Raw genomic sequence first — 57671 nt, 5'->3', positions numbered from 1 at the left:
GACCTGCGCGAGACGATCGACGAGTCCAAAAAGGCCGAATCGGAAGAAATGCGGATCCGCGCGCTCGGCCTCGGCGATCACGCAAGCGAGGACGCGAAGAAGTACGCGCGCGCGATGAACGTCTACGGCGTGTCGACCACCGACAACCTGACGATGATGCGCGACGCGCTCACGATTTTCGCAGACGAGCACCACGCGCAGATGGTGATGCCGACACTCGCGAAAATGAAGTTCGCCAATGAGGCGATGTTCGGTGCGGAGGATGCGCACGCGAACGAAGAGAAGTTCATGAACATGTTGAAGGTCATTGAGCTGCGCGGCGGCACGAAAGACGAAGCGACGTTCAAAGACGAAGCGAACATGGTGCAAAAAGTGCTCACGGCGACCGGCGGCCGTGTCGGCGGCGACGAGTGGCGAAACTTCATCCAGACCGGCGGTGTCGCTGCGAAGCAGCTACGCAAGGATGCCTTCTACTACCAGATGGAGCCGCTCATTCAGGAGATGGGCGGTCACGCAGTCGGCACGGGCCTCATGTCTGCGTACAGCAACGTGTACCAAGGCAAGACGACTGTACGAGCCGCCAAGCAGATGATGGCGCTCGGGCTGCTCGATCCGAAAAAGGTCGAGTACAACAAAATCGGCATGATCAAGCAGATCAAGCCGGGCGCGCTGAAGGGTGGCGACATGCTGAAGGCGTCGCCGCTCGAATGGCTCGAAAAGGTGCTGTTGCCGAAGATGGCTGCGAAGGGGATCACCGACCCGGACAAGGTCAAAGACATGATCTCGACGATCTTCACGAATCGGACCGCTGCCAATCTGTTCTCGACGATGTACATGCAGCGCGAGCAAATCCATAAGAACGAGAGATTGAACGCCGGCGCGGATGGTATCGAAGAGGGGAACCGGAAGGGCCAGCAGATGACGCAGGGCAGGGAGATTGAGGCTCTGGCGAAACTGCACGATCTGAAGCTGGCCATCGGCGAGAAGGTCTCGCCGATCTACAACGCGGGATTGCAGGCGACAGCGGCCGCGACGTCGAAGGTGATCGCGCTGATGCAAAAGCACAGCACGGCCGCGAAGATCATCCTGACGGCGCTCGCCGCGCTCGCTGCGATTCTCGTGGTTTGCGGTACGTTGACGATCGCGCTGGCCGGTGTGCTCGGGCCGCTCGCCGTGCTGCGCTTCAGCATGACGACGCTCGGCATGCAAGGCAGCATTCTCGCGCGCGTGCTCGGGCTCGGCGCGAGCGCGTTCCGCATGCTCGGCTCCGCGATCATGTTCGTCGGCCGCGCGATGCTGATGAATCCGATCGGGCTCGCAATCACGGCTATCGCCGTCGGGGCTTACCTGATCTATCAGTATTGGGAGCCGATCAAGGGCTTCTTCGGCGGTCTGTGGGATCAGGTGCGCGGCGCGTTCGCCGGCGGCATCGGTTCGGTCGCCGCGTTGATCGTCAATTGGTCGCCGCTCGGTCTGTTCTATCAGGCATTGGCGGGCGTCCTGTCGTGGTTCGGCATCGACATTCCGGCGAAATTTTCGGAGTTCGGAGCGAACATCGTTTCGGGCCTCGTGAACGGCATCACCAGCGGGCTCGGCGGCGTTCGCGACGCGATTGTGAACGTCGCCAGTTCCACCGTTGGCTGGTTCAAAGAAAAGCTTGGCATCCACAGCCCGAGCCGCGTATTTGGCGAGCTGGGCGGCTTCATTAGCCAAGGCGCAGCGCTCGGCATGGAAGCGGAGCAGGGCCGCATCGCAAAAGCCGCGGTAGGGCTCGCGACGGTCGCGGTAACGGCGTTCGGTGGTCAGGGAGCGGCCGCGACCCCGTTGTATGTTCGGCCGACGTTGCCGATCGACAATCGCCCGCCGCTTGCGGCTACAACGGCGCCGGCGCCCGCAAACCAATCTGCCGGTGGGTTTGCATCGATCGTGATCAATATCTACCCCGCTGCGGGCGCAGACCCGGCAGCCATCGCGCAGGCGGTGCGCGCAGAGCTCGATCGGCGCGAGCGTTCGAAGCAGGCGCGCATCGGCGCACGCCTGTCAGACTGAGCAGCAATGGAGTAACGCGCATGATGATGTCACTCGACAGTTTCGTTTTCAGCCTGCAGTCGGCCCCATACAAGGAATTGCAGCGGCAGCGCAACTGGAAACACCGCACGAGCTCACGCGTCGGCGCGCGCGATGCGAGTCAGTACACGGGCATTGGCGACGATACGATCACGCTCAACGGCATGGTCGCGCCCGACAACGGCATCGGTACGGCCGCGTCGCTTGACGATCTGGCGAAGATGGCGGACGAAGGCGATGCGTATGTGCTGGTCGACGGCGCGGGCCGGGTGTACGGCGCATACGTTATCGAGAGCCTGAATGAAACGGCCAGCTATCACACGCCCGAAGGGATCGCGCGAAAAATCGAGTTCAATCTGACGTTGAAGCGCGTCGCCGACGAAACACTCGCGTCGACGCAGGGCGATGGAAGCGAGAGCGAGAGCGCGGCAAAGGAGCTGATGAGCAACCTGCGGGAAGTCGGGAAGGTGGCGACCACCGTCGTCGATAACGTGAAGAACCTGTCGGTTAATTCGCTGAAGTCCGCGGCGATCGGTTTTGCTGCGAGCATGGCGCCGCAAGCCGCTACCGCCGCGCTCAAGGGCTTGTCGTCCGCGAGCGGCATGGACCTCGACGCAGCCGTAAAGGCCGCGAAGCAGGTTTCGGCCGGCAATGGCGATGCGATCAGCAGCGTCGTCGCGTTTGTTCTCGACAAGGCGTCAGGTGCGGCATGAGCGAACAGTCGTCGCCGGCGGCCCGCCGGCAGCCGCAGGCCGATTACCGTATCGTGCTGAAGGGCCGCGATATCTCGCGCATGTTCGCTCCGAACCTTGTCAGTCTGACGCTTACCGAATCGCGTTCGGAACAGCCGGACATGCTGGATATCGTGCTGGACGATTCGAAGGGTACGTTCGCGATACCGAAGCGTGGCGACGATGTCAGACTGTCGATCGGCTGGCGAGGTCAGCCGCTGACCGATAAGGGCACCTTCACGGTCGACGAAATCGAACACAGCGGAACACCCGACATTCTGACAATTCGGGCGAAGTCGGCGTCGATGACCAACGCCATGCACGAGCGCCGCGAAAAGAGCTGGCACGGTGTGACGATCGCCGATATCGTCAATGCGATCGCGAGCCGGCATTCGCTGAAAGCCAAGGTCGAGGCGGTCATCGGAAAGATTCTGATCGCGCACATCGACCAGACGCACGAAAGCGATATGTCGTTTCTCACGCGGCTTGCGAAGCGATACGACGCCGTGATGAACGTCAAGGATATGAATTTGCTGTTCATGCCGATCGGCTCGGGCAAGACGGTCAGCGGTAAAGCGCTCACGGTGCTGAATCTCACGCGCGCGAGCGGCGACCGCCATCGCTACCACGTCGCCGAGCGCGAGAGTTATCAGGCCGTGCGCGCGCACTACCATTCGAACACGAAGGGCAAGCGCAAGTCGGTCGTCGTAGGTGGCGAAAACAACAAGAACGTGAAGGTGCTGCCCGAGGACTACGCGACCGAAGCCGAAGCGCGAGCGGCCGCACAGGCAGAACTCGCGCGCGTGAAGCGCAGTCAGGCGACCATGTCGTACGAGCTCGCGATTGGCCGCGCCGAGCTGTTTCCGGAAATGCCTGTGACCGTGGCGGGTTTCAAACCGGAAATCGACGAAACGCCGTGGCTCGTGAAGCAGGTCACGCATACGATCGCTGACGGCGGCTTCACGTCAGCGCTCGAACTGGAAGTACGCGATGATCCGACGACGGACCGACACCGGTCGCACTTCAGAAAAAGTGGCCGGTAGTATGCCGGCCTGATCGCGTGTTCGTTGGAAGTACGGAGTATTCGCGGCCGGCGGCTCGCGCTTCGTTGTATGCGCTGACTGCCATATGCGCCAGCGTCGCGGAACTCGGAAACACGACCGGTTTCCCTGCGTCATCGTTCCAACCGAACTCCGTGTTCCAAAAGGGGGAAAAACAACTGGTCGCCGGCATTCCGATTCCGCGTGGATCGAAGTACAGGCGGGTGCGCGCGATCGCGTAATACTCGGCATCGTAGCGTCGCCTGCCGGCGTCGAACTCCATGATCGCCGCTCGCTCGTTGAAAAACTCCCACACATCCTCGTCGTCGCGTTTCACGGTAGATCATCGATACTGTACGGATATACAGTATTCGGATGCGGCAGGGTCGTGTCAACTGTCGCCGGCGGATGGCGATCCGGTGGTACGAAAAAGCCCGCTGGTGCGGGCTTTCGGGGACAGACTACTTGACCGCTTCGCGGGCCGTCCAATATTCCTCGGTCTCGCCGTCGCGTCGGATTTTGACCGTGCCGCCGAGGATTTTCACGTCGGATAGGTGGACGGTTTGGCCGGTACGGAAGAGGGTGCAACTGCCGGCGTTGATCGCCGCGACAGCGGCTTTCTTGAACGCAGCGGTGTCGCCCGAGATAGAGTACGACATGATCTTGCCGAATCGATCCTCGGTATCGCATCCGAGCCACGGTCCGTCCTTGATCTGGTGAACGCCCGGACGCGAATCCGCCGAAGCGGTTTGTGCGACGAGCGCAGAGAAGCAGGCGACGAAAATCACGCCGCGAGCGCGGCGTACCCCGGAACCCTTCATTTCTGGTCCTTTTTCGTGTTGTGGAAATGAAAGCGTGAGCGTAGCACAACGTTACGGCCCGCTTTCTTTGCGCAGATACGCGGGCGGTCCGATAGCCGCCCATAGCGGACCGTTGCGCCACATACGTGGGAGCTCCAGCGCTAAGGTGCGCCACTTCGCGAGCACGGCAGCAAACGATCCGTCGCGCTTCGCCCGTCGAATCTTGTCGGCGACGTTCCAGCCCCGAACGTAGTGCGCGAAGCTACGTTGGCTTGACAGGTAGTGGGACGCATGAACGCCGACCCATGCCAGCATTTCATCCGGCGACACGTCTGGCGATGCCGGGTCCGGCTCAATATTCGCGACGACGGTCACGGCCGCGGTCGGCTCGCCGGTGGACGCGGTGTTGCCGGCCACCGGCGCCGACACGCCGGACGCGGCGCAAGCTTCGCGCGCACGTAGGCGTAGGAGCTCGATTCGGTGCCACGGGATCGGCGAACGGCCGGCGAGATAGTTGCGAATGGTACGGGTACAGCAGCGTAGGATTTCGGCCGTGCGGGCGATGGACAGGCCGTCGGTTAGCGCGAGAAAATCGGAGAGCGTGCCGTGACGAGGCGCGGCGACATTCATGGCAATTGCAGGGAGCGAAACTATGAAAGGATTTGTAATTGTGTTTACAAATAGTTACTTTCAACCTGACAGCATTACCAGTCTTTCGTTAGCTTCTTTGATTTGACATAAGGTTAATTATCAGCGGGAACGGTGTGCGGCTAAATTGAAATGTCGCAGCTGGACCTCGGCAAGCTGCCGGTTGCCAGTCAGATCGGCCGGCGATGCATCGAACAGCGCTGGCGCCATCGAACATGGGGAATTTGGACCTGAAGTCTGGCCGCGCGCCGAATGGCTGGAACTGACGACGCGGCAACTTCGCCGGCTCGTCGCGTGGGCTACGTAAGCACCGGCCACGAGCCCTGTGCCGTGTGGGCGCTCGAAGCCCGCATCGCGACGCGCGACCTAATGCAAGCGCACTCGGTGCCCGCCTCGCGTGACGCTCCAGGAACGCCTCTTGCTCACCGAATCCCGATCGAGACCCCATCGACATTCGAACATCGACGTGAAAAAGACATCAGGCGTGATCCGGATCGGCATTTCAGGCTGGCGCTACGCGGGATGGCGCGGCACGTTCTACCCGCAAGGACTGAAGCAGGCAGCGGAGCTGCGCTACGCGTCGAGCCTGATGCAGACGATCGAAATCAACGGAACGCATTACAGCCTGCAATCGCTGGACAGCTGGCAGCACTGGTACGCACAGACACCGCCGGGATTCACGTTCAGCGTAAAAGGCGCCCGCTACCTGACGCATCTCCTGCGCTTTCGCGACGAAGCGGCGACGGTCGGCGCCGCCAACTTCTTCGCACAGGGCGTGCTCGCGCTGAAGGACAAACTCGGCCCGATCCTGTGGCAGTTCCCGCCCTCCCTGCGCTTCGACGCGGAGCACATCGAGCGCTTCCTGACACTGCTGCCGCACGATACCGAAGCGGCGCTCGCGTTCGCCGAACGGCATGACGCGCGCGTGAAGACGCCCTACCTCACGATCGACCGCAAGCGCCGCCTGCGTCACGCAATCGAGGTGCGCCACGAGAGCTTCATGGATCCGGCGTTCGTGAAGCTGCTGCGCCGCCACAAGGTCGCACTCGTCGTGTCGGATTCGACCGAGCCATGGCCGCAGTTCGAGGATCTGAGCGCGGATTTCGTCTATATGCGCCTACACGGCACCGAAACGAAATATTCGGGCGAATACTCGGATCCCGCGCTCGACCGCTGGGCGAACCGAATCGATGCATGGAGCCGCGGCACGCAGCCTGCCGACGCACGGCTCGCCGCGCCGGAACTGCAACCGCCGCGCGCGCAGACGCGCGACGTGTACTGCTATTTCGACAACGATGCGAAAACGCACGCACCGTTCGACGCGCAGCGGCTGATGGAGCGCCTCGGCCTGCATGCACACGCGCCGGCGACGGCCGACGACAGCGCCGCAGCGGCCGCCGCCGAACACGATGAACCCGAACCGCAAGGAGAAAAACGATGACTCTGCTTATCTACCTGGTCGGATGGATCATTTTCATCGGCGGCGTCGCATGGGGATTGATGACGCTGCATGTGTCACAGCACATCATCGAGATCGTCGCCGTCATCCTGTTCGGCATCGCCGTGATCACCGGCGCGACGCGCGCGCGCAACCGCGACCGGTCGTAGCGCGATGCGTGCGTGCGCACGACCGCTCCGCGCACGCACGCCTGATCGTTCGCGGCCGCCCGCGCCTCAGCGCCGGTTCGACCGCGACACGACGTCGATCCACACCGCGAGCACCAGCACAGCGCCCTTGACGATCATCTGCCAGTACGCGTCGACGTCGAGCATCGACATCCCGTTGTCGAGACTCGCCATCACGAGCGCGCCGATCAGCGCGCCGTACACGGTGCCCGACCCGCCGCGCATCGACGTGCCGCCGATGAAGCAGGCGGCGATCGCGTCGAGTTCGCCCATCGTGCCGGCGGACGGCGATCCTGCAGCGAGCCGCGCGGTGTTCACGATCCCCGCGAACGCGCACATCAGCCCCATCAGCGCGAAAATCGCGAGCTTCACGCGGTCGGTGTCGACGCCGGACAGCCGCGTCGCCTCGAGATTCGATCCGACCGCATAGATGCGCCGGCCGAACACGGTCTGCGTCGCGATCCACGAGAACACGCCGAGCAGCGCGAGCAGCAGCAGGACCGGCACCGGAATACCGCCGTAACGGTCGAGCGTCGCGACGAACGCGAACAGCACGGCACCCGCGCCGACGACCTTCGCGGCGTCCTGCCACACCGGCGCGACCGCGAGTCGGTAGCGGCGCCGCGTGCCGCGCTGACGCACGACGAGCAGCGCGACGAGCGCGAACAGCAGCAGCGCGAGGCCGTCGCCGACGGCGCGCGGCAGATAGCCCTGCCCGATGAACACGAAGCCGTCCGACACCGGCGCGATGGTCGAACCGCCGGTCACACCGAGCAGCACACCGCGAAACGCGAGCATCCCGCCGAGCCCGACGATGAACGACGGCACGCGTCGATACGTCGACCACCAGCCGTTGAACAACCCGATCAGCACGCCGAGCGCGAGCACGGCGGGCACGGTCGCGGCCACGGGCCAATGGCGGTTCACGTCGAGAATCGCCGCGACGCCGCCGAGCAGCCCGAGCAGCGAACCGACCGACAGGTCGATCTCGCCCGCGATGATGACGAACACCATGCCGCACGCGAGCATCCCGGTGATCGACATCTGCCGCAGCAGGTTCGACACGTTGCGCGGCGTGACGAACGCGCCGTCGGTCAGCACCGAGAAGAACAGCCAGATCGCGGCGACCGCGAACAGCAGCGCGAGCACCTTGTAGCGGACGAAGATCTGCCGCAGCGGCCGGCCCGCGCCGCGGCGCGCGTCGGCACCCGGCGCACCGCCCGGCGCGCCGGCGGAAGACGAAGAGGAAGACAGTTCGGTATTCATGTCGCACTCGTTGCGGTGGGTTCGGTCGGGCGCCGGCCGGCTTTCAGCGCGGCGCCGAGAATCTGTTCCTGCGTCAGGCCGTCGTTGACGAAATCGCCACGCAGCTCGCCCTCGCCGATCACGAGCACGCGATCGGCAAGCCCGAGCACTTCGGGCAGCTCCGACGACACGACGATCAGCGCGACGCCGCGCTTCGCGAGCGCGAAGATCAGCCGGTAGATCTCCGCTTTCGCTCCGACGTCGACGCCGCGCGTCGGCTCGTCGAGAATCAGCACCTGCGGGTCGGCGAGCAGCATGCGCGCCAGCACGGCCTTCTGCTGATTGCCGCCCGACAAACTCGCGATCGGCAGGAACGGATGCGCGGCACGCACGGAGAGCCGCTGCATCTCGGTGCGGATCGCGTCGAGTTCGGCGGCCGCGTCGATCCGCCCGCGCGCCGCGAAACGCCGCAGCACCGACAGCGTGATGTTGTGGCCGACGCCGAGCTGCGGAACGATGCCGTGCCGCTTGCGGTCCTCCGGCACCATCGCGATGCCCGCGCGGATCGCATCGCCCGGCGCACGGATCGCGAGCGGCCGGCCATTCATCCGCACGTCGGCCGTGCACGCGCCCGGATAGGCGCCGAAGATCGCCTGCATCAGCTCGGTGCGCCCGGCGCCGACGAGCCCCGCGACACCGAGAATCTCGCCGCGCCGCACGCTGAACGACACGTCGTCGACACGCTTGCGCCGCGGGTTCGTCACGTCGTAGCAGGTCACGTTGCGCACGTCGAGCACGACATCGCCGATCTCGTGCGGCTCGCGCGGATACAGGTTGCGGATCTCGCGGCCGACCATCATCGAGATGATCCGGTCGGTCGTCAGCCCGCGCATCGGCTCGGTCGCGACGTGGCGACCGTCGCGGATCACGGTGACCGTGTCGCAGACGGCCTCGACCTCGTCGAGCTTGTGCGAGATGTACACGCATGCGACGCCGCGCCGTTTGAGGTCGCGGACGATATCGAGCAGGATGCGCGTCTCCGCCGCGCTCAGCGACGACGACGGCTCGTCGAGAATCAGCAGCTTCGCGCGCTTGTTCAGCGCCTTGGCGATCTCGATCAGCTGCTGATGGCCGCCGCCATAGTTCATCACGGGCTGCGCGACGTTGATCGCGTCGATCCGCAATTCGCGCAGCAGCGCCTCGGCGCGCCGCACCATCTCGGCATAGTGCATGCGTCCGCCGGGCAGCGTGATCTCGTTGCCGAGGAAGATGTTCTCGGCCACCGACAGTTCGGGCACGAGCATCAGCTCCTGGTGAATGATCACGATGCCCGCGCGCTCGGTGTCGCGCACGCCGGATGCGACGAGCGGCGCACCTTCCCAGCGGATCTCGCCATCCCATGTGCCGTGCGGATAGACGCCCGACAGCACCTTCATCAGCGTCGATTTGCCCGCGCCGTTCTCGCCGCACAGCCCGACGCATTCGCCGGGCCGCACGGTCAGGTCGATTCCGTCGAGCGCCTTCACGCCGTCGAAATCCTTGACGATGCCGCGCATCGTCAGCAAGGGTTCGGTCATACGTTCGTGCCTCGCAGTGTGCGCGCGGCCGGACCCGCCACCCGCGGCCGGCCGCGCGCGTCGCGCCGCTTACTGGCTCGCCAGCTGCGCCTGGGTGTAGAAGCCGTCCTTCACGACGACGTCGACGTTGCGCTTGGTCAGGAGCGTCGGCTGCAGCAGCACGGTGTCGACCTTCTTCTTGCCGTTGTCGTATTGCGCGTTGTACGCGGGCTTTGTGCCCTTCGCGAGATCGACCGCGAGCTTCGCCGCTTCGCCGGCGATCAGCTTCAGCGGCTTGTAGACGGTCATCGTCTGCGTGCCGGCGATCACGCGCTTGACGGCCGCGAGATCGGCGTCCTGCCCCGACACGGGCACCTTGCCGGCGAGATGCTGCGCGGCGAGCGCCTGGATCGCACCGCCCGCGGTGCCGTCGTTCGATGCGACGATCGCATCGATCTTGTTGTTGTTCGCGGTCAGCGCATCCTCGACGATCCGCAGCGCGGTCGAGGCGCTCCACTCCGGCACCCACTGCTGGCCGACGATCTTGATGTCGCCGCGGTCGATCGCGGGCTTCAGCACCTTCATCTGGCCGGCGCGCAGCATCTTTGCGTTGTTGTCGGTCGGGGCGCCGCCGAGCAGGAAGTAGTTGCCCTTCGGCTTCGCGTCGATCACGCCCTGCGCCTGCAGCTCGCCGACCTTCTCGTTGTCGAACGAGATGTATGCGTCGACGTCCGCATCGAGAATCAATCGGTCGTACGACACGACCTTGATGCCGGCCTTCTTCGCTTCGGCGACGACGTTGCCGAGCGTCTTCGAGTTGAACGGCACGATCACGATCACGTCGACGCCGCGCGAAATCAGGTTCTCGATCTGCGAAATCTGCCGCTCCTCGCTCGCGTCGGCGGACTGCACGGACACCTTCGCGCCGAGCTTCGTCGCGGCGGCGACGAAGTAGTCGCGATCGCGCGACCAGCGCTCGACGCGCAGATCGTCGATGCAGAAGCCGATCTCGGGCTTGTCCTTGCTCGCATGTGCGAGCGGCGCGCCAAGCGCGAGGACCGCCAGCGCTGCGGCGCCGGCGAGCGAACTCAATACGGTACGACGCGTCACGGATCTCATGTCTCCACTCCTCTTTATTGGACTACCTCGATACGCCGGGCGGGCGCCCGAATGCGCCGCCCGCTTCGAGCCATTGCAGGCCCCGCGCCATCGCGCGGCAGCCCCGCCGGCGGCCCGAGTTCCGGCGGTGCGAACGGCGCGTCACGCGCCGGCCGCGAATACGGGTTCGAGCGCGCGATACAACGCGCGAAACGTCGGCCGCCGCACGTCGCGATACCACGCATGGCGCGCGCGGTCCGGTTCGCGTACCGCCAGCACCGGCGGCTGCGGACACACGATGTCGAGCGGCACATCGGGTTCGACCGCGAGCCGCGCAAGCCGCGCGGCACCGAGCGCCGGGCCGACGTCGCCGCCCGCGCGCAGCGTCAGCGCGCGGCCGGTCAGATCGGCGAGCATCTGCGTCCAGTACGCGCTGCGCGAGCCGCCGCCGATCACCGTGATGCCGTCCGGCACGAGCCCCGCCGCATGCAGCGCGTCGATGCCGTCGAGCAGCGCGAAGCCGACGCCTTCGAGCGTCGCGTTCGCGAGATCGGCGCGCCGCGTATCGGCCGTCAGCCCGTAGAACACGCCCTTCGCATTGACGTCGTTGTGCGGCGTGCGCTCGCCGCTCAGGTAAGGCAGGAACCACGGGCGCGCATCGCGCGCGTTCGCCTCGGCATCCGCGAGCAGCGCCGCGACGCCGTCGTAGCCGGCGAGCTGCGCGGCAAAGTCGATGCAGCCGGCCGCGTTCAGCATCACCGACATCAGGTGCCACGTGTCGGGCAACGCATGACAGAAGCTGTGCACCGCCGATTCGGGATTCGCGCGAAAGCCGTCCGACACGGCGAAGTAGACGCCCGACGTGCCGAGCGACAGCAGCGCATCGCCGGGCCGCACGATGCCGACGCCGACCGCGCCGGCCGCGTTGTCGCCGCCGCCGGCGACGACCGGAATCTCGCGCAGCCCGAGCGTGCGCGCGACCTCGGGCAGCAGCGTGCCGGTGATCCGGTTGCCTTCGAACACGGCCGGCATCTGCGCTCGCGACAGTCCGCAGGCGGCGAGCAGCGTGTCGTCGTACGCGCGCTTCGCGACGTCGAGCCAGAGCGTGCCGGCCGCATCCGACGGATCGGTCGCGAATGCGCCGGTCAACCGGTAGCGCAGATAGTCCTTCGGCAGGAGCACATGCGCGATCCGCGCGAACACGTCGGGCTCGTGACGGCGCACCCACAGCAGCTTCGGCGCGGTAAAGCCCGGCATCGCGATGTTGCCGGCGACCGCACGCAGCGACGGCGCCGCGCGCTCGAGCTCCGCGCACTCCGCATCGGCGCGGCCGTCGTTCCAGAGAATCGCGGGACGCAGCACGTCGCCGCGCGCGTCGAGCAGCGTCGCGCCGTGCATCTGGCCCGTGAGCCCGAGCGCGGCGATGTCGCGCGCGTCGATGCCGGCCGCGCGTGCATCGGCGACGAGCGCCGCGAGCGCACCGCACGCGGCGTCCCACCACTCGTGCGGCGCCTGCTCCGACCAGCGCGGCTGCGGCCGGCTCACCGTCAGCGGCCGCGTCGCGCTCGCGCGCACCGTGCCGTCGCGGTCGAGCAGCACGGCCTTCACGCCCGACGTGCCGAGATCGAGTCCGATGTACATGGCGTCAGCGCAGCGCGTAAATCGCCTGGTTCACGATGTTCTCGAGCCGCTCCTGCGCGCCGCTCGCATGCTGCGGGTTCACGCCGCGCGCGAGCGCGTCGGCTGCGAGCGATTCGAGCGTATAGCCGCCCGACAGGATCTTGCGGCCGAACGTGTCGTCCCACTGCGCGTAGCGCTGCCGGCGCATCGCTTCGAGCCGGTCGTTCTCGACGAGCACGGCCGCGCGTTCGAGCGCGAGCGCGAGCACGTCGATCGCGCCGACATGTCCGTAGAACAAATCTTCCGGATCGACGCTCTGGCGCCGCACCTTCGCGTCGAAGTTCATGCCGCCGGTCGTGAATCCGCCGTGGCGCAGGATCTCGTAGAACGCGAGCGTGAGCTCCTCGACGCTGTTCGGAAACTGATCGGTGTCCCAGCCGTTCTGCGGATCGCCGCGGTTCGCGTCGACGCTGCCGAACACGCCGAGCGCGAACGCGTTCGCGATCTCGTGATGGAACGAATGACCGGCGAGCGTCGCATGGTTCGCCTCGATGTTCACGCGGATCTCGTCCTGCAGCCCGTATTGCGTGAGGAAGCCGTGCACGGTCGCGACGTCGTAGTCGTACTGGTGCTTGGTCGGCTCCTGCGGCTTCGGCTCGATCAGCAGCGCGCCGCGAAAGCCGATCCGGTGCTTGTGCTCGACGACCATCGACAGGAAGCGCGCGAATTGCTCGCGCTCGCGCTTCAGATCGGTATTGAGCAGCGTTTCGTACCCTTCCCGGCCGCCCCACAGCACGTAGTTCTCGCCGCCGAGCCGGTGCGTCGCGTCGAGCGCGTGGCGCACCTGCGTCGCGGCCCACGCGAAGACGTCCGGGTTCGGGTTGGTCGCGGCGCCCGCCGCGAAGCGCGGATGCGAGAACAGGTTCGCGGTGCCCCACAGCAGCCGCACGCCGCTCGCCTGCTGACGCTCGCCGAGATAGTCGACCATCCGTGCGAAGTTGTCGACGTACTCGCGCAGGCTGTCTCCTTCCGGCGCGACGTCGGTGTCGTGGAACGTGTAGAACGGCGTGCCGAGCTTCGTGAAGAACTCGAATGCGGCATCGGCCTTCTGCCGCGCGCGCTCGAGCGCGTCGCCCGGCTGCTGCCACGGCCGCCGGAATGCGCCCTGCCCGAAAATGTCGTGACCGGGCCACACGAACGTGTGCCAGTAGCAGACGGCGATCCGCAGATGCTCCTCGAGCGTCTTGCCGAGCACGCGCTTCGTGCGGTCGTAGTGGTGATAGGCCAGCGGGTTGTCCGACTGCGGCCCTTCGTAGCGAATCGCGGGAATGTGTTCGAAATACGACATGGCGTCTCCGTCCGGTGTCTTGTTGCAGCGCAGCGTGCGTCGCGTCGACGCGCGGCGCCGGGTTGCGGTCTGGCAGGATCGTGCCCGTGCGCCTGCCGGCCGGCAATTGCGAAATTGCGCAGCACGCTTAACGTTTCTTGCCAGCCGCACGCGCGGTACGCGGATTCCGTCCTACAATCGCCGGACATCGAACCGTCGCGCGCCGCCCGCCGGACGCGCGCCCCAGGAGACAACGGCACGGCGCTAGCGGCGCCGGCCCCGAGACCGAGATGAACCGCGCCCGTTCCGCCCCGACACCGCACCGCATTGCGCTGCTGTTCAACGCCAACAAGGTCTACGACCGCGAAATCATCAGCGGGATCGGCCAGTACCTGCACTCGACGCGCGTCGTGTGGGACCTGTTCCTCGAAGACGACTTCCGCTGCCGGCTCGCCGGCATCGAGCGCTTCGACGGCGACGGCATCATCGCGGATTTCGACGACCCGGCCGTCGCCGACGCGCTCGCGGGCTCGCCGCTGCCGATCGTCGCGGTGGGATCGTCTTACGAGGATCCATCCCACTATCCGGACGGCGTCCCCTACATCGCGACCGACAACCCGAAGCTCGTGTCGCTCGCCTATACGCATCTGATCGGCGCGGGGCTGCCGCATTTCGCGATGTACAGCCTGCCGGCCGCGCAGGAAAACCGCTGGGCGCAGCAGCGCGAACTCGCGTTCGACCGGCTCGCGCGCGCCGATGGCCTCGATGCGCCGATCTACCGCGGGCTGCCGACGACGGCGTCCGGCTGGAACCATGCGATCGAGCAACTGATCGGCTGGCTGAACGCCTTGCCGAAGCCGGTCGGCGTAATCGCGGTGACCGACGCGCGTGCGCGGCATCTGCTGCAGGCGTGCCTGATCGCCGGCATCGCGGTGCCCGAGCAGGTCGCGATCATCGGGATCGACAACGATCCGCTCACGCGCACGCTGACGCGCATTCCGCTGTCGTCGGTGATCCAGGGCACCGAGGAGATGGGCCGCACGGCCGCGCACCTGCTGCACCGGATGCTGCGCGGCGCACGCTTTCCGGGGCAGCGCATCCTCGTGCCGCCGGTCGGCATCAACGTGCTCGAATCGACGCGCCATCAGCCGGTCGCGAGTCCGCACGTGATGCGCGCGCGGCACTTCATCCGCCAGTACGCGTGCCAGGGCATCAAGACCGAGCAGGTCGCCGACTATGTCGGCGTGTCGCGCTCGCTGCTCGAAGAACACTTCCGGCGCGAACTGCAGCGCACCGTCCATCAGGAAATCCTGCGTCACAAGCTCGAGGCCGCGCAGGCGCTGCTCGCGAGCCGCAATGCATCGAGCGCCGAGGTCGCGATCCGCTGCGGATTCACGTCGCTGCAGTACATGTACGCGGTGTTCCGACGCGAACTCGGCTGCACGCCGCGCGAATACCAGGAACGCGCGGTGTCCGCGCACTGACGCTCATCGTCGACGACCGATTACTCATGACCTTCGATACCGATTCTTCCCGCACCGCGTCCGACGTCGCCCGCATTCCGTCCGAGCCGTGGGGTTCGCTGCCCGGCGGCGATCCGGTGCGGCGCTATACGCTGCGCAACGCGCACGGGATGCGCGTCGTCGTCAGCGACCTCGGCGCGACCGTGGTGTCGTGGCTCGCGCCCGACCGCACCGGCCGCTTCGCCGACATCGTGCTCGCGCACGACACGCCGGCCGACTATCTCGCGTCCGGCGCGTATCTCGGCGCGACGGTCGGCCGCTGGGCGAACCGGATCGCCGGCGCGCGCTTCACGCTCGACGGCATCGACTATCCGCTCGATCGCAACGAGAACGGCAATCTGCTGCACGGCGGCGCAAGCGGCTTTCATCGCGAACGCTGGGACGTGATCGACGATCGCGGCGGCCTCACGCTGCGGCTCGATTCGCCCGAAGGCGATGCGGGGTTTCCCGGCAACGTCAGCGTACAAGTGCGCTATACGCTCGACGACGACGGCACGCTGACGATCGACTACACGGGCACGAGCGACGCACCGACGCCGCTGAACCTGACGAATCACAGCTACTTCAATCTGAGCGGCCGCGCGGGCAGCGACGTGCGCGGCCACGTGCTGAGGATCGATGCGGACGCGTTTCTCGAAGTCGACGACGCGCTGATTCCGACCGGCCGCGCCGACGTGACGGGTACCGCGTTCGATTTCCGGCAAAGCGCGCCACTCGGTGCACGCCTCGATTGGCCGCACGCGCAGCTCGCGCGCGGCCGCGGCTTCGACCACTGCTACGTGCTGCGCGACGACGTGCACGGCGTGCGGCCCGTCGCGAGCATCTACGATCCGGAAAGCGGCCGCGAGCTGACCGTGTCGACCGATCAATGCGGGCTGCAGCTCTATACCGGCAACTATCTCGACGGCCTGCGCGTCAGCGGCGGCACGACCTGCGTGCGGCACGCGGCGCTGTGCGTCGAGGCCGGCTGCTTTCCGAATCAGATCAACATGGCAGAGCTCGCCGACGCGACGATCGTACGGCCCGGCGATACGTATCGGCAGGCGACGCGCTATCGCGTCGCCGTGCGCGCGTAATCGCCGCGCGCGGTACGGCCGCGCGATCCGTGTGCCGCCGCAGGCCGCGATCGCTCGCGCAGCGCGCTGCATCCGGCCATCGGGCTGAGGGCAGCGCGCCCTCCGACACCCTTCCCTCTGCGCGCGCCGATGTCGAACACGGCATCCAGCGCCGCATGCGCGCCGCACACGATTGTGCGAGATCGTGCAGAAGACCTTTCCTGTGCAGCCGCTTAATCGCGCGTCGGGCGATCTTCAATAATGCGCGCTCGATCCGTCGGTCTGCCGCCGACGCGCCTGCCGGCTTCGCGCCGGGCCAACGACAAGAACACACAATGCATTCCAATCAGACCACCTCGCGCACGCGCACGCGTGGCCGCGCGACCTCATCGACGCGTCGCGCGCGCCGCACCAACGGGATCGCCGGCGCGCTCGTCGCCGCCTGCACGGCCAGCATCGCACCGACCGCCGCACAGGCACAGAGCAGTGTCGCGCTGTACGGGCTGATCGATACGTCGATCACCTATGCGAACAACCAGCGCACGCATGGCGCGGGCTCGCCCGGCAGCGGCAACGTCGCGATGACGAGCGGCGCACTGAATGCGGCGCGCTGGGGGCTGCGCGGCCGCGAGGACCTCGGCGGCGGGCTCGCGGCCGTCTTCACGCTCGAGAACGGCTTCTCGGGCACGACCGGCGCGCTGTCGCAGAAAGGCGTCGACCTGTTCGGCCGGCAGGCATGGATCGGCGTGCGCTCGAACACGGCCGGCACACTGACGTTCGGCCGCCAGTACGATCTGATTCTCGACTTCGTGACGCCGCTCGGCGCGTCGGGGCCCGGCTGGGGCGGCAATCTCGCCGTCCATCCGTACGACAACGACGACTCGAATCGCAACATACGGATCAACCACGCGGTCAAGTACACGAGCCCGACCTATCGCGGGCTCACGTTCGGCGCGATGTACGGATTCTCGAATACGGCCGGCGCGTTTTCGAACAATGCCGCGTGGAGCGCGGGGCTGTCGTATGCGAACGGCCCGCTGAAGCTCGGCGCCGGCTATCTGAAGATCAGCCGCGACCGCCATGCGCCGAATCCGGACGGCGCGCTCAGCACGGTCGACGGCTCGGCGACGATCACGGGCGGCAACCAGCAGATCTGGGCGCTCGCCGCGCGCTATGCGTTCGGCCCGCACTCGGTCGGCGCCGCGTGGTCGCATTCGGCCACGGACGGCGTGACCGGTGTGCTGCAAGGCAGCGGCATCGCGCCGCTGAAAGGCGAATCGCTCGTATTCGACAACTTCTCGGTCGATGCGCGCTACTTCGCGACCGCCGCCTTCAGCGTATCGGCTGCTTACACCTACACGATGGGCCGCTTCGATACGCGCGCCGGCCAGACGCGCCCGAAGTGGAACCAGCTCGTCGCGCAGGCCGACTATGCGTTCTCGAAGCGCACCGACGTCTATCTCGAAGGCGTGTATCAGCGCGTGAGCGGCGGCAACGGCAATCCCGCGTTCAACGCGACCGTCTGGACGCTGACGCCGTCGGCGAACGGCAATCAAGTCGTCGTCGCGCTCGGGCTGCGGCACAAGTTCTGAGGCGCGCCGGGCCTCGTCATGCAACGTTCGTTCCCGAGCGCGTGCGGCAACGTACGATGCCTGCGTGCGCATCCTTTCTCGTCCATCTTCGCGACCACATGACGGAGAAACTGGTCACGCTGTGACATTTTTCCTAATCTGATTGCAGCAGCATCGCGATCTGGCACGCCGATCGTCACAGTCTTTCAGATCGCGTGTCGCCGGCTTGCGAAAGCATGTCGCGTGAGTGTCGCGCGCCCGCTGTCAACGCAGTCAACCGCAGGAGAAAAAGGATGAGCAAAACGAATCGGTTTGCGGTCATTGCAGCGCTCGCGCTGCTCGGCGGCTGTCATCACGCCGCGAAGACGCCCGAGAACACCGGGATGGCGCCGGCGCCGTCGAGCGAGGCCGTCACGACGGTGACGGCCGACGATCTCGACAATCCGAACAGCCCGCTCGCCAAGCGCAGCGTGTATTTCGACTTCGACAGCTATACGGTGAAGCCCGAGGACCAGTCGCTGCTGCAGGCCCATGCGAACTACCTGCGCAGTCACCCGTCGCGTCACGTGCTGATCCAGGGCAACACCGACGAGCGCGGCACGTCCGAATACAACCTCGCGCTCGGCCAGCGCCGCTCGCAGGCCGTGATGAGCGCGCTCGAAACGCTCGGCGTGCCGGCGTCGCAGCTCGAGGCCGTGAGTCTCGGCAAGGAAAAGCCGGTCGCGCTCGGTCACGACGAAGCCGCGTGGGCGCAAAATCGCCGCGCGGATCTCGTCTATCGTTGATCGCACCGAGTCTGCCGCCGCGTTCGCGCCGGCGTGGCGGCCCTTCCTGGCCGCCGCGCCGGGCACGACGCGACTACACACGTCGAATCGCCACGCGTCGCCTACGCCAACGGCGGATCGATCTCGACTTCCGATGCAGATATCGTCCTGCGCCGACCACGTTGCAAAGTCGCGCAACGGTCGCGAGCGCGCGCGTGCGTCGACCGCTGCGGTCGCGAGGACGCACCGCGCGATGCATGACGCCGTGCGCCTGCCGCAGCGCGATATGCAAAAACAATGGAATAACGGCCGGCGCCAAGTCGTTCTGTGATCGCGCAGACGCCCGGTTCGCGCGAACCGGCGTCGGCCGGGGGACTGCGCACCGAAAGGAGATCGACATGAAATCGGCAACGTTGGCCGCGGCGCTGATCGCGGCGCTCGCGCTCGTGCTGTCGGCGGGTTGTACGTCGTCGGGCGGCGGCCCCGCGCAGGGGCCCGGCATGAGCCGCTACGGCGGCTCCGGAGGCAACGGCGGTGGCGGCGGCGGTTACTGACGCGTCGCCGTCGAGATGTCGGGCACGCAGCGCGCGGCGGCCGGCAACCGGCCTGCCCGCACGCGGCGCCGCCGCTCGGTTCAGCGCATCGCCTTGACGTCGGCCGGCGTGACGCTGGCCGGCTGGCCGCCCCATGTCGCGCGCAGATAGTTCGCGAGCTGTGCGACTTCCTCGTCGCCGAGCGTGCCGGCAAAGCCCGGCATCGCCTGCATGTTCTCGACGCCGGCGAACTTCTGTTCGTCGATGCCGTCGAGCACCGCGACGAGCAGGTTGCGCGGATCGTGCTGACGCACGGTCGAGTTGCCGGCCATCGGCACCGCGACGTGCGGCTTGCCTTCGCCGCTCAGCCCGTGACAGCCCGCGCACACGGCGACATAGACGGAACGGCCGGCCGCGAGCTGCGCCGCATCGGCCGATACCGGCTTCACCGGCTGCGGCGCGGGCGGCGTGTCGCCGAGCAGATAGACCGACAGCGCGCGCAGGTCGTCCTTCGTCAGGTATTGCGTGCTCAGGTGCACGACCGGATACATCTCGCCGAACGCGGAGCCTTGCGGCGCGATCCCGACGCCGAAGAAGGTCTGCAGGTCGGCAACGGTCCAGCCGCGCGCGGCGAGGCCGGCCGGTGTGATGTCCGGCGCGGCGACGCGGCCGAGCGCAGCGCCCGCGAACGGCTTCGCGCCGTCGAGCTGGCCCGTGAACGCGCGCGGCGTGTGGCACTCCGCGCAGTGGCCGAGCGCGCCGGCCAGATAGCGGCCGCGCTGCCAGTCGGCGGACTGGCCCGTCGATGCGTCCGGCAGGCTGTCCTTCAGGAACGCAAGGTCCCACAGCGCCATCCCGAACCGCAGGTTGTACGGGAACTTCAGCGCGTGCTCGCGGTTGGCCTGCGCGACCGGCTTGATCGTCATCAGGTACGCGTACATCGCGTCGGTGTCCGCGCGCGTGAGCTGCCGGTACGACGTGTACGGCATCGACGGATAGAGCCGCTTGCCGGGCGCCTTGCCGTCGTGCAGCGCCGCATAGAAGTCGTCCGCGCTCCAGCGGCCGATGCCGTGATCCTTGTCCGGCGTGATGTTCGATCCGTAGAAGGTGCCGTACGGCGAATCGAGCTTCGCGCCGCCCGCGAACGGCGCGCCGTCCTTCGCGGTATGACATGCGGCGCAGTCGGCCGCCTTCACCAGATAGCGGCCACGTGCGATCTGGTCCGCGCCCGGGGCGCCTGAGCCGGCCGTCGATGCGGGTGCGTCGCCGCCGCACGCGGCGAGCGTCAGTGCGCATGCCGCGGCGAGCGCGGGCAAGCCGGCGAAGCGCGCGACACGATGAGCGAGTGTGCGTTTCATGCGGCGTCCTTCACGAGTCCCGGCGTCGTCATCACGACGTCCTTCACGGCTTCGTAGTAGCGGACGTAGCCCGTGCAGCGGCACAGATGCGCGTTCAGCGCCTCGGTGATCGTGCGCTCGACGTCGGCCTTCGCGACCGGCTCGCGCTTCAGCCGCTCGATCAGCACCGTCGCCGCGTTCACGAAGCCGGGCGTGCAGTAGCCGCACTGGAAGCTGAAGTGCTCGAGGAACTTCTGCTGGATCGGCGACAGCTCGACCACTTCGCCGGCTTCGTTGCGCTTCGCATGGCCTTCGACCGTGCGGATCGCGCGCCCGTGGAAGAAATGCGCGCCGGTGATGCAGGTGCGCACTTCCTCGCTCGTGCCGTCCGGCTTGTCGAGAATCACCACGCACGCGTGGCAGATCCCCTGCCCGCAGCCGAGCCGCGAGCCCGTAAGCCCCGCATACTCGTGCAGGAACTCGATCATCATCAGCCCTTCCGGCACCTGCATCGGGCCGACGGCCTTGCCGTTGATGTTGACCGACAGCGGCTTCTGCTGGAAGCGGACCAGCGGACGCTCGACGGCGGCCGCGGCGGGTGCGGCCGAAGCCGCGTTCGGCGCGGATGCGCCGGTCGCTGCCGCGGCGGCGCTCGCGCCCGACGCGGCGGTTTGGGCGGTCGTCATGCGAGCACCTCCTGAATCTTTTGCGGGGTCACCGGCAGATCGGTGAAACGATGGCCGATCGCGTGAGCGATGCCGTTCACGATCGCGCCGACGACGGGAATCATCACGACTTCGGCGACGCCCTTCGGCGGATCGGTCTCCGACAGCGGCGGCAGCACGTCGCCCGTCTGCGTCCACACGGCGACGTCGGTCGCGCGCGGCAGCTGATAGCGGTTGAAGTTCCACGTGCCGTTGCCGGGGCCGTCCTCGTAGAGCGGCAGGTATTCGTGCAGCGCGTGGCCGATGCCCATCGCGAGGCCGCCCTGCAACTGGCCCGACACGAGCTGCGGCGAAATCTGGTTGCCGCATTCCATGATCGAGTGATGCGTGAGCAACTCGACCTTGCCGGTCGCTTCGTGCACGGCCAGCTCGACGAGCGTGCCGACCGCCGTGTAGTACGTGACGGCCGCGTTGTTGCGGCTCATCGGCGGGATGAACACGCGCTTGCGGTCGAGCACGCGATAGCCGTTCGCCGTCGGCGGCAGCGTGCCGCGCACCGCGGTCGCGCCCGCCGGCACGGCGGTGCCCGGCACCGGTCCGTGCTCGTCGCCCGTCTTCGGCGCACCGATGCGCAGCGACAGCCCGTCGATCGGCAAACGCTCGACCGTGCCGCCGATTTCGAACTCGGCGTCGGTCCATTGCCAGCGGTTGAACACGTGCACGACGGCGCCCGTCGGCAGGCCGAGCGCATGCGCCTGCTTCGCGAGCTGTTCGAAGCTGAGCGGCTCGAGCCCGTCGGCAGTCAGCTTGCCGTCGACCCAGCGCGCGTCTTCGATGCGGACCGTGTACGGCGCGGCCTGACCGCCGCCGAGGCCGCGCGACCAGATCGACATCGCGGCCGGCCACAGGCCGTAGCGGAATACGGCGCGCGCAGCTTCGCGCGTGCTGTGCGTGAAGTAGAACGCCGAGTTCGTCGCGCTCGACGGCGATGCATAGCTCGGCGACCAGCGCGGATTCGCGCTCAGGCGATCCTGGTCGGCCTGCGACATCGTGTACGGATCGCCGCTCGTCTCGACCGGCAGATCGGGCCATTCCGTCACGGCGACGCGCACGTCGGTCGCCGGGCGGCCGAGCCATTTCGCGACCGCGACCGCCTGCGACGTCGACATCCCGGTGCCGATCTCGGCGGCCGTGTGATGCAGCGTGACCTTGCCGTTTTCGTCGAATTCGACCTTCGCGAACGATGCTTCGGCGCCGGTGCCGAAGTCCTTCTGCACGCAGGCGAAGCCGACGCCGTAGCGCTTGCCGGGATTCGCGGCCTCGAATTCGGCCTTGCGCGCCACGCGGCGCGTCCACAGCGGGTGCTGCTTCGCGCGCTCGAGCACTTCGTCGACGCGCAATGCGCCGGCCGGAATCGCGCCCTGCGTGTTCTTCATTCCGGAGCGCAGCGCGTTGCGCAGACGGAAGTCGATCGGATCGATGTTCAGCTGCGCGGCGATCTCGTCGATTGCCATTTCGGTCGCGGCCATGCTCTGCAGCGTGCCGTAGCCGCGCGCGGAACCGGCGTCGATCGCGCGCGACGCGATCGCGACCGCGGCGAGATCGCTCTTCGGGAAGTAGTAGATCGACTGCGCGGCCGTCGCGCCGACCATCGCGACCGAAGGCGAGAAGTTCGAGCGTCCGCCGCCGTTCGCCTCGAAGTCGCCCTTGAACGACTGCAGCAGGCCGGTATTGCGGTCGACCGCGATCCGGTAATGCATGCGGAATGCGTGACGCTTGAGCGAGGTCTGGAACTGCTCGTAGCGGTCGTTCGCGAACCGCACCGGACGGCCGTCCGCATACAGCGCGCACACGAGCCCGTAGAACGGCACGTTGCAGTGGTCCTTCGATCCGTATCCGACCGTGTAGCACGGATGCACGAACAGCTTCTTCACCGGGAAGCGGCATTTCGCGACCATCGCGGCCGCGTTCTCCGCGACTTCGAGCGGCGACTGGCTTGCGACGACCAGATGCAGCGACTGCGTCGCGGCGTCGTACCAGCAGTTCGCGTTGTCCGGCTCGAGCGCGGCGGTATCGACCGACTGCGTGCTGTACTCGCGATCGAACACGAGCCAGTCCGCGGACGGATGCTCGAGCTCCGCCGCGATCTGCCCGGCATGGAACATCCCCTGCTCGTCGAGCTTGCCGTGTTCCTTGCCGTCGGGCCAGACCGGTTGATGCTTGCGCATCTGGCTCGGGAAGATCGGCGCGTCCTTCAGGCTCGAATAGACATCGTCGTCGTACGCGGTCTTGCCGCCCACGCGCACGTAGCGGAACGTGCCCCACGGATCGCGCTCGAGCGGGCCCGTGACGGCGCCGTAGCGGATCACGTCGTCGCGGAACTTCAGCGCGTTCTTCGCGAAGCGGAAGCGCGCGAAGTCGTGATAGATCAGGATCGCGACCGCATGGCCGAGATACGCGGGCGTCTTGCCGGCGGGCAGCAGCATGTCCTCGCCGTAGAACGCCGGGAACGCGACGCCGTCGCGCGCGAGATCATCGGCCGTGACGACGCGATCCGGCTTCAGTTCGTCGCCGAGCAGCGACAGGTCGAATCCTTCGTAGATGCGGTCCGCCTGCGTGACGCGCAGGATCAGCGCATGCGACTGCTGCTGCGGCCAGTGCGGCATGTCGGCGGCACGCACGTCGCGGGCGAACACTTTCGAGCCCGTGACCTTCGCCATGCCGTCGATGCGGAATCGGGGGATGCCGGTGACGCTATCCCATTTGACCGGAGTGAGGAGTTTTTCTTCGAAGAGCGCCGCGAATGCGCGGCTGCCCAGCGGCGCGACATACACTGCAACGCCGGCCAGCACGCTGGCTTTCAGAAAACCCCGCCGTGACAGGCCGTGGTTTTTCATTGGGGGGAACCTCCTGATGCGGCTCGTACGGCGATCGGATGTCGCGGCGTTCGGAGCGGCGCGCATTCTGGCATTTTTTACGATATATCGCCTATAGTATTTTTCACATGCAATAGTTATTGGATTTCTTATAACGAGATTCCGCCGCGGCGCAGCGTGCGGTCGCGGCATCGATCGCAAGCGTGCGCGGACGTGTCGGCCGTGCGTCGCATATCGTCCCGTGGACAACGATCGTGCCGCTGTGCGCGCGGCGCCGCAAGCGTCTTTTGTTCGCGTGCGGCAGCGGTTCGAACGGCCAAGCGCCGGTGCGCCGCGCGGCGCGCGTTCATGGTAATGTCGTGCGCATTCCGGCTTGCCGGCACCCGGCCCCGTGCACGGACCTGCCAGCCATCGCGATATCGTGTCGAGGTCGACAACCATGGCAGTCAGGGCACGTCTCCTGCACTCCGTTCTCGCCACTCCCCCGTCCGGCAACCACTGCGTGACGGACGCGCTGCGTCCGTCGATGCTCGTCACGCTGTTCGAGGACGTGCGGCCGATGGCGCTGTCCGGCCTCGCAAGCGGCTTCGTCGCAGCTGTCGCGCTGCTTCGTCTGCATGAACTCTGGTGTGCGATCTGGCTCGTCGTCGACGTCGCGCTGCTCGCTGCCCGGCTCGCGATCGCGCGCGCCTATGTGATCGAGCGCAACGCCGGCCGCGATCGCGCCGAATACTGGGCGATGCACTACGCGCCCGTCTCGCTGCTCGCCTGCTTCGTGCTCGGCCTCGGCGCGATGGGCTGCGTCGATGCGGCCGACGTCGAGCTCGGCACGCTCGCGGTGATGATCGCGGGCGGCGTGTTCGGCGGCATCGCGTCGCGCAATTCGGCGCTGCCGCGCCTCGCGATGACGCAGGTCACGCTCGGCGTGCTGCCGATCGGCGTCGGCGCGCTGCTCGCCGAGCGGCCGGGCGCGTGGCTGCTGGTGCCGCCGCTCGCGATCTATCTGGCCGCGATGCGCACCGTCGTGCAACGCCACTACCGCGTACTCGTCGCGCTGATCGCCGCCCGCCAGCGCAATGCGGAACTCGTCGCGCGCTTCGACGCCGCGCTCACCTACATGCCGCACGGCCTCTGCATGATCGACGGCGACAGCCGCGTGATCGTCGCGAACCGGCGCACGGCGCAGCTGTTCGGTTCGCCGCGCGAGATCATGCTCGATACGCCGCTGCCGGACGTCGTCGCCGCGCTCGGCACCGACGCCGCGCAGCCGGACGCGGCCGTCCTCGCCGCCCGCTGCGCGGACTGGCTCGCACACGACGCGGCGCCGTTCGACATCACGCTCGCGAGCGGCCGGCAGCTCGAACTGACGCGCCATCGTGTGCCGGACGGCAACGCGGTGATCATCGTCGAGGACGTGACCGCGCGGCGTCTGACCGAACAGCACATCCGCCACCTCGCACGGCACGATGCGCTGACGGGGCTGCCGAACCGGCACGAGTTGCATGCGGAGCTCGAACGGATGCTGTCGCGGCCGCCGCGCCGGCCCGACACGGCGGTCGCGGTGATGTATCTCGATCTCGACGGCTTCAAGGCGATCAACGATCGCTTCGGTCATCAGGCCGGCGACGAGCTGCTTACGCAGGTCGCCGAACGGCTCGGCCGCACCTTGCGCGACGGCGCGCTCGCGGCGCGCATCGGCGGCGACGAGTTCGTCGTGGCCGTCGACGATACGACGATGGACGCGTGCTCGCGCGTCGCCGCGCAGCTCATCGCGCAGATCTCGGCGCCCTACACGCTGTCGATCGGCGAGACGGTGCGCTTCGGCATCAGCATCGGCATCGCACTCGACGACGGGCACGGCACGCCCGACGAACTGATCCGTCAGGCCGACAGCGCGCTCTACGACGCGAAGTCGGCCGGCAAGGGCCGCTATCGGTTCTATTCGAGCGGCAGCCGGCCCGTCGCGCCGGCCGCCGCAAACTGACCGCCCGCGCGCGACTGTTTCAGTTTCGAAACGCTTTGCGCGTGTGCGGCGCGTGCCGATGTCACGTGACGTGTTCCGTAACATCGCCCGCGATACGCCGCGACGTTACGTGCAGAAGGCTGCACGATCGACGCAGTGCGCCGCATTTCCTCTCTGGCACCGTTATTGCTTCATCACGGGAAACAGACTGCCGGAGAGTGCTGCCATGAATACCGTCGAAGTGATGAGCCGCCGCGAAACGATCGATGAACTCGACGTGATCGACGGCGCATCGCTGATCCGCCGCCTCGTGTCCGGACGCCGCACGCCCGCTCGGGAAGCCGCGTGCGTCGACAATCCGCCGCTGACGCTGTACGGCGCATATCGGCAAGGCGTCGCCGACTACGCGGCCGGCCGCGCGAATCCGTATCGTGCGGGCAGCCGGTTCTGGGCGCTGTGGGAAGAAGGTCGTATCGAAGCTGAAACGTCGGGGCGGTAGCGCACGCAAGTCCGCACGCGCGCGCGACACGCGGCTCGCGCGCGTCGCGCCGCCGTCGTTTCCCGATAAGATGGCAGATCCCGTCCATCGCACGACGTTGCCATGACCGCCTCCTCCCCGTTCCGCAATCCCATCCACTGCGAAATCGATCTCGACGCGCCCGGCAAGCAGGCCGGCTATCTGCGTCTTCCGCATTCCGTGCATCGCTCGGCATACGGCTGGCTGCCGATTCCGATCGCGTCGATCCGCAACGGCGACGGCCCGGTCGCACTCGTGATGGCCGGCAATCACGGCGACGAATACGAAGGCCAGATCATCGTGTCGCAGCTGATGCGCGAGATCGAGCCCGACATGATCAGCGGGCAGTTGATCCTGCTGCCGATGGCGAACTTTCCGGCGGCCGATGCGGGACTACGCGTGTCGCCGCTCGACAACGGCAACCTGAACCGCAGCTTTCCGGGCGATCCGGCCGGCACGCCGACGCAGATGATCGCGCATTACATCGAGCACGCGCTGCTGTCGCGCGCGCAATACCTTGTCGACCTGCATTCGGGCGGCAGCTCGCTGCTGTATAGCGGCGGCAACATGCTCGCGATCGATCCGCTCGACGCGGACGAGGCCGCGAAGCTCCATGGGTTGCTCGTTGCGTTCGGGCTGCCGAACGCGCTGCTGCATGGGCCGAACCCCGTGCATTCCGCATCGGCCGCGCGCCGGCAAGGCGCGATCTCGATCGTCACCGAACTCGGCGGCGCCGGCATGGCCGATCCGTCGCTGATCCGGCTCGGGCGTCACGGGCTGCTGCACTATCTCGGCTATATCGGCCTGCTGCACGGCAAGCTCCTGCCCGATGCGCCGCCGACCGTCACGCGCTTTTTGCGGGTCGACGGCGACCGGCATTTCGTCTACGCCTACGAACGCGGGCTCTACGAACCGCTCGTCGAACTCGGCGACCGCGTGACGGCCGGGCAGCCGGCCGCGTGGGTCCACTTCCCCGATACGCCGCTGCGCGAGCCCGTGCTGCACCGGTTCAAGGGCGACGGCGAAGTCGTCTGCAAGCGCGTGCCCGCGCAAGTGCAGCGCGGCGACTGCCTGTTTCAGCTCGCGGAACCTACCGACCCGCCGAGCATCGGCCGATAGGGCCGGTTCCGGACCTCTCCTTTTCCCGTGCTGTCTGCCCTGTATGGCGGACGGCACGCGTGCGCCATTAACCAACTTGACAAATTAACCTACTTGGTTAAACTCGCGCATGGACACGCATGGAAAAGAGAACGCCGCATTGCAAGCTGCCGCGCGTCGAGGCGCTGATCGAAGCCGGCAAGGTCCGCCTGACCGCAAGCGCCGTCATCGGCGCCCGCCAGATGGGCTTTACCGAAGCGGAAACGATCGACGTGGTGAGGGCGCTGACACCGTTCGAATTCCACAAGAGCATGACGACCTACGCCGACCACACGATCTGGCAGGACGTCTACCGGCCTTGCACGATGCGCGGCGACGTCTATCTGAAACCGACCGTCGTCGACGATGTGCTGATCGTGTCTTTCAAGGAGCGATGAAATGAAGTGTCCTGCATGCGGTGCTGCCGCGCTGGTCCGCGACACGCGCGACATCCCGTACACCTACAAGGGCGAATCGACCGTGATCCCGCACGTCACGGGCGAGTTTTGCCCCGCGTGCGGCGAGTCGGTGCTCGACGTCGACGAGGCGACCCGTTTCGGCGAAGCAGTGTCGGCGTTCAACCGGCAAGTGAACGCGACACTCGTCGATCCGAAGTTCATTGCGACGGTGCGCAAGAAGCTGAAGCTCGATCAGCGCGAGGCGGCCGAGATTTTCGGCGGCGGCGTCAACGCGTTTTCCCGCTACGAGACCGGCAAGACCAATCCGCCGCTGGCGCTCGTGAAGCTGCTGAAGCTTCTCGACCGTCATCCCGATCTGCTCGACGAAGTGCGTGCAGCATAAACGGCCTGCGCGCGTGCATCGATGATCCGCCGCGCACGCGCAGGCAGACGCGCACCGCCTGCGCCTCATCCCCCCGCTTTCGCTGCAAGCCTTCTGACGCTGCCCGCGAAATCCTTATCGAAATTGCTTCGTTCGTCTTCGTGCGCCGCCCCGCTAACGTATCCGAAACGGCGGCGGCCCGCCGAATGCATCGCACCGCGCACAGCGGCGGCCGCCATCACGACAACCGCGTCGCGATAACGAACGAAACGGCCGGGCCGCGTGCCTGCCGCGTCCGCATCGCGCGCCTTTCGCGATGCCCATGGCCACGACCGACCGCATCATCGACACGACCCCGCTCGACGTGCGTGCCCAGCCGCTGATCGACGCACTGATCGACGAATATGCGACGCGCTACGACGCGTACCGCCCCGACAGCCGCGCGTCCGCGCGCGAAGAACTCGCACGTTATCCGGCCGAACTGTTCGCGCCGCCCGAAGGTGCGTTCGTGCTGCTGCTGCGCGACGGCGAGACGATCGGCGGCGGCGCATTCAAGCGCTACGACGCGCAGACGGCCGAACTCAAACGCATCTGGACGCGCGCCGACCTGCGCCGTCAAGGGCTCGCGCGCCGCATCGTCGAGGCGCTCGAGCAGCGCGCGCGCCGGCAAGGCTATCGCCGCGTCTATCTAACGACCGGTTTTCGCCAGCCCGAAGCGTGGGCGCTGTACGACCGCGCGGGTTATGCGCGTCTGTTCGATGCATCGATCGATCCCGAAGTGCTTTTCCATCTGCGCTTCGGCAAGGACCTCGTCGATCCCGCGCGCACGTCGACGCTCGCCGATCTGTGGGCGCCCACGCCCGAAGCGGCCCTGCCGCGCTGAGGGTCGGCCGCGGTCCACGCGCGCATCGCGTTCCCTGCTTTCCACGACAACGACAGGACGTCTTCATGCCATACCGCGTACGCCGCGCTTCGCGCGCCATCGTCACCCTCGCCGCCGCGCTCGTGGGCCTCACGGCCTTCGCCGCCGCGGCCGCCACGTTCGATCTGAGTCCCGAGCAGCGCGGCCGTCCGCGCGGCATCGCCGATCCGGCGGTCGAGCGCGCGGTGCCCGCGTCGTTCCGGTTCGCCGAACCCGACACGCTGACGATCGGCATCGCGCCGAGCCTGCCGCCGATCAGCACCTATGCGACGGACGCGCGCACGGTCGTCGGCTTCGATGCGGACGTCGGCCAGCTCGTCGCCGATACGCTCGGACGCCGGCTGAAGATCGTCGCGCTCGCCTGGGCCGACTGGCCGCTCGCGCTCGACTCGGGCAAGGTCGACGCGGTGATCTCCAACGTGACGGTCACCGAGGAACGCAAGCAGAAGTTCGACTTCTCGACGTACCGCAAGGATCAGCTCGGCTTCTACGTGCGCAACGACAGCGCGATCCGGGCGATCCGCGAACCGAAGGACGTCGCCGGGCTGCGCATCGTCACCGACGCCGGCACGAATCAGGAAAAGATCCTGCTCGCGTGGGACCGCGACAACGTCGCGCACGGGCTCAAGCCCGTGCAGGTGCAGTACTACGACGATCACGCGATGCGGATCGTCGCCGTGCAGTCCGGTCGCGCGGACGCGATCTTCAGCGTGAATTCGGTGCTCGCGTATCAGAGCGCGCAGCAGGGCAAGACGCGGCTCGTCGGCACGGTCAGCGGCGGCTGGCCGCGCACGGCCGACATCGCGATCGCGACGCGCAAGGGCAGCGGGCTCGCGCAGCCGCTCACCGATGCGCTGAACGGGCTCATCAAGAACGGCCGCTACACGCAGATCCTCGATCGCTGGAACCTCGCGTCCGAAGCGATCGACACGTCGCGCACGAATCCGCCCGGCCTGCCGAAGAGCTGAGCGCCGCCCCCTTTCACGCACGTCGTTCACCATGTCCTATTCGCTTTCGCTGCTCGACAAAATCCCGATCGCCGACGGCGGCAGCGCCGCCGACGCGCTGCGCTTCACGACCACGCTTGCGCGGCGCGCCGAGCAGCTCGGCTACGCGCGGTTCTGGGTCGCCGAGCATCACGGCGCGCCGGGCTTCGCGAGTTCGGCGCCCGAAATCGTCGTCGCCCATCTGCTCGCGCAGACGTCGCGCATCCGCGTCGGCTCGGGCGGCGTGATGCTGCAGCACTACAGTCCGTTCAAGGTCGCCGAGACGTTCCGGCTGCTCGCGGCACTCGCGCCCGGCCGCGTCGATCTCGGCATCGGCAAGGCGCCGGGCGGACTGCCGCTGACCACGCGTGCGCTGCAGTGGTATCAAGACAAGGCCGCAAAACCGGACTTCGCGGGCCAGCTCGCCGCGCTCGACGCGTTTCTCGGCTGGGGCGTCGACGAGGATCATCCGCTCGCGGGCGCGATCGCGCTGCCCGAACCGCCGCAGCCGCCGCAACGCATCCTGCTCGGCGGATCGCCGGACAGCGGCGCGCTCGCCGCACGCCACGGCTGGCGCTTCTGCTATGCCGGCCATTTCAACGGCGACGAGGCGAATCTCGAACGCTCGCTCGAGGCCTACCGAAGCGCAGGCGGCACGCAGCCGCTCGTCGCGCTGTACGCGGTCGCGGCCGGGACGCGCGAGGCGGCCGAGCGTCTGATCGGGACGCTGAAGATCTTCCGGCTGCGGCTCGCGAGCGGCCAGAGCTTCAACCTCGCGAGCGCGCAGGCAGCCGCCGAATTCGCGCGGCAAAGCGGCGCGTCCGACTACCGCATCGACGAACTGCGCCCCGCCGTGCTCGCCGATACGCCCGAGCGCGTCCATCGCGCGCTCGACGCGCTGAGCCGGCGGCTCGGCGTCGACGAGTTCGTGATCGATGCGCCGACCGCCGACCATGCGGCGCGACTCGCGTCGGTCGAATGGCTCGGCGGCGTGCAGACGATCACGCCAGCGCACATCGCACGCGCCGCGACGCACGGCGCCCCTTCCCTCGACCGCGACACGCCACACCCATGACGACTCCACGCCCGATTCCCTTCGGCCTGATGCTGCAAGGCGCAGGCAGCCACATGAACGCATGGCGGCATCCGAGCAACCCGCCCGATGCGAGCATCAACGTCGATTTCGCGATCGGCATCGCGCGCAAGGCCGAGGCCGCCGGCATCGCGTTCGCGTTCGTCGCGGACGGCCTCTACATCAACGACAAGTCGATCCCGCACTTCCTGAACCGCTTCGAGCCGCTGACGCTGCTGTCCGCGCTCGCGGCCGCGACGACGAAGATCGGGCTCGCCGGCACGATCTCGACGTCGTACAGCGAGCCGTTCACGGTCGCGCGCCAGCTCGCGTCGCTCGACGCGATCAGCGGCGGGCGCGCCGGCTGGAACGTCGTGACGACACCGCTCGAAGGCACCGCGAAGAACTTCGGCAAGACGCATCCCGATCACGCGCTGCGCTACGAGATCGCCGACGAATTCCTGAGCGTCGTGCAGGGCCTGTGGGACAGCTGGGACGACGACGCATTCGTGCGCGACCGTGAAACCGGACGCTTCTTCGATCGCACGAAGCTGCATACGCTCGATCATCGCGGCCGCTTCTTCCAGGTCGCCGGGCCGTTGAACATTCAGCGCTCGCGCCAGGGGCAGCCGGTGATCTTTCAGGCCGGCTCGTCCGACGACGGCATCGCGCTCGCCGGCAAGTACGCGGACGCGGTATTCACGCATTCGCCGTCGCTCGACGAAACCGCGGCGTTTTCGCGGCGCGTGAAGCAGAGCGCGATCGAGCACGGCCGGCGGCCCGACGACGTGAAGATCTTCCCCGGTATCGGGCCGATCGTCGGGCGCACCGCCGCCGAAGCCGAAGACAAATACCGCGCGATCCGCGATCTGCTGACGATCGACGACGCGCTCGCCTATCTCGGCCGCTATTTCGACCACCACGACTTCACGCAATACGCGCTCGACGCGCCGTTCCCCGAGCTCGGCGACATCGGCCGCAACAGCTTCCGTTCGACGACCGACCGGATCAAGGCCGACGCGAAACGGCACGGGCTGACGCTGCGCGAAACGGCGCTCGCCGTCGCGACGCCGCGCCCGAACTTCATCGGCACCGCCGAGCACGTCGCCGACGAACTGATCCGCTGGTTCGACGCGGGCGCGGCCGACGGTTTCATTCTCGGCTTTGCGGTGCAGGCGCAAGGCGTCGACGATTTCGTCGAACTCGTGATTCCGGCGCTCGAAGCGCGCGGCCGCTATCGGCGCGAGCTGCACGGCAGCACGCTGCGCGATCACCTCGGCCTGCCGCGCAAGGCGAGCCGCTACGCGTCGCCCGATGCGACGCGCGCGCCGGCCGATGAAGCGCATGCGTAGTACGCCGCGTGCGTCGCGCGCCGTCGTGCGTGCCGAGCAGCCGACGTACCGATTCGACGACGACCCATTCGAGGACCCCGCATCGACATGAGCGATACGACCCATCTCGGCGGCGCCGTGCCGCCGCTGCCTTCCAGCGCGCCGCGCGACGCCGGCGCGCGCGTGCGCATCGTGCCCGCACGCCACCGCTCGAGCCTCGCGGGCACCGTGCTCGCACTCGCACTGATCGCGCTCGCGCTGCACTCGATCCTGACGAACCCGCAATGGGGCTGGCCGGTGTTCGCCGAATGGTTCCTGTCGCCGCCCGTGCTGTCCGGCCTCGCGCGCACGCTCGTGCTGACGCTGCTCGGCGCCCTGTTCGGCTTCGCGCTCGGTGCCCTGGTCGCGTTCGCGCGGCTGTCGCGCTCGCGGCTGCTGTCGGCCAGCGCATGGACGTTCGTCTGGCTGTTCCGCTCGATCCCGCTGATCGTGCTGCTGCTGATCCTCAACAACCTCGGCTACCTGTACGAGCACGTGCGGCTCGGCGTGCCGTTCACCGACATCGTCTGGTTCGACACGCCGACGACCGACCTGATCAGTCCGTTCGCGGCGGCCGTACTCGGTCTCACGCTGAATCACGCGGCGTTTTCCGCGGAAGTGATCCGCGGCGGCATTCTCTCGGTCGATCAGGGACAGCTCGAAGCGGCCGCCGCGCTCGGCCTGCCGCACGGCCGGCAGACCGCGCGCATCGTGCTGCCGCAGGCGATGCGCGCGATCCTGCCGACTGCGTTCAACGATCTGATCGTGCTCGCGAAAGGCACGTCGATGGTGTACGTGCTCGCGATGCCCGAGCTGTTCTACACGGTGCAGGTCATCTATCGCCGCAATCTCGAAGTGATTCCGCTGCTGATGGTCGCGACGGTCTGGTATCTGATCATCCTGACCGTGCTGTCGGCGATCCAGGTGCAGGTCGAACGCCATTACGCGCGCGGCGCGCTGCGCAATCCGCCGCCGTCCGCGCTGACGTTCGTACTCGCACGCGCGGGCGCGCTGTGGCGGCGTGTCGTCGCACGCCGCGGCATGCCGGCCGCCGGCGCCGGCGACGACGCGGTCGTACCGCAGCCCGGCGGCGAAGTGACCGTGCATCGCGTATCGAAACGCTTCGGCACGCAGCGCGTGCTCGACGACGTGTCGTTCGTCGCGCCGCGCGGCAGCGTGACCGTGATCGTCGGGCCGTCCGGCTCGGGCAAGTCGACGCTGCTGCGCACGATCAATCATCTCGAACGCGTCGACGACGGCATCATCGACATCGATGGCGAACTGATCGGCTATCGCCGCGACGGCGACGTGCTGCACGAACTGAAGGAGCGCGACGTGCTGAAGCGTCGCAGCGCGGTCGGGATGGTGTTCCAGACCTTCAACCTGTTCCCGCATCTGACGGTGCTCGAGAACCTGATCGAAGCGCCGCTCGCGCTCGGCACCGCGACGCGCGAGGCGGCGGAACGAACCGCGCGCGCGTTGCTCGCGCGTGTCGGCCTCGCCGACAAGGCCGACGCGTATCCGCGCCAGCTGTCGGGCGGCCAGCAGCAGCGCGTCGCGATCGCGCGTGCGCTCGCGCTGCGACCGAAGGTGCTGCTGTTCGACGAGCCGACGTCCGCGCTCGATCCGGAGCTCGTCAACGAAGTGCTCGACGTGATCAAGGAACTTGCGCGCTCCGGCACGACGCTCGTGATCGTCACGCACGAAATCGGCTTCGCGCGCGAAGTCGCCGACAACGTGCTGTTCATGGAACGCGGACGCATCGTCGAAGCGGGACCGCCGGCCGTCGTGCTCGACGCGCCCGCGCATCCGCGCACGCGCGCGTTCCTGTCGCACGTGCTGTAACGCCTGCGGCGTGCGATCCATTCGCTATCGAACCCGACGACATGACGATCGACCGACGACAGTTCATCGCCGCCGCACTCGCCGCGGCATCCGGTTGCGCGCCGTGGCGCGCGGCGCACGCGGTCGCCGCGACCGCGGACCTCGATCCACGCCAGCCCGGCCGCGTGCGCGCGCCGCGCGACGACGCCGCGATCCGCGCGGCAAGTACCTACCGATGGGTGCGCGACGGCGCATTCACGGTGGCGATTTCGCCGCATGCGCCGCCCGTGTCGACCTACGCGACCGATGCACGTACGGTCGTCGGCGCCGATCCCGACTATGCGCAGCTCGTCGCCGACGCGCTGGGCCGCACGCTGGTGCTGGTGCCCATCGCGTGGGCCGACTGGCCGCTCGGCCTCACTTCGGGGAAGTACGATGCGGTGATCTCGAACATCGGCGTGACCGAAAAGCGCAAGGAGAAGTACGACTTCACGACGTACCGGCTCGGGCTGCACGGCTTCTACGTGCGCACCGACAGCCCGATCCGCGCGATCGCCGAACCGAAGGACGTCGCCGGGCTGCGCATCATCACCGGCGCGGGCACGAGCCAGGAGCACATCCTGCTCGAATGGAGCCGGCGCAACGTCGCGCACGGCCTGAAGGCGACCGAGCTGCTGTACTTCGACGACGATGCGGCCGCGCGCGTCGCGCTGCTGTCGGGCCGTGCGGACGCCGAGCTGAATCCGAACGCATCGCTCGCCTACGAAGCCGCGCGCACGGGCAAGATCCGGCGCGTCGGCGTCGTCAATGCGGGCTGGCCGGCGAATGCGGACGTCGCGATCGCGACGCGTCGCGGCAGCGGGCTTGCACCCGCGCTGACGCTCGCGACCAACACGCTGATCGCGAGCGGCCGCTACGGACAGGCGCTTGCGCGATGGGGGCTGCAGAGCGAAGCGATCGCGCGTGCCGAAACCAATCCGCCGGGACTGCCGTCGTACTGAACCGCGCATCGATGCGTGCGCATGCATCGATGCGCGCGTCCTCCGCGCTGCGCCACGCGCGTTTCATCGCAACCGGAAGCGATTCCGATTCGCGTTCTTCATTCGATTTCATCGCATGTTCGACGTGCGCCGCGGTAAGTTTTGCGCGCGCGTGCGCGCCGCATCCGGCAACGCTTGCCGGCGCACGCGCTGTTACAAAAATCGCCTCTCGCCCCGCGCGCGGATCGCCTACATTGCAACCACTTCGACGCAATCGTCGGATGTCTGCACGGGCTTCGACGGCGGTCGGTATCGCACGCCGGGCCGATGGCAAAGAAAACGAAAAGGTGTCTCGACCGACGCGCTGGCGGTATCCAGCGTACGCGGCTTGCGATGGCTGAAACGGTTTCCCCGAACGATACGAGGCGATCCGCTGCGCGGCATCCGTTGCCTGCGCACGCGCGTCGCGTCGTCGATCGGTCGGGCCGCGCCGTCGCCGCCGCACGTCAATGAGGAGCAGTCCATGCGACGCATCACCGTGCCTCACTCGCTCGTCACCCGTCTGTCCGCCGCGCTTGCCTGCGCGGCCGCCGCCGCGGCGCACGCGGACCCGGTCGTCGTATCGGGACCGAGTCCGTTCGCGGCGTGCACGATCGGCGGCCCCGGTACCAACTACGTGAACGCCGAAGTCGAACCCTGGCTCTCGGTGAACCCGGCCAATCCGTTGAACATGATCGGCGTATGGCAGCAGGACCGCTGGTCGAACGGCGGCGCGCACGGGCTCGTCGCGGGCTACACGTTCGACGGCGGCGCGACGTGGGCGCGCACGCCGCAGCCGTTCAGCGCGTGTGCGCCCGGCGGGCTCAAGTACGAGCGCGCCTCCGATCCATGGGTGTCGTTCGGGCCGGACGGCACCGCGTACTCGGTATCGATTTCGTTCAACCAGTCGAACAACAGCAACGCGGTGGCCGCGTCGGTATCGACGGACGGCGGGCAAACGTGGAGCAGCCCGGCCGTGCTGATCGCGAACGACGAGCCGACCACGCAGTTCTTCAACGACAAGGAATCGGTGACCGCGAACCCGGTGAAGGCCGGCACCGCCTATGCGGTGTGGGACCGGCTCGAACTGCCGAACGGCAACCCGTACGCGAACCTGCATACGGCCGCGTATCGCGGGCCGACGTTCTTCTCGAAGACGGTCGACGGCGGCCGTACGTGGAGTCCCGCGAAGGTGATCGTCCCCGTTGCGTCGCGTCAGCAGACGATCGGCAACCAGATCGTCGTCGATCCGAAGACGGGCACGCTGTATGACTTCTTCGACCTGATCCAGCCGCCGTTCCACAAGGCGGCCGGCAAGGTCGCATTCGTGAAATCGACCGACGACGGCGCGACGTGGAGCAAGCCGCAGGTGATCGCGGGACTGCAGACGGTCGGCGTCACCGATCCGAACACCGGCGCGCCGGTGCGCACCGGCGACATCATTCCCGAGCCGGCGATCGATTTGGCGTCGGGGCAGTTGTACGTCGTGTGGCAGGACAGCCGCTTCAACGGCGGCCAGTACGACGAGATCGCGCTGTCGACGTCGAAAGACGGCGGTGCGACGTGGAGTGCGCCGCTGCAGATCAACACCCCGACCGGGCGTCCGGCGTTCAACCCGTCGGTGCGCGTCGACAATGCGGGCACCGTGATGGTCACGTACTACGATTTCCGCGACCTGCAGACCGGCAACACGACGACGCTGCCGACCGGCTTCTGGCGCAAGGTGTCGCATGACGGCGGTGCGACGTTCGTCGACGAGCGCCGCGTCGGCGGGCCGTTCGACATGATGCTCGCGCCGTACGCCGAAGGATTCTTCATCGGCGACTATCAGGGGCTCGACGTGCTGCCGTCGTCGTCGTTCCATCCGCTGTTCGTGCAGACGAATTCGGGCAATTTGACGAACCGCACCGACGTGTTCTTCGCGCCGTAAGCCGGCGTACGGGCCGCGCCGCCGCCGCCGCGATGCAGGCCGTCGCGCGGCGGTCGTCCGCCCGGCATTCGACCACGCGCGGCCGCTCGGTTTCCGACGCGGCCGCCGTCCGCCTTCCCCGCTTTCCCCGCCTCCTCCTCTATCCGCTCGCCGTGCATCGCGCGACGTTGTCGGGCATTGTCCGTTCGGCCGGCTTGGAACCCGAAATGATATAACGTATCATTCACGATCTCGACCGTCCGATGCCCGCCTGACCGGTGTGTCGGCCGAATCGAGCGATGTTCCAGCGGGTCACTGCGCGCCGCAAACGCAACAATATATCGTATCGATATGAAACCGATTCGCGGCGCGCCGGGCTCGCCCCCGATCCGATTCCGACAGACTTCAACCGACTCCTCGACCATGCGCGACCTCCCACGTCTTCCACGTCTCCCTCGTCTTCCGCTCCGCCCGCTCTCGCCCGTTTCGCTGATGGCGCTCGCCGCCCTTGCGCATGCGCAAACCGACACGCCCGCAACCGCGACGTCGCCGTCCTCGAGCGGCGCGCCGCTCGCGCCGATTTTCGTCACCGCGAATCCGCTCGGCGACGCCGAACTGATCGCGCCCACCACGCAGCTGTCGGGCGATGCGCTGCTGCGCCGCCAGGCCGATTCGCTCGGCGAAACGCTGAACGGCCTGCCCGGCGTGTCGACCACGACGTACGGGCCGATGGTCGGCCGCCCGATCGTGCGCGGCATGGACGGCGACCGGATCCGGCTGCTGCAGAACGGCGTGGCCGCCTACGATGCGTCGTCGCTTTCGTACGACCATGCCGTGCCGGAAGACCCGCTGTCGATCGAGCGCGTCGAGATCGTGCGCGGCCCGGCGGCGCTGCTATACGGCGGCAACGCGATCGGCGGCGTCGTGAACACGATCGACAACCGGATCCCGCGCGAGGCGATCGACGGCCCGACCGGTACGCTCGACGTCCGCTACGGCGGCGCGAACGCCACGCGCGCGGGCGCCGCGCAGGTCGAAGGCGGCAACGGCCGCTTCGCGTTCCACGTCGACGCATTCGATCGCGAAACCGGCAAGCTGCGGATTCCCGGCTATGCGCGCAGCGATACGCAACGCGCGCTCGACGGCCCCGACACGCCGCAGCCGGTCGGCAGCGTGCCGAACAGCGACGGCCGCGTGCACGGCGGCGCGGTCGGCGCGTCGTACACGTGGGCCGACGGTTTCGCGGGCCTGTCGTACAGCGGCTACGAATCGAACTACGGATCGGTCGCCGAAGACGACGTACGGCTGCGCATGCGTCAGGAGCGCCTCGCCTTCGCGTCGGAGGCTCGCAACCTGCCGGGGCCGTTCTCGACGCTGAAATTCGACTTCGCCTACACCGATTACCGCCACAAGGAAGTCGACAACGGCGAAACCGCGACGACGTTCCGCAATCGCGGCTACGAGGCGCGCATCGAGGCGCGGCACCGCAAGCTTGGGCCGCTCGAAGGCGCGATCGGCGTGCAGTTCGGCGGCAATACGTTCTCCGCGCTCGGCGACGAAACGCTCGTTCCGTCGACGCGCACCAATAGCGTCGCGCTGTTCGGCCTCGAGGAATGGCAGGTCGATCCGGCGCTGAAGCTGAGCCTCGGCGGACGCATCGAGCATGTGAACGTCGATCCCGATCCGGCCGGCGTCGAGAAATTCGCGGGCGCGCAATCGCGCACGTTCAACGCAGGCAGCGTGTCGGCCGGCGCGCTGTTTTCGCTGACACCTGCCTGGTCGATCGCCGCCAACGTCGCCTACACCGAACGCGCGCCGACGTTCTACGAGCTCTATTCGAACGGCCCGCACGATGCGACGGGGCAGTACCTGATCGGCAATCCGAATGCGTCGAAGGAAAAGGCCGTGTCGACCGACCTGTCGCTGCGCTATGCGAGCGGACCGAATCGCGGCAGCGTCGGCGTGTTCTACAACCGCTTTTCGAACTATCTGGCCGAATACGCAACCGGACGCATCGTCGACAGCGACGGCGAGCCGGTCCCGCGCGGCACCGAGGACGCGCTCGCGGAGGCCGTCTATCGCGGCGTGCGCGCGGAGTTCTACGGCATCGAGCTCGACGGCAAGTATCGCGTCTATGCACACAGCGGCCATACGGTCGACCTCGAGCTGACGGCCGACTATACGCATGCGCGCAACGTCGACACCGGCGAGCCGCTGCCGCGCATCGCACCGCTGCGCGCGACGCTCGCGGCCGACTACGGCTACGGCCCGTTCGGCGCACGCGCGCAGCTCACGCACGCGTGGTCGCAGCATCGCGTGCCCGCCGACGATGAACCGACCGCCGGCTATACCTCGCTCGGCGTGGTGCTGACGTACAAGTTCCGCGTCGGCGCGACGCACTGGCTCGCGTATCTGCGCGGCGACAACCTGACGAACCAGGACATCCGTTACGCGACCTCCGTCGTGCGCGGCTTTGCGCCGCAAGGCGGCCGCAGCGTGATGGCCGGATTGCGTACGACGTTCTGATTGCGCGCGCCGTTCCGATTCGCGTCATATCGGCCATGCAATACCGGGCATTCGTCGATCGAGCGAATCGGAACGGCAATCATTCAACGACGAATACCGGTTTTGCCAAATGCAACAAAACGGGTCGCATTATCCGGATATGAAACGAACCAATCGCCGGTGATTGCCTCGCGGCGCACGAACCGTGCGTTGCAGCACGGCGTTGCCGAATCGCGCTTGAATTAATAGAAATAAAAATCAGGGTTTCGACGGGTAAAGAAATGGCTCCCAATACCCGTTAAATGCGGCATCGGCCTGCCAAGGCCGAATTCCGTTTCCCCACCCGCGCAAGAGGGCCATTGTGAAAATCACCAGAATAACCATCCAGGCAAAACTGCTCGGCGGCTTCGGCATGCTCGCCGCCATCGTCGTCATCGTGTCCGCGATGGCGCTCAATGCGCTGTCCAACGCCAACGACGAATTCTTCCGCTACATGAACGGCATCAGCGCGCGTGCGCAATTGTCCGAGCAGATTCGCGAGGCCGTCGACCGGCGCGCGATCGCCGCGCGCAATCTCGTGCTCGTGACGAAGCCGTCGGACGTCGAACTCGAACTCGCCGACGTGCAGCGCGCGCACAAGGACGTGCAGGATCGCATCGCCAAACTGCAGGCGCTGATCGCGAACGCGCACGATACGACCGATCGCGCGCGCGAACTGGTGGCCGCCATCGCGCGCATCGAGCGCAGCTACGGCCCCGTCGCGCTGAACATCGTGTCGCTCGCGCAGGGCGGCAGGAAAGACGAGGCGGCCGCCGACATCGACGACCGCTGCCGGCCGCTGCTCGCGCAGCTCGTGCGCGCGACCGATGCGTACGCAACCTATACGCGCGAACGCGAACACGCGATCGCGGAGTCGTTCGGCGATCGCTACGTGCGCGAACGCAACCTGCTCGCCGGCATCTGCATCGGCTCCCTGCTGCTCGCGATCGGCGGCGGCCTGTGGATCACACGCCGGATCACCGCGCCGATCGCGGTCGCGGTCGACGTCGCGCGCACCGTTGCGCAGGGCGATCTCGGCAGTCGCATCGCCGTGACGGGCAACGACGAGACGCGCGACCTGCTCGATGCGCTGCGCACGATGAACGCGCGACTGATCGACATCGTCGGCCGCGTGCGCGACTCGTCGAACAGCATCGCGCATGCGGTCGGCGAGATCGCGGCCGGCAACCTCGACCTGAGCCAGCGCACCGAGGAGCAGGCGGCGTCGCTGCAGGAGACGGCCGCGACGATGGAGGAATTCACGTCGACGGTACGGCTCAACGCGGAGAACGCGCAGCAGGCGAGCGCGCTCGCCGCGAATGCGTCCGACGTCGCGCAGCGCGGCAGCGCGGTGGTCGGCCGCGTGGTCGAGACGATGACGGAGATCGGCGACAGCTCCTCGAAGATCGCGGACATCACCGGCATCATCGAAGGCATCGCGTTCCAGACCAATATCCTTGCGCTGAACGCGGCCGTCGAAGCCGCGCGTGCGGGCGAACAGGGGCGCGGCTTCGCGGTCGTCGCGAGCGAAGTGCGCAGCCTGGCGCAGCGGTCGTCGACCGCGGCGAAGGAGATCAAGGCGCTGATCGGCGCGTCGGTACAGACGGTCCGCGACGGCTCGGCGCTCGCCGACGAAGCCGGCAAGACCATGGCCGACGTCACGCAGGCCGTCGCGCGCGTGACCGACATCATGGGCGAAATCGCGGCGGCGTCGGCCGAGCAGAGCCGCGGCATCGAACAGGTGAATCTGACGATCACGCAGATGGATCAGACGACGCAACAGAACGCGGCGCTCGTCGAACAGGCGGCCGCTGCGTCGAAGTCGCTCGACGCGCAGGGACGCGAACTGTCGCAGACGGTCGCCGCGTTCCGGATGCCGGCCGGCGCGCCTGCGCAAGCGAGCGACGGCAGCAGTGCGTCGCGCGCCGCGCAGCGCTGGCAAACGGCCGCCGCATAACGCGGGGAACCGGCGAGCAAATTCCGGTCCCGTGCCTGTATCGCACGCCTCGCGGCACGTCCGCGCGGCGTGCGCGTATGGATGCAGACTTTTAAAACGGACGATTGGCGAGTATCCTAAAAAAGCACTCCTCGTTCGGGCTGCGAGCCGCGTGCCCCTGGCTCCGGTCCGACCGTACTGCGGTCCCGTCGCGCGCGTCGCGACCTTGGCGGCATCCGCTGCCGCCCGGCCGCACGACCTTTCCCTCAACAACCGTCAGGAGAGCTGGTGAGCCGTCTCGTCGTCGTATCGAATCGCATTGCAGATCCCCGTAAAGCCGCGGCCGGCGGTCTCGCCGTCGCCGTGAAAGACAGCCTGCAGGAAACGGGCGGCGTCTGGTTCGGCTGGAGCGGCAAGCTACGCAGCGCCGACGCGCAGCCCGCACACGGCGACGACGTGCAGATCCAGAACGTCGGCGGCATTCAGCTCGCGACGATCGATCTCGATCCACAGGATTACGACGCGTACTACCTCGGCTACTCGAACAACGTACTGTGGCCGGTGTTCCATTACCGGCTCGACCTCGCGCAGTTCGACCGCCGTTTCGCCGACGGCTACCGGCGCGTGAATCAGCTGTTCGCGCGTCGGCTGCGCACGCTGCTGCGGCCCGACGACGTCGTGTGGGTTCACGACTATCAGCTGATTCCGCTCGCGGCCGAATTGCGCGCGATGGGCTGCACGAATCCGATCGGCTTCTTCCTGCACATTCCGGTGCCGCCGCCGCCGATCATGGCCGCGATTCCGGAGCACGAATGGCTGATGCGCTCGCTGTTCGCGTACGACCTCGTCGGCTTCCAGACCGAGGCCGACCTGCTGCACTTCGAGCATTACGTCGAAGCGGAAGCCGGCGCCGCGCGCCTCGCGGACGGCCGACTGCGCGCCTTCGGCCGCACGCTGTCGGCCGGCGCGTTTCCGATCGGCATCAACGTCGACGAATTCGCGGCGCTTGCCGACGATCGCGACGGCATCGACATGTTCGAGCGGATGCGCGACGAGTATTCGCGCCGTCAACTGCTCGTCGGCGTCGACCGGCTCGACTACACGAAGGGGCTGCCGCAGCGCGTGCATGCGTTTCGGCAATTGCTCGAACAGTATCCGGAAAACCGCAATCGCGCGACGCTGATCCAGATCGCCGCACCGAGCCGCGAGGATCTCGGCGCATACGACGATCTGCGCCGCGAGATGGACAGTCTCTGCGGCGCGATCAACGGCGACTACGGCGAGCTTGAATGGATGCCGATGCGCTACATCCATCGCACGGTCGCGCGCAAGCGGCTGCCGGGACTCTATCGCGCAAGCCGCGTCGCGCTCGTGACGCCGCTGCGCGACGGGATGAATCTCGTCGCGAAGGAATTCCTCGCCGCGCAGGACGAAGCCGACCCCGGCGTACTCGTGCTGTCGCGCTTCGCCGGTGCGGCCGAGCAGCTGAAGGAAGCGCTGCTCGTGAACCCGTACGACACGCAAGGCACCGCGCAGGCGATCCAGCGCGCGCTCGCGATGCCGCTCGAGGAACGCCGGCAGCGTCATGCGGCGCTGATGGCGACGCTGCGGCGCACCGACGTGCAGTGGTGGCGCAAGCGCTTTCTCGAAGCGCTCGCGGAAGCGGCCGAAGTCGCCGACGCGACGTAGTGCGTCGCGCGTCACGCGCCTGCTTCGTTCGGCTCGTCTGCTTCGTCCGCTTTCAATCGCCGGCTCGCCGCGTCGCCGCGTCGCGGCTTTACGTCCCCGTCTGTTCGCTGACCAGCAACGCACCGTTCGCGTCGCGCACGTCGATCGAGATCGGAATGCCGGCCCGCACGCTTTCGGTCACCACGCAATACGCATCGAAGCGCTCGAGCGCCTGCGCCGAGGTCGCGAGTTCGGCCCAGGTGCGGCCGACCGACAGGCGCACCGCCATCGCGCCGACGCGCACGGCGCCCGTATCGTCCTGAACCATGTCCACGTCGACATGCGCGCCGACCGGCTGAGGATCGACGCGCTGCCGCTCAAGCGCAAACAGCAGGCTCGCCGCGAGACAACTCGCGACGGACGCCGCCAGCAGCCGCACCGGGTTCGGTCCGCGGCCTTCGCCGAGCGGCGGCGGCTCGTCGGTCAGGACCGGCGCCAGCGTCGTGCCGGCAAACGTCACTTCGAAACTGAAACGCGCGCGCTGCGCGACATCGATCGATACGTGCGCCTCGCTCATGGCGACTCCGTGTCAGGCAAGGAAGAACAGGAAGACCGCTGCATCGCGGCGCCGCGGGCATCGCTCGCGCGACCGGCGAGCCACATGCGGCGACGCGCGCAGCCGGCGGCGACCGGCGACGGGCGGCCGCCTCGAAGGCGAACGCCTTCAGCGATCGGGCTCGCGCGGCGGCCCGTAGGCGACGAATTCGCGCTCGACTGCCGACGCACGTTCCGGCGCACGCGCCGGGCCGAGCGTCGCGGCGCCCGCATCGCCGGCGCCGGCCGGCGGGTCGGCGCGACCGTCGATCAGCGCCTGCAGCGCGTCGTGCTCGACCACCTCGCACTGCAACAGCCGGCGCGCGATGCGCTCGAGCGCGTCGCGCCGTTCGCCGAGCGTCGCCGCGACGCGCGCATGCGCATCGGCGAGCAGCGTGCGCACCTCGTCGTCGATCAGGCGCGCGGTATGTTCGCTGCAACGGCCGTCGCCCGGATGCCAGGCATTCGCGGTTCCCGTGCGGCCGTCGCCGTCGTCGAACGTCGCGAGCCCGAGCCGCTCGCTCATCCCGTACTGCATCACCATGTGGCGCGCCATCGCCGTCGCGCGTTCGAGATCGTTCTGCGCGCCGGTCGACACGTCGCCGAACGCGAGCTCTTCGGCGACGCGCCCGCCGAGCAGCACGTCGAGACGATCCATCAGCTCGCTCTTGCGCAGCACGTAACGATCCTCGGTCGGCACCTGCTGCGTGTAGCCGAGCGCCGCGACACCGCGCGGAATGATCGACACCTTCTTCACGGGATCGCAGTGCGCGCGGCACTGCGCGACGAGCGCATGGCCGGCCTCGTGATAGGCGATCGTCGTCTTCTCCTGTTCGTTCATCACGCGGCTCTTGCGCTCCATGCCCGTCATCGCGCGGTCGATCGCCTCGTCGAAGTCGTCCATGCCGATCGCCGCGCGCCCGAGCTCGGCCGCATGCAGCGCGGCTTCGTTCACGACGTTCGCGAGATCGGCGCCGACGAAGCCCGGCGTGCGCGACGCAAGCTCGCCGAGATCGACGTCGGCGGCCAGCTTCACGCGCTTCACGTGCACGCCGAGAATCTGCCGGCGGCCGTTCAGATCGGGGCGGTCGATCGCGATATGCCGGTCGAAGCGGCCCGGACGCAGCAGCGCGGGATCGAGGATCTCGGGCCGGTTGGTCGCGGCCATGATGATCACGCCGGAATTGGCCTGGAAGCCGTCCATCTCGACGAGCAGCTGATTGAGCGTCTGCTCGCGCTCGTCGTTGCCGGACATCGGGCCGACGCCGCGCACCTTGCCGAGCGCATCGAGCTCGTCGACGAACACGATGCACGGCGCCTTCTGCTGCGCCTGCTCGAACAAATCGCGCACGCGCGCGGCGCCGACGCCGACGAACATCTCGACGAACGCCGAGCCGCTGATCGAGAAGAACGGCACCGCGGCCTCGCCGGCCACCGCGCGCGCGAGCAGCGTCTTGCCGGTGCCCGGCGCGCCGACGACCAGCACGCCTTTCGGAATCTTGCCGCCGAGCCGCTGATAGCGCTCGGGATTGCGCAGGAACGCGACGATCTGCTGCAGCTCGGCCTTCGCTTCGTCGATGCCGGCGATGTCGTCGAAGGTGATGCCGGTTTCCTGCTGCACGTAGACGCGCGCGCGGCTCTTGCCCATCCCCGTGAAATCCTGCAGCCCGCCGCGTCGTCGCAGCATCAGCGTCCAGACGAACACGAACGCGGCCAGCGGCAGCAGCCACGACGCGAGCGAGACGAGCCAGCTCGTATCCGGCGCGCCGCGATAGCGGACGCCGGCCGCCGTCAGCGTATCGATCAGCCGCTCGTCGGGCACGCGCTCGGTCGTGAAGCGCCACGGCGCGCCGGCCGTCTTCGCGGCATCGGCGTCGGACGCCGGCAGCATCGCCGCCGCCTGCGGCATGCGCAGCGTGCCCGAGATCGACGCCGAGCCGATCTCGAGATCGTCGACCAGGCGCGCATCGACGAGCCGGTGGAAATCGCTGTACGCGATCGATGTCGACGCCGGCCGCAGCGTCAGCAATTGTGCGGCGAACAGCACGAAGAAACCCGCCGCGATCAGCAGCCCCGGGTAGTCGAATTTCCTGTCCATGGCATCGGCATGCGCGGCGAAGCCGCACGTCGTGCGCTTCGTCGTCGTTTCGTTTCGTCGCATCAATGACGCCGCGGCGTCGCCGCGGGCCTGCGCCGCCGCGCGGCATTCGCGCCGGCCGCCCGTTGCGACGCGCGGCGCGTCGATTCCAGTCTAGTTCGCGCACGCGCGTCGCGCATGCGCGGCCGCAGCACGGCGCGCGCGCCTTTCGCTGCCGGGCGCCGTCGCGCTATAGTCGCGTTCATGACAATTTCATGACAACGGCCGCCCGGTGCGGCGGCCGCGACCGCGCGGCGTCGGCCGAACGCCGGCGCATCGAACGACATCCCAACCCGCGAGGAGCACACGACGTGAACGACACCCCCGATCGCCCCGACGACCTTCCCGACGATCCCGACCGCCGCCGTGTGCTCGGCGGCCTCGCCGCGCTCGGTGCGGGCCTCGCACTGAACGGCTGCGAGACCGCGCCCGGCGGCGCGCCGCGTTCGGCGGCCGACCTGCGCGTCGACGAAGCGCTGCGCCACCATGTGCGCCACATCGTCGTGATCTACGCGGAGAATCGCAGCTTTGCGAACCTCTACGGCGATTTCCCCGGCGTGCGGTATCCGCTGAGCGCGGTGTCGCCCGAGCAGGCGCAGCAGCTCGACCGCGACGGCAAGACGCCGCTGCCGGTGCTGCCGAAGATCTGGGGCGGCCTCGTGCCGCAGGCGCAGGAAGTGAACGGCAAGCGCTACATGATCGGCGAGCGCGACATCGACAAGCTGCCGAACGCGCCGTTCCCGCTGACGGACAAGGACGGCAAGCCGCTGCCGAACGGCGTCATCACGCGCGACCTGTGGCACCGCTTCTATCAGAACCAGATGCAGATCGCGGCAGGCCGCAACAACCAGTTCGCCGCATGGGCCGACTCGGGCGGCCTCGTGATGGGCCATTACCGCAATTCGGCCGACACGTTGCGCCTATGGAACCTCGCACGGCAGTACACGCTGTGCGACAACTTCTTCATGGCCGCATTCGGCGGCTCCTGGCTGAACCATATGTACCTGATCGGCGCACAGCCGCCGCGCTACCCGGATGCGCACAAGCATCCGCACGCGGCGAAGCTGCTGTCGGTGCTCGACGGCGACGATCCGGCCGGCACGCGGCTGAAGCTGGCCGCCGATTCGCCGGCGTCGGCGCTCGACGGCCCGCCGAAGTTCGTCGCCGACGGCCCGCTGACGCCCGACGGCTACGGCGTGAACACGATGGCGCCGCCGTACCAGCCGAGCTACGTGCCGCCGCCGGCGAACGGCAACCCCGCGTTCGCCGATCCGGACGACCATCGCGTGCTGCCGCCCCAGGTCTACGCGACGATCGGCGACCGGCTCTCGGAGAAGCAGATCGACTGGGCGTGGTACAGCGGCGCGTGGCAGTACGCGCTCGAGCATCGCGACACGGGCACGGTGCCCGACTTCCAGTACCACCACCAGCCGTTCAACTACTTCGCGAACTACGCGCCCGGCACCGAAGCGCGCCGCCGGCATCTGCGCGATGCAGGGCTCGGCGACGATCCGTCGACGAACCGCTTCATCGCCGACATCGACGCGGGCCGCCTGCCCGCCGTCGCGTTCTACAAGCCGCAGGGCAACCTGAACATGCATGCGGGCTACGCGGACGTCGAGTCGGGCGACCGCCACATCGCGACCGTGATCGAGCACATCCGGCGCGGGCCGCAGTGGGAGAACACGGTGATCGTGATGACGCACGACGAGAACGGCGGCTGGTGGGATCACGTCGCGCCGCCGGTCGGCGACCGCTGGGGCCCCGGCTCACGGATTCCCGCGCTCGTGATCGCGCCGTTGGCGAAAAAGGGCTACGTCGACCACACGCTGTACGACACGAACTCGATCCTGCGCTTCATCAGCCGCGTACACGGCCTCGCGCCGCTCGACGGGATTGTCGCGCGCAACCAGGCGTTTGCCGCACGCGGCGCGACGCCGCCCGGCGATCTGACGAACGCGCTCGATCTCGGTTGAGCACCCGCGCTCGTGCCGCGCGTGCACGATCGACGAAGCGGCTCGCCGGGCATCGCGCGCCGCTTCGCGCAGCACTCAGATCCGCCGCCGCAACGCGTCGCCTTTCGTGTCGCTGAAAAAAACGCCCCGCTGCCGGCGCCGTGCCGGCAGCGGGGCGTCGCGGACGATGCGGATCGTCAGGCGTCGAGACGCTGCTCGATCTTCTTCATCGTGTCGGTCAGTTCAGCGGGCAGCCGCAGCTTCAGCGTATCGAACAGCGCCGCATGCAGCTTCAGCTCTTCGCGCCATTCTTCCGCGTTCATCGACGTGACCGCGTCGAACTGCTCGCGCGTGAAGTCGAGGCCGTCCCAGTGCAGATCGTCATACGCGGGCGACACGCCGAACGCATGCTCGCTGCCGCCGCCCTCGCCTTCGAGACGATCGAGCATCCACTTCAGTACGCGCATGTTCTCGCCGAAACCCGGCCAGACGAAGCGGCCGTCCGCGTCCTTGCGGAACCAGTTCACGCAATAGATCTTCGGCAGCGTCGCACCGGCGCGCTCCAGCTGCTTGCCGAGCTTCAGCCAGTGCGCGAAGTAGTCGCTCATGTTGTAGCCGCAGAACGGCAGCATCGCGAACGGGTCGCGCCGCACGACGCCCTGCTGGCCGGCGGCGGCGGCCGTCGTTTCGGAACCCATCGTCGCGGCCATGTACACGCCTTCGACCCAGTCGCGCGCTTCGGTCACGAGCGGCACCGTGGTCGAGCGGCGTCCGCCGAAGATGAACGCATCGATCGGCACGCCGGCCGGGTTCTCCCAGTCGGCGTCGATCGACGGGCACTGCGCGGCCGGCGCGGTGAAGCGCGAGTTCGGATGCGCGGCCTTGCGCCCGGTTTCCTTGCCGATTTCCGGCGTCCACGTATTGCCTTGCCAGTCGGTCAGCTTCGCCGGCGGCGTGTCGGTCAGCCCTTCCCACCAGACGTCGCCGTCTTCGGTCAGCGCGACGTTCGTGAAGATCACGTTTTCCTTCAGCGTCGCGAGCGCATTCGGATTCGTCTTCTCGCCGGTGCCGGGCGCAACGCCGAAATAGCCGGCCTCCGGGTTGATCGCGTAGAGCCGGCCGTCGGTGCCTGGCTTCAGCCAGGCGATATCGTCGCCGATCGTCGTGACCTTCCAGCCGTCGAAGCCCTGCGGCGGAATCAGCATCGCGAAGTTCGTCTTGCCGCATGCGGACGGGAACGCGGCCGCGACGTGATACTTCTTGCCGGCCGGCGACGTCACGCCGAGGATCAGCATGTGCTCGGCGAGCCAGCCCTGATCGCGGCCCATCGTCGATGCGATCCGCAGCGCGAAGCACTTTTTGCCGAGCAGCGCATTGCCGCCGTAGCCCGAGCCGAAGCTCCAGATCTCGCGCGTCTCGGGGAAATGCACGATGTACTTGACCGGATTGCACGGCCACGGCACGTCCTGCTGACCGGGCTCGAGCGGATGACCGACGCTGTGCACGCACGGCACGAATTCGCCGTCTTCGCCGAGCACGTCGTACACGTCGCGTCCCATGCGCGTCATGATCCGCATGTTCACCGCGACGTACGGGCTGTCGGACAGCTCGACACCGATATGCGCGATCGGCGAGCCGAGCGGGCCCATCGAAAACGGCACGACATAGAGCGTGCGGCCGCGCATCGAGCCGCGGAACAGCCCGTCGAGCGTTTCGCGCATTTCGTCGGGCGCGATCCAGTTGTTGGTCGGGCCGACGTCGTCGCGCGACGCGGCGCAGATGAACGTGCGGTCTTCGACGCGCGCGACGTCCGACGGATCGGACTGCGCGAGATACGAGTTCGGGCGCTTCGCCGGATTCAGGCGCTTGAGGGTGCCCTGATCGACCATCGCCTGACACAGCGCGTCGTATTCGGCCTGCGAGCCGTCGCACCAGACGACGCGTTCGGGCTCCGTCAGTTCGGCGATGCGCGCGACCCAGTCGATCAGTTTGCGGTGTTTGACGAAAGCGGGGGGAGCGATCAGCGGGCCGTGTGTCGCTTCGGCCAGATTGTTGTGCGACATGATGATGTCTCCAGATTTATTGGGCGGGGATCGGGGATGCGGGCGAGGCCCGCGAGATGCGGAATGCGTGCGGAGGGCAGGATGCGGCGACGCGCAGGTCGGAGCGCGCGGATTCAGCGCGTGTCGATGCCGCGAGGCGTGCGAGAGAAAGTGAAGTCTCTTGAGAGGGTGCGAACGCGAGTTTCGCCATGCATGCAACCTGCCGAACAACTCCATGACGGCCAGCATACCATCGCCGATTTGGCCCGCGCGTTGCGTTGCAACAAGAAACAAATCCGACGAACCGTCGGCACGCGCGTTGCTTATCGGTCGTTTTTACTGCATCGCTGCGCGCCGCACGGCACGTGCCACGGCCTGAACGTCCGTCCCACAAGGGTTTCGCGGACGCGGCAATTTCGGCCTGTGGCGCGCGACTGCATGCGCGACGTCGACGCGCGTCGCTTGTCCGTGTTTTCGCTACTCAGGCAAACCCTGAATTAGGTTGCGTACACAAACATCTCGCGCGGGCGGACCCGATCAAAGCGGCCCGACAGACAATCGGGAGTAACACGCATCTCTTTGACCACGCTATCGCGTTACTCGCGCGTCGCCGTCGACGTCGCCTGGCATCGACGAAACGAATCGCTGCGCACCGCGCGATATTTTGCACGTCGTGACAAAACGTCTATACTTGGACGAACTGTCAAGTCGAGAGAATCGCGCGTATCGATCCCCCGTGGCCGCGCGTTGCGACTCCCCTTTCATGCTGCCGGACCGACATGCACGATCGCCCAGCTTTGCACTCTATGTGTAGCCTGCCGAACGGAACCGGCGCACGTTTTCATGCCGGCGTGCGCACGGCAATCTCGTCGTTTACATGCAGCGTGCGCCGATGAAGAAGAAAGCGCGAACGTCCGCCGCTGCGCAAGCGAAGCGCACGAGCGGCCGGCCCGCCGCATCGGCGGTGTCGTTGAAATCGGAGCAGGCCTCGCTGATCGAACAGGTGCAGCGCATCGCCGAAGGGCTCGGCCAGATGTTCGCGCCGTTCACCGAAGTCGTCGTGCATGATCTGCGCACGCCGAAGCAGGCGATCCTCGCGATTCACAACAATCTGTCGGGCCGCGCGATCGGCGATCCGGCCACCGAACTCGGGCTCGCGCGCATCGCCGACGACGATTTCCCGCCTGTGCTCGCCAACTACCCCAACCGCTTCGCGGACGGCCGCACGGCGAAAAGCACCTCGATCGGCATCAAGGATTCGACCGGGCGCTACGTGGCCGCCCTGTGCCTGAATGCGGACGTCACGCTGTTCCGCGGCTTTCAGCACATGCTCACGCAATTCTGCAGCACCGACGGCGACGCGGTGGCCGACACGCTCGACCCGGCGGGCGCCGATGCGATCCGTCAGCGGATCGACGCGTTCGCGACGCGGCTTGCCGCCACGCCGCGCGAGCTGAAGACGGAGCAGCGTCGTGAACTGATGCAGACGTTGAAGGCGGACGGCTTGCTCGAGATCCGGCGCGCGATGGAGATCGTGTCGCAGCATCTCGGCGTGTCGCGCGCGACGGTGTACAACGATGCGAAATGATGCGCGGACGCGGCATGCCGCCGTGCCCGGCTGTTGACGGACTCTTTCACTCGAGCGACTCATGAACTCATTGCCCCTCCCCAGCTTCGACGACGTTGCCGCCGCGGCGGCGAGAATTGCCGGCCACGCGCACCGCACGCCTGTGATGACGTCGCGCACGGTCGACGACGCGCTCGGCGCGCAGGTGTTCTTCAAGTGCGAGAACCTGCAGCGCATGGGTGCGTTCAAGTTTCGCGGCGCATTCAACGCGCTCTCGCGCTTCGATGCGGAACAGCGCCGCCGCGGCGTCGTTGCGTTTTCGTCGGGCAATCATGCGCAGGCGATCGCGCTGTCCGCTCGCATGCTCGGGATTCCGGCGACGATCGTGATGCCGCAGGATGCGCCGGCCGCGAAGATCGCCGCGACGCGCGGCTACGGCGGCACCGTCGTCACCTACGACCGCTACACCGAGGATCGCGAGCAGATCGGCCGCGAACTCGCGGAACGCGACGGGCTCACACTGATTCCGCCGTACGATCATCCGGACGTGATCGCCGGTCAGGGCACCGCTGCCATGGAGCTGTTCGACGAAGTCGGCCCGCTCGACGCGGTATTCACGCCGCTCGGCGGCGGCGGTCTGCTGTCGGGCACCGCGCTCGCCACGCGCGCGCTGTCGCCGGACGCGCGGCTGTACGGCGTCGAGCCGGAAGCCGGCAACGACGGTCAGCAATCGTTCCGCTCGGGCGCGATCGTCCACATCGACACGCCGCGCACGATCGCCGACGGCGCGCAGACGCAGCATCTCGGCAACATCACGTTTCCGATCATCCGCCGCGACGTCGACGACATCCTCACGGCGACCGACGACGACCTCGTCGACTGCATGCGCCTGTTCGCGGCGCGTATGAAGATTGTCGTCGAGCCGACCGGCTGTCTGTCGTTCGCCGGCGCGCGACGCATGAAGGACGAACTGAAGGGCAAGCGCGTCGGCATCGTGATCAGCGGCGGCAACGTCGATCTCGACGCGTTCAGCGCATTGCTCGCGAGCCGGCCGCAAAGCTGAGCGAAGCGGCAACGCATCCTTCACGTCGCGTTAAGTTTCGCGACCTAGACTGACGAGGTATCCCCGCAGTCCGTCGTGAAGGAGTTGCCATGAACACGCATGCGATCGTCGCCGCCGCATTGACGGCCGCTTCCCTGTCGGCGTTCGCTCACCCGGCCGCCGTGCCGTCCGGTGCGGCGCTCGCTTCGCCGTGCGCCGCCGCGCCGTGCACGTCGCGCGCGTTGCCCGCGCCGCGCTTCGTGCTCGCGAAGATCGATCAGAACAATACGCCGCCCGATCGCGGCGGCGATCCGTCCGGCCGCTCGCACGGCGCTGCGCATCTGTAAGCGCACATACGGCGAACGCGGGTATCGGCGCGTTCGTCCGCCCCTTGCAAGCAGCGACGCAGCTCGCAGCAGTCGAATCTGCATCATGCGTGCCCGGCTCGCTCGTTGGGCGTCCCGCGTGCATACGCGCGCGTACCGACACACGCAGCACGTCGATGCAGGAAAACGAGCGTGGCCGCGCGCAACGGTGCGATCTACGCTGAGAGAACCGGCTCGTCCAACGGCGCGCATGTCGCGCAAGGCGGCAACGATGCAACCCCATGATGCGGACACGCTGTTCGCCGGCTCGATCCCGGCGCTCTACGACACGCTGCTCGTGCCGCTGCTGTTCGAGCCATACGCGATCGACCTCGCCAAGCGCGCCGCGATCATCGCGCCGACGCGCGTGCTCAAGCTCGCGGCCGGCACCGGTGCGCTGACGCGCGTGCTGGCCCGCGCGCTGCCGGACGGCACAACGCTCGTCGCAACCGACCTCAACCGGCCGATGCTCGACCGCGCGGCGGAAGTCGGCACGTGCCGGCCGGTCGTCTGGCAACAGGCCGATGCGCAGCGGTTGCCGTATGGCGACGCGAGCTTCGATCTCGTGATTTGTCAGTTCGGCGCGATGTTTTTCCCGGACAAGCCGCGCGCATTTGCCGAAGCGCACCGCGTATTGAAACCGGGCGGCACGCTGCTGTTCAACGTGTGGGACCGGCTCGCCGAAAACGAATTTGCCGATACGGTCACGCAGACGCTCGCGCGGCGCTACCCCGATCGTCCGCCCACCTTTCTCGCGCGCGTGCCGCACGGCTACCACGATCGCGCGACGGTCGAAGCCGACGTGCGTGCGGCCGGCTTTTCATCATTGCTGTATTGCGACACGGTGCCGGCGCACAGCCGCGCGGCGACGCCCGGCGTGCCGGCGATCGCCTACTGCCACGGCACGCCGCTGCGCAGCGAGCTCGAGGCGATCGGTCCCGACACGCTGTCGGACGCGACCACCGCATGCACGGAGGCGATTGCCGAGCGGTTCGGTGCGGGGCCGGTGGACGGCAAGATCCAGGCGCACGTGTTCGGCGCAAGCCGCTGACGGCCGACGCAGTCGGGCGCGCTAACGGTGCGCGCTACAGGATCAACGACGCAAGGATGCTGCACCACACCGCAATCGCGCCGCTGAGGAACACGCGGCGCGCGACGGCGATCTGCGTTTCGTCGTCGGCGCGCTTCATCGGCGACGTCGCGAAAAACGGCACGCTCCCGAGGCAGGCGAAGCCGGAAAGTGCAAGCGCGATCACGACATAGTCGCCGAACTGCCATGGCGTTTGCTCGTGCAGCCCCCAGTAGCCGAGGAACAGCATGCCCATCGAAAACATCGTCGCGGCGGCCGAACTGAGCGCGGTCACGGATCCCGTCGGAAATTGCATGGGCCTCTCCTGCGCGCACGGCGCGCGCCGCGTCATTATCCGGGCGCGCAGCAGGACAGCGCAACGGCGCCGGCGCGCGTCGTCGCATGCATCCCTCGACGATTCGTCATACCAAACGCGTCGCACGCCGCATCGGAAACGCGGCCTCGCTGCAAGCCGCGGCGCGTGGTTTTTTCGCGCCGGTGCGTGCATGAAAGATTGACGCGCGAAAGCCCTGCCCCTTACCCTTGCGCGCTGATGGTTCCCGCGAGACGGGATCAAATGGGAACGCAGTGACGGCGCACGCCGGAATCTGCGGCTGCCCCCGCAACTGTAAGCGGCGAGTCCGTGCCCTTCGCGCCACTGGGAAACCGGGAAGGCGGGCACCGGGCGGCGACCCGCGAGCCAGGAGACCAGCCATCGACCGAGGTCCAAGCAGCCGCAACGGGCGGGGTGTCCCGATGCGCAAGCGCCGCCGCCGGCGGTCGCCCGTTGCAAGGACGGCCCGACCTCAGGATCCGTCAGATGTCCACCGCTTCCGCATCCGTTTGCCTGCGCACGGCACGCACGCTGCCGTGCGCGCGCGTTCGCGCGCCCGCGCGCACCCGGTTCGGCGACACGTGCCGGCCTCGCCGGGCCACGCCACCGCCGCGCGACAGCGGCGCGCCCTGCGCCCACGTCGCCGCCACGCCCGCATCACGATAACGACTCACGCTTCATGAATCTCCGACATCTCCTTGCCACGACCAGCATCACCGCGTTCCTGTCGCCGCTCGCGCACGCCGCCGGCGACGGCGCGGCGCAGCAGCCGGCGCAGCCGTCGAACGACACCGCGCTGCCGGCCATCACCGTTACCGACACGCGCCATCTGCCCGAATCGTTCGATCGCCGCTATGCGAGCACGCAGGTGCTCACGCGCGACGATCTCGACCGCCTGTCGCCGAGCGATCCAAGCATCACGCAGGCGCTCGCGACGCTGCCGGGCGTCACGGTGTCGCAGAACGGCGGTCCGGGCTCGACCGCGTCGGTCAGCATCCGCGGCTCGTCGGCGAACCAGGTTGCGGTGTTCGTCGACGGCATCCGGATCGGCTCGCCGACCACCGGGATCGCGCCGTGGTCCGACCTGCCGACCGAGGCATTCGAACGCGTCGAGGTGATTTCCGGGCCGGCCGCCGCATCGTTCGGCGCGAACGCGATGGGCGGCGTCGTGCAATTGTTCACGCGCCGGGCGTCGAACCAGCCGAACCGCACGACGGTATCGTTCGGCGGCGGCTCCAACAAGACGTTCGACACGCAGCTGCGCACGTCGGGCACCGTGCCGTCGACCGGACCGCTCGCCGCGCTCGGCGGCCTCACCTACTCGCTCGGCCTGCACGATTACGCGACGGCCGGCATCGACGCGACGCGGCCGTTCGCATACGGTCACGAGGACGGCCGCAATCCGTACCATGCGCAGGACGTCGACGCGCGGCTCGGCTACGCGCGCGACAACTGGTCGGTCTCGACGTTCGCGCTCTATCACCGCTCCGATCTGTCGTACGACAATGCCGGCGGCGCGAACCGCGAGCTCGATCATCAGCTGACGACCGGCGTATCGCTCCACGTCGACATCACGCCCGACACGCAGTTCGATCAGTCCTTCGGTTATGCGAACGATCGGCAGTTCTTCTATGCGGGCGATCGGACCATCGCGACCGACCGGATCGACTCGCAACGAATCAGCACGTCGACGTCGCTGACGCATCAGACCCGCGGGCTCACGCTGTTCGGGCAGCCGCTGGCCGGCGAGACGAAGCTCGCGTACGACTTCACGCGCGAGCAGGCATTCCTGCCGAATGACGTGGCGGGCGGCGTGCCGACGCGCAACGACTCCGCGTTCTCGCTGCATCAGTCGATCACGCTCGGCAAGGTCACGATGTTCATGGCCGGCCGTCACGAGATCATCGCCGGCCGCGCGGTGAACACCGGCAACGCGGCGCTCGCGTGGGCGATCACGCCCGTCTACACCGCGCGCGTGTCGTACGGCAACGCGTTCCGGCTGCCGACCTTCAACGATCTGTACTACCCCGGTTACGGCAATCCGCGGCTCAGCCCGGAACGCAGCAATTCGGTCGAAGCCGCGCTCGACGCGAACACGGCGATCGGCACGTTCACGGCCGCGCTCTACGACACGCGCGTTCACAACCTGATCGCATACGATCCCGTCACGTTCGGGCCGATCAATATCGGCCGCGCGCATATTCGCGGGATCGATCTGTCGTACAAGGGCACGCTCGGCCGCTCGACGCCTGTCAGCGTTGCGGTCGGCTTCCTGAATCCGCAGGACGTGACGAATCGCACATGGTTGAACCGCCGGCCGCGTCAGACGGTCAGCGTCAGCGTCGATCACACGTGGGACGAACTGCATCTGCATGCGCTGAGCACCGGTGCATCGCTGCTGTACGGCGGCACGACGTTCGACGATCCGGCCAACGCGACCTATCTGCCGTCGTACCTGACCGTGAGCCTGCGTGCGTCGTACCGGATCAATTCGCATCTGACGGTGTCGGCGCTGCTGTCGAATCTGTTCGACCGGCAATACATGACGGCCTACGGTTACAACACGGTCGGCCGCAGCGCGTTCGGCAAGATCACCTATACGTTCTGATCGGACCGAGCGCGCTTAGGGACGCTTCGCTGCGCGGCGTTGCTCGAGTCGGTCATCTCGGAGAGTTCGATTTGCTGCATGGGTCGTATGCGATTGGCGGGCAATCGCCGCGACCTTGGTCGCGTATGGGAATGCGTCTACGCGCTCGCGCGTGACCGACAGCCTGGGGAATTTCGGCTTCGCATGGGCATACGGGTCGCGGGGCCGCAGACCGATGCGGCCGCGCGGC

At 67.6% G+C, this 57671-nt stretch carries 47 protein-coding genes, 1 pseudogene and 1 riboswitch (1 of these 49 running past the window's edge); of the genes and pseudogenes, 31 read left to right on the top strand and 17 right to left on the bottom strand.

What is annotated here, in order from left to right; genetic code table 11:
- Window positions 1-81: the beginning of a hypothetical protein gene (locus ACSHSS_RS05670; protein ID WP_445544677.1), read on the bottom strand. Its footprint begins 186 nt before the window's first position; 81 of the gene's 267 nt are visible here — the first part of the coding sequence; it begins with the start codon at window positions 79-81; its stop codon lies off the left edge, out of view.
- Window positions 82-114: 33 nt separating this feature from the next.
- On the opposite strand from ACSHSS_RS05670, the gene ACSHSS_RS05665 reads away from it, so the two are divergent.
- The 3 genes and pseudogenes from ACSHSS_RS05665 to ACSHSS_RS05655 all read left to right on the top strand — a co-directional run bounded on the left by ACSHSS_RS05665 (window position 115) and on the right by ACSHSS_RS05655 (window position 3841).
- On the top strand, window positions 115-2049 hold the full coding sequence (locus tag ACSHSS_RS05665) for a hypothetical protein (RefSeq protein ID WP_445544676.1): 1935 nt from the start codon (window positions 115-117) through the stop codon (window positions 2047-2049).
- A 20-nt stretch (window positions 2050-2069) separates the two neighbouring features.
- Window positions 2070-2456: pseudogene (locus ACSHSS_RS05660) on the top strand (phage tail protein); the annotation flags it as partial.
- Between the two features lie 320 nt (window positions 2457-2776).
- Window positions 2777-3841, top strand: a complete 1065-nt coding sequence (locus ACSHSS_RS05655; protein ID WP_200021685.1) for a phage late control D family protein — start codon at window positions 2777-2779, stop codon at window positions 3839-3841.
- Here ACSHSS_RS05655 and ACSHSS_RS05650 read toward each other — a convergent pair.
- From ACSHSS_RS05650 to ACSHSS_RS05640, 3 genes are all read right to left on the bottom strand, one after another.
- Window positions 3822-4175 (bottom strand): hypothetical protein, encoded by a 354-nt coding sequence (locus ACSHSS_RS05650; RefSeq protein ID WP_164675974.1) that lies wholly within the window; start codon window positions 4173-4175, stop codon window positions 3822-3824. The two genes, ACSHSS_RS05655 and ACSHSS_RS05650, sit on opposite strands and share 20 nt — an antisense overlap.
- A gap of 124 nt (window positions 4176-4299) precedes the next feature.
- On the bottom strand, window positions 4300-4659 hold the full coding sequence (locus ACSHSS_RS05645; RefSeq protein WP_060182862.1) for a hypothetical protein: 360 nt from the start codon (window positions 4657-4659) through the stop codon (window positions 4300-4302).
- A 51-nt stretch (window positions 4660-4710) separates the two neighbouring features.
- Window positions 4711-5268 (bottom strand): IS21 family transposase, encoded by a 558-nt coding sequence (locus tag ACSHSS_RS05640; RefSeq protein WP_105807039.1) that lies wholly within the window; start codon window positions 5266-5268, stop codon window positions 4711-4713.
- A 484-nt stretch (window positions 5269-5752) separates the two neighbouring features.
- Here ACSHSS_RS05640 and ACSHSS_RS05635 point away from each other — a divergent pair, with 484 nt between their 5' ends.
- Together ACSHSS_RS05635 and ACSHSS_RS05630 are read left to right on the top strand one after the other, a co-directional pair.
- Entirely contained in the window at window positions 5753-6727 is a 975-nt protein-coding gene (locus ACSHSS_RS05635) for a DUF72 domain-containing protein (RefSeq protein ID WP_261534841.1), read from the top strand.
- Window positions 6724-6894 (top strand): hypothetical protein, encoded by a 171-nt coding sequence (locus ACSHSS_RS05630; protein ID WP_006397039.1) that lies wholly within the window; start codon window positions 6724-6726, stop codon window positions 6892-6894. The genes ACSHSS_RS05635 and ACSHSS_RS05630 overlap by 4 nt, the downstream gene beginning before the upstream one ends.
- A gap of 66 nt (window positions 6895-6960) precedes the next feature.
- On the opposite strand, the gene ACSHSS_RS05625 is transcribed toward ACSHSS_RS05630, so the two are convergent.
- From ACSHSS_RS05625 to xylA, 5 genes are all read right to left on the bottom strand, one after another.
- On the bottom strand, window positions 6961-8178 hold the full coding sequence (locus ACSHSS_RS05625; protein ID WP_006397038.1) for a sugar ABC transporter permease: 1218 nt from the start codon (window positions 8176-8178) through the stop codon (window positions 6961-6963).
- The gene (xylG, locus tag ACSHSS_RS05620; RefSeq protein ID WP_006413650.1) at window positions 8175-9734 is read right to left on the bottom strand and encodes a D-xylose ABC transporter ATP-binding protein; all 1560 of its coding nucleotides are present in this window, start codon (window positions 9732-9734) and stop codon (window positions 8175-8177) included. The genes ACSHSS_RS05625 and xylG overlap by 4 nt, the downstream gene beginning before the upstream one ends.
- A 69-nt stretch (window positions 9735-9803) precedes the next feature.
- Window positions 9804-10832 carry a D-xylose ABC transporter substrate-binding protein gene (gene xylF, locus ACSHSS_RS05615; protein WP_006397036.1) on the bottom strand — a complete coding sequence of 343 codons (1029 nt, stop codon included), beginning with the start codon at window positions 10830-10832 and terminating at the stop codon, window positions 9804-9806.
- A gap of 141 nt (window positions 10833-10973) precedes the next feature.
- On the bottom strand, window positions 10974-12452 hold the full coding sequence (gene xylB / locus ACSHSS_RS05610) for a xylulokinase (protein WP_445544675.1): 1479 nt from the start codon (window positions 12450-12452) through the stop codon (window positions 10974-10976).
- Between the two features lie 4 nt (window positions 12453-12456).
- Window positions 12457-13779, bottom strand: a complete 1323-nt coding sequence (xylA, locus tag ACSHSS_RS05605) for a xylose isomerase (RefSeq protein ID WP_048804729.1) — start codon at window positions 13777-13779, stop codon at window positions 12457-12459.
- Between the two features lie 269 nt (window positions 13780-14048).
- Here xylA and ACSHSS_RS05600 point away from each other — a divergent pair, with 269 nt between their 5' ends.
- From ACSHSS_RS05600 to ACSHSS_RS05580, 5 genes are all read left to right on the top strand, one after another.
- Complete coding sequence (locus ACSHSS_RS05600) at window positions 14049-15242, top strand: XylR family transcriptional regulator (protein ID WP_006397032.1); 1194 nt, start codon at window positions 14049-14051, stop codon at window positions 15240-15242.
- Between the two features lie 26 nt (window positions 15243-15268).
- Window positions 15269-16357 (top strand): aldose epimerase family protein, encoded by a 1089-nt coding sequence (locus ACSHSS_RS05595; RefSeq protein WP_445544674.1) that lies wholly within the window; start codon window positions 15269-15271, stop codon window positions 16355-16357.
- Window positions 16358-16671: 314 nt separating this feature from the next.
- Window positions 16672-17928 carry a porin gene (locus ACSHSS_RS05590; protein WP_059842037.1) on the top strand — a complete coding sequence of 419 codons (1257 nt, stop codon included), beginning with the start codon at window positions 16672-16674 and terminating at the stop codon, window positions 17926-17928.
- A gap of 272 nt (window positions 17929-18200) precedes the next feature.
- Entirely contained in the window at window positions 18201-18692 is a 492-nt protein-coding gene (gene pal / locus ACSHSS_RS05585; protein ID WP_006413128.1) for a peptidoglycan-associated lipoprotein Pal, read from the top strand.
- Between the two features lie 377 nt (window positions 18693-19069).
- On the top strand, window positions 19070-19225 hold the full coding sequence (locus ACSHSS_RS05580; RefSeq protein WP_217247262.1) for a hypothetical protein: 156 nt from the start codon (window positions 19070-19072) through the stop codon (window positions 19223-19225).
- Window positions 19226-19305: 80 nt separating this feature from the next.
- Here the strand turns inward: ACSHSS_RS05580 and ACSHSS_RS05575 are convergent, their stop codons facing one another.
- Genes ACSHSS_RS05575 through ACSHSS_RS05565 form a run of 3 tightly spaced genes read right to left on the bottom strand, consistent with a single transcriptional unit; the run spans window position 19306 to window position 24103 of the window.
- A complete protein-coding gene (locus ACSHSS_RS05575) occupies window positions 19306-20562 on the bottom strand; it encodes a c-type cytochrome (protein WP_445544673.1) in 1257 nt (418 codons plus the stop codon).
- On the bottom strand, window positions 20559-21227 hold the full coding sequence (locus tag ACSHSS_RS05570; RefSeq protein ID WP_006397024.1) for a (2Fe-2S)-binding protein: 669 nt from the start codon (window positions 21225-21227) through the stop codon (window positions 20559-20561). Before ACSHSS_RS05570 ends, ACSHSS_RS05575 begins: the two co-directional genes overlap by 4 nt.
- Window positions 21224-24103 (bottom strand): xanthine dehydrogenase family protein molybdopterin-binding subunit, encoded by a 2880-nt coding sequence (locus tag ACSHSS_RS05565; protein WP_206381913.1) that lies wholly within the window; start codon window positions 24101-24103, stop codon window positions 21224-21226. Before ACSHSS_RS05565 ends, ACSHSS_RS05570 begins: the two co-directional genes overlap by 4 nt.
- A 418-nt stretch (window positions 24104-24521) precedes the next feature.
- Here ACSHSS_RS05565 and ACSHSS_RS05560 point away from each other — a divergent pair, with 418 nt between their 5' ends.
- The 15 genes from ACSHSS_RS05560 to otsA all read left to right on the top strand — a co-directional run bounded on the left by ACSHSS_RS05560 (window position 24522) and on the right by otsA (window position 43750).
- Complete coding sequence (locus tag ACSHSS_RS05560) at window positions 24522-26066, top strand: sensor domain-containing diguanylate cyclase (protein WP_181154136.1); 1545 nt, start codon at window positions 24522-24524, stop codon at window positions 26064-26066.
- Between the two features lie 205 nt (window positions 26067-26271).
- Window positions 26272-26544: a hypothetical protein gene (locus ACSHSS_RS05555; protein ID WP_006413125.1), complete on the top strand. Its 273-nt coding sequence runs from the start codon at window positions 26272-26274 to the stop codon at window positions 26542-26544.
- 102 nt (window positions 26545-26646) lie between these two features.
- Window positions 26647-27681, top strand: coding sequence for a succinylglutamate desuccinylase/aspartoacylase family protein (locus tag ACSHSS_RS05550; RefSeq protein WP_445544672.1), 1035 nt, complete (start codon window positions 26647-26649; stop codon window positions 27679-27681).
- A gap of 119 nt (window positions 27682-27800) precedes the next feature.
- The gene (locus ACSHSS_RS05545) at window positions 27801-28097 is read left to right on the top strand and encodes a type II toxin-antitoxin system MqsR family toxin (protein WP_445544671.1); all 297 of its coding nucleotides are present in this window, start codon (window positions 27801-27803) and stop codon (window positions 28095-28097) included.
- Window position 28098: 1 nt separating this feature from the next.
- Window positions 28099-28500: a type II toxin-antitoxin system MqsA family antitoxin gene (locus tag ACSHSS_RS05540; RefSeq protein ID WP_006397015.1), complete on the top strand. Its 402-nt coding sequence runs from the start codon at window positions 28099-28101 to the stop codon at window positions 28498-28500.
- Between the two features lie 301 nt (window positions 28501-28801).
- Window positions 28802-29362, top strand: a complete 561-nt coding sequence (locus ACSHSS_RS05535) for a GNAT family N-acetyltransferase (RefSeq protein ID WP_059786242.1) — start codon at window positions 28802-28804, stop codon at window positions 29360-29362.
- 65 nt (window positions 29363-29427) lie between these two features.
- A complete protein-coding gene (locus ACSHSS_RS05530) occupies window positions 29428-30369 on the top strand; it encodes an ABC transporter substrate-binding protein (protein WP_105790546.1) in 942 nt (313 codons plus the stop codon).
- A gap of 31 nt (window positions 30370-30400) precedes the next feature.
- Complete coding sequence (locus ACSHSS_RS05525; protein WP_006413132.1) at window positions 30401-31462, top strand: LLM class flavin-dependent oxidoreductase; 1062 nt, start codon at window positions 30401-30403, stop codon at window positions 31460-31462.
- Complete coding sequence (locus tag ACSHSS_RS05520) at window positions 31459-32811, top strand: LLM class flavin-dependent oxidoreductase (RefSeq protein WP_060144883.1); 1353 nt, start codon at window positions 31459-31461, stop codon at window positions 32809-32811. Before ACSHSS_RS05525 ends, ACSHSS_RS05520 begins: the two co-directional genes overlap by 4 nt.
- Before the next feature lie 87 nt (window positions 32812-32898).
- Window positions 32899-34674: an amino acid ABC transporter permease/ATP-binding protein gene (locus ACSHSS_RS05515; RefSeq protein ID WP_445544670.1), complete on the top strand. Its 1776-nt coding sequence runs from the start codon at window positions 32899-32901 to the stop codon at window positions 34672-34674.
- A gap of 41 nt (window positions 34675-34715) precedes the next feature.
- The gene (locus tag ACSHSS_RS05510; RefSeq protein ID WP_445544669.1) at window positions 34716-35654 is read left to right on the top strand and encodes an ABC transporter substrate-binding protein; all 939 of its coding nucleotides are present in this window, start codon (window positions 34716-34718) and stop codon (window positions 35652-35654) included.
- A 502-nt stretch (window positions 35655-36156) separates the two neighbouring features.
- On the top strand, window positions 36157-37602 hold the full coding sequence (locus ACSHSS_RS05505) for a sialidase family protein (protein WP_445544668.1): 1446 nt from the start codon (window positions 36157-36159) through the stop codon (window positions 37600-37602).
- Window positions 37603-38073: 471 nt separating this feature from the next.
- The gene (locus tag ACSHSS_RS05500) at window positions 38074-40107 is read left to right on the top strand and encodes a TonB-dependent receptor (protein ID WP_445544667.1); all 2034 of its coding nucleotides are present in this window, start codon (window positions 38074-38076) and stop codon (window positions 40105-40107) included.
- 340 nt (window positions 40108-40447) lie between these two features.
- Complete coding sequence (locus ACSHSS_RS05495) at window positions 40448-42082, top strand: methyl-accepting chemotaxis protein (protein ID WP_445544666.1); 1635 nt, start codon at window positions 40448-40450, stop codon at window positions 42080-42082.
- Between the two features lie 267 nt (window positions 42083-42349).
- A complete protein-coding gene (gene otsA, locus ACSHSS_RS05490) occupies window positions 42350-43750 on the top strand; it encodes an alpha,alpha-trehalose-phosphate synthase (UDP-forming) (protein WP_006397003.1) in 1401 nt (466 codons plus the stop codon).
- Between the two features lie 88 nt (window positions 43751-43838).
- Here the strand turns inward: otsA and ACSHSS_RS05485 are convergent, their stop codons facing one another.
- Window positions 43839-44306 carry an OsmC family protein gene (locus tag ACSHSS_RS05485; RefSeq protein ID WP_006397002.1) on the bottom strand — a complete coding sequence of 156 codons (468 nt, stop codon included), beginning with the start codon at window positions 44304-44306 and terminating at the stop codon, window positions 43839-43841.
- A 147-nt stretch (window positions 44307-44453) separates the two neighbouring features.
- Complete coding sequence (gene ftsH, locus ACSHSS_RS05480) at window positions 44454-46421, bottom strand: ATP-dependent zinc metalloprotease FtsH (RefSeq protein WP_445544679.1); 1968 nt, start codon at window positions 46419-46421, stop codon at window positions 44454-44456.
- Window positions 46422-46771: 350 nt separating this feature from the next.
- Between ftsH and ACSHSS_RS05475 the strand changes: the two genes are divergently transcribed.
- Entirely contained in the window at window positions 46772-48436 is a 1665-nt protein-coding gene (locus ACSHSS_RS05475; RefSeq protein WP_445544665.1) for an acid phosphatase, read from the top strand.
- Between the two features lie 176 nt (window positions 48437-48612).
- On the opposite strand, the gene ACSHSS_RS05470 is transcribed toward ACSHSS_RS05475, so the two are convergent.
- Window positions 48613-50478, bottom strand: coding sequence for a phosphoenolpyruvate carboxykinase (GTP) (locus tag ACSHSS_RS05470; protein ID WP_445544664.1), 1866 nt, complete (start codon window positions 50476-50478; stop codon window positions 48613-48615).
- 871 nt (window positions 50479-51349) lie between these two features.
- Here ACSHSS_RS05470 and ACSHSS_RS05465 point away from each other — a divergent pair.
- From ACSHSS_RS05465 to ACSHSS_RS05450, 4 genes are all read left to right on the top strand, one after another.
- Complete coding sequence (locus tag ACSHSS_RS05465) at window positions 51350-52045, top strand: helix-turn-helix transcriptional regulator (RefSeq protein ID WP_445544663.1); 696 nt, start codon at window positions 51350-51352, stop codon at window positions 52043-52045.
- A 61-nt stretch (window positions 52046-52106) separates the two neighbouring features.
- A complete protein-coding gene (locus tag ACSHSS_RS05460) occupies window positions 52107-53087 on the top strand; it encodes a threo-3-hydroxy-L-aspartate ammonia-lyase (protein ID WP_261542737.1) in 981 nt (326 codons plus the stop codon).
- Window positions 53088-53176: 89 nt separating this feature from the next.
- On the top strand, window positions 53177-53413 hold the full coding sequence (locus tag ACSHSS_RS05455; protein ID WP_107997677.1) for a hypothetical protein: 237 nt from the start codon (window positions 53177-53179) through the stop codon (window positions 53411-53413).
- Between the two features lie 250 nt (window positions 53414-53663).
- Window positions 53664-54482: a class I SAM-dependent methyltransferase gene (locus ACSHSS_RS05450; RefSeq protein ID WP_445544662.1), complete on the top strand. Its 819-nt coding sequence runs from the start codon at window positions 53664-53666 to the stop codon at window positions 54480-54482.
- A gap of 34 nt (window positions 54483-54516) precedes the next feature.
- On the opposite strand, the gene ACSHSS_RS05445 is transcribed toward ACSHSS_RS05450, so the two are convergent.
- Complete coding sequence (locus ACSHSS_RS05445; RefSeq protein WP_054316589.1) at window positions 54517-54816, bottom strand: hypothetical protein; 300 nt, start codon at window positions 54814-54816, stop codon at window positions 54517-54519.
- A 221-nt stretch (window positions 54817-55037) separates the two neighbouring features.
- Window positions 55038-55231, top strand: a riboswitch (cobalamin riboswitch).
- A 282-nt stretch (window positions 55232-55513) separates the two neighbouring features.
- Here ACSHSS_RS05445 and ACSHSS_RS05440 point away from each other — a divergent pair.
- Window positions 55514-57442, top strand: coding sequence for a TonB-dependent receptor domain-containing protein (locus ACSHSS_RS05440; RefSeq protein WP_217112358.1), 1929 nt, complete (start codon window positions 55514-55516; stop codon window positions 57440-57442).
- Between the two features lie 15 nt (window positions 57443-57457).
- Here ACSHSS_RS05440 and ACSHSS_RS05435 read toward each other — a convergent pair.
- Window positions 57458-57671, bottom strand: a 214-nt coding sequence (locus tag ACSHSS_RS05435) for a hypothetical protein (protein ID WP_445544661.1), incomplete at its 5' end; no start/stop codon positions are given.

This window comes from Burkholderia sp. BC1 (assembly GCF_052683555.1).
This window is presented reverse-complemented; position numbering and strand designations above follow the sequence as displayed.

What these genes read in the sequence shown, in the direction of transcription:
- ACSHSS_RS05630 (WP_006397039.1), top strand. Translation starts at nt 6,724, where the DNA reads ATGACTCTGCTTATCTACCTGGTCGGATGGATCATTTTCATCGGCGGC.
- ACSHSS_RS05455 (WP_107997677.1), top strand. Translation starts at nt 53,177, where the DNA reads ATGAACACGCATGCGATCGTCGCCGCCGCATTGACGGCCGCTTCCCTG.
- ACSHSS_RS05450 (WP_445544662.1), top strand. Translation starts at nt 53,664, where the DNA reads ATGCAACCCCATGATGCGGACACGCTGTTCGCCGGCTCGATCCCGGCG.
- xylA (WP_048804729.1), bottom strand. Translation starts at nt 13,779, where the DNA reads ATGTCGTATTTCGAACACATTCCCGCGATTCGCTACGAAGGGCCGCAG.
- ACSHSS_RS05500 (WP_445544667.1), top strand. Translation starts at nt 38,074, where the DNA reads ATGGCGCTCGCCGCCCTTGCGCATGCGCAAACCGACACGCCCGCAACC.
- ACSHSS_RS05645 (WP_060182862.1), bottom strand. Translation starts at nt 4,659, where the DNA reads ATGAAGGGTTCCGGGGTACGCCGCGCTCGCGGCGTGATTTTCGTCGCC.
- ACSHSS_RS05555 (WP_006413125.1), top strand. Translation starts at nt 26,272, where the DNA reads ATGAATACCGTCGAAGTGATGAGCCGCCGCGAAACGATCGATGAACTC.
- ftsH (WP_445544679.1), bottom strand. Translation starts at nt 46,421, where the DNA reads ATGGACAGGAAATTCGACTACCCGGGGCTGCTGATCGCGGCGGGTTTC.
- ACSHSS_RS05575 (WP_445544673.1), bottom strand. Translation starts at nt 20,562, where the DNA reads ATGAAACGCACACTCGCTCATCGTGTCGCGCGCTTCGCCGGCTTGCCC.
- ACSHSS_RS05440 (WP_217112358.1), top strand. Translation starts at nt 55,514, where the DNA reads ATGAATCTCCGACATCTCCTTGCCACGACCAGCATCACCGCGTTCCTG.
- ACSHSS_RS05510 (WP_445544669.1), top strand. Translation starts at nt 34,716, where the DNA reads ATGACGATCGACCGACGACAGTTCATCGCCGCCGCACTCGCCGCGGCA.
- ACSHSS_RS05665 (WP_445544676.1), top strand. Translation starts at nt 115, where the DNA reads ATGAACGTCTACGGCGTGTCGACCACCGACAACCTGACGATGATGCGC.
- ACSHSS_RS05625 (WP_006397038.1), bottom strand. Translation starts at nt 8,178, where the DNA reads ATGAATACCGAACTGTCTTCCTCTTCGTCTTCCGCCGGCGCGCCGGGC.
- pal (WP_006413128.1), top strand. Translation starts at nt 18,201, where the DNA reads ATGAGCAAAACGAATCGGTTTGCGGTCATTGCAGCGCTCGCGCTGCTC.
- ACSHSS_RS05580 (WP_217247262.1), top strand. Translation starts at nt 19,070, where the DNA reads ATGAAATCGGCAACGTTGGCCGCGGCGCTGATCGCGGCGCTCGCGCTC.
- ACSHSS_RS05515 (WP_445544670.1), top strand. Translation starts at nt 32,899, where the DNA reads ATGAGCGATACGACCCATCTCGGCGGCGCCGTGCCGCCGCTGCCTTCC.
- ACSHSS_RS05590 (WP_059842037.1), top strand. Translation starts at nt 16,672, where the DNA reads ATGCATTCCAATCAGACCACCTCGCGCACGCGCACGCGTGGCCGCGCG.
- ACSHSS_RS05545 (WP_445544671.1), top strand. Translation starts at nt 27,801, where the DNA reads ATGGAAAAGAGAACGCCGCATTGCAAGCTGCCGCGCGTCGAGGCGCTG.
- ACSHSS_RS05550 (WP_445544672.1), top strand. Translation starts at nt 26,647, where the DNA reads ATGACCGCCTCCTCCCCGTTCCGCAATCCCATCCACTGCGAAATCGAT.
- ACSHSS_RS05520 (WP_060144883.1), top strand. Translation starts at nt 31,459, where the DNA reads ATGACGACTCCACGCCCGATTCCCTTCGGCCTGATGCTGCAAGGCGCA.
- ACSHSS_RS05460 (WP_261542737.1), top strand. Translation starts at nt 52,107, where the DNA reads ATGAACTCATTGCCCCTCCCCAGCTTCGACGACGTTGCCGCCGCGGCG.
- xylF (WP_006397036.1), bottom strand. Translation starts at nt 10,832, where the DNA reads ATGAGATCCGTGACGCGTCGTACCGTATTGAGTTCGCTCGCCGGCGCC.
- ACSHSS_RS05525 (WP_006413132.1), top strand. Translation starts at nt 30,401, where the DNA reads ATGTCCTATTCGCTTTCGCTGCTCGACAAAATCCCGATCGCCGACGGC.
- ACSHSS_RS05485 (WP_006397002.1), bottom strand. Translation starts at nt 44,306, where the DNA reads ATGAGCGAGGCGCACGTATCGATCGATGTCGCGCAGCGCGCGCGTTTC.
- ACSHSS_RS05465 (WP_445544663.1), top strand. Translation starts at nt 51,350, where the DNA reads ATGAAGAAGAAAGCGCGAACGTCCGCCGCTGCGCAAGCGAAGCGCACG.
- ACSHSS_RS05505 (WP_445544668.1), top strand. Translation starts at nt 36,157, where the DNA reads ATGCGACGCATCACCGTGCCTCACTCGCTCGTCACCCGTCTGTCCGCC.
- ACSHSS_RS05655 (WP_200021685.1), top strand. Translation starts at nt 2,777, where the DNA reads ATGAGCGAACAGTCGTCGCCGGCGGCCCGCCGGCAGCCGCAGGCCGAT.
- ACSHSS_RS05565 (WP_206381913.1), bottom strand. Translation starts at nt 24,103, where the DNA reads ATGAAAAACCACGGCCTGTCACGGCGGGGTTTTCTGAAAGCCAGCGTG.
- ACSHSS_RS05535 (WP_059786242.1), top strand. Translation starts at nt 28,802, where the DNA reads ATGGCCACGACCGACCGCATCATCGACACGACCCCGCTCGACGTGCGT.
- ACSHSS_RS05570 (WP_006397024.1), bottom strand. Translation starts at nt 21,227, where the DNA reads ATGACGACCGCCCAAACCGCCGCGTCGGGCGCGAGCGCCGCCGCGGCA.
- ACSHSS_RS05530 (WP_105790546.1), top strand. Translation starts at nt 29,428, where the DNA reads ATGCCATACCGCGTACGCCGCGCTTCGCGCGCCATCGTCACCCTCGCC.
- ACSHSS_RS05600 (WP_006397032.1), top strand. Translation starts at nt 14,049, where the DNA reads ATGAACCGCGCCCGTTCCGCCCCGACACCGCACCGCATTGCGCTGCTG.
- ACSHSS_RS05560 (WP_181154136.1), top strand. Translation starts at nt 24,522, where the DNA reads ATGGCAGTCAGGGCACGTCTCCTGCACTCCGTTCTCGCCACTCCCCCG.
- ACSHSS_RS05445 (WP_054316589.1), bottom strand. Translation starts at nt 54,816, where the DNA reads ATGCAATTTCCGACGGGATCCGTGACCGCGCTCAGTTCGGCCGCCGCG.
- ACSHSS_RS05640 (WP_105807039.1), bottom strand. Translation starts at nt 5,268, where the DNA reads ATGAATGTCGCCGCGCCTCGTCACGGCACGCTCTCCGATTTTCTCGCG.
- ACSHSS_RS05470 (WP_445544664.1), bottom strand. Translation starts at nt 50,478, where the DNA reads ATGTCGCACAACAATCTGGCCGAAGCGACACACGGCCCGCTGATCGCT.
- ACSHSS_RS05595 (WP_445544674.1), top strand. Translation starts at nt 15,269, where the DNA reads ATGACCTTCGATACCGATTCTTCCCGCACCGCGTCCGACGTCGCCCGC.
- ACSHSS_RS05540 (WP_006397015.1), top strand. Translation starts at nt 28,099, where the DNA reads ATGAAGTGTCCTGCATGCGGTGCTGCCGCGCTGGTCCGCGACACGCGC.
- xylB (WP_445544675.1), bottom strand. Translation starts at nt 12,452, where the DNA reads ATGTACATCGGACTCGATCTCGGCACGTCGGGCGTGAAGGCCGTGCTG.
- xylG (WP_006413650.1), bottom strand. Translation starts at nt 9,734, where the DNA reads ATGACCGAACCCTTGCTGACGATGCGCGGCATCGTCAAGGATTTCGAC.